Origin of the sequence: Bacillus sp. 3255, from assembly GCF_031456485.1 — a bacterium.
Lineage (GTDB): Bacteria > Bacillota > Bacilli > Paenibacillales > NBRC-103111 > Paenibacillus_E.
Window position 1 is genome coordinate 57672 of the sequence record NZ_JAVDUS010000020.1, and the last position, 57671, is coordinate 115342.

The following is a 57671-nucleotide window of genomic DNA, read 5'->3' on the forward strand; positions in this document are numbered from 1 at the left end:
CGATGAAATTGAGCTCTTGCAGCTCCTGGTTCAATTCCTTGATGTGAACGCTCTTCATTTTATAACCTTTGGCAATAATGGCCTTAATAATTTCCGTTAAATTAGCTTCGTGGTTGACGACGAGCCTCACCCGCAAATCCTTCATCAATAGCGGTCTTGGCCCCATTTTCTTAATGAAATATGGCAAGACGACAACACTCACCATAATGAGCAGCAGGCCGAAGAAAGCTTCTATAATAAACCCGGCTCCCACCGCGATCCCCAGGCCCGCCGCGCCCCAGATCAACGCCGCCGTCGTTAGCCCGATAATGACATCGTTATGCTTTCGCAGAATGGCCCCGGCGCCCAGGAAGCCGATCCCGCTCACCACCTGCGCCGCAAGCCGCATCGGGTCCATCACATGCAGCCCCGCGACTGCATATTTATTCGCAGATTCGATCGATACGATCGTCAACAAACAGCTGGCTAAGCAGATGACTAGCGAAGTTTTGAGCCCGAGCGGCTTATTCCGGATTTCCCGTTCAAGACCGATAATTAAGCCAAAAACAGCTGCGATCCCTAATTTGATCAAGTCCTGAGCATCTACAGTTAGTACCATCGTTGTGGTCTCCTCTATGTCAAATCGAATGTTAAAGTTAGCATTTACAATATCTTAACATTTCCAATCTGTAAATAACCATAAGTTAATTACCACGTTTTTTATGTGTGCAAACAAAAAAAGACCGGGCTTGAACAGATCCGGTTTCTGGGTATTTAACTGCGTTTAAATCCCCTCACCAAAGCATAGACAAAAAAAGCCCAACCAGAGTTTCCCACTCTGGCCAGGCTTTAAATCCGGAACCGGTACCCCGCTCCCCAGATCGTCTCAATATATTGCGGATTCGAAGGGTCCTGCTCGATCTTCTCGCGCAGCTTGCGGATATGCACCGTCACGGTCGCGATTTCGCCCATGGCGTCCATCCCCCACAGGAGGTCAAACAGCTGCTCTTTGCTGTACACCCGATTCGGGTTCATCGCAAGATGTGCGAGCAGATCGAACTCCTTCGTCGTGAAGACGACTTCCTTCTCGTTCACGAAGACGCGGCGTGCAGTCTTGTCGATCATCAAGCCGCGTATGCGAACCTCGTCGTTCTTCGCTTCGCGCCGCCCCATCAGCCGTTCGTAACGGGCAAGATGCGCTTTGACTCTGGCCACCAGCTCGCTGGGGCTGAAGGGCTTGATGATGTAATCGTCGGCGCCGAGGCCGAGGCCGCGGATTTTATCGATGTCTTCCTTTTTGGCGGAAACCATCAGAATGGGAATGTCCTTCTCGCTGCGTATGCGCCGGCAGATTTCGAAGCCGTCGATCTTCGGCAGCATCAAATCGAGAATGATGAGATCATACTCCGCGGCCAGGGCCATCTGCAGCCCCTTATCGCCACTGTTCTCGATATCGACTTCATAGCCGCTGATCTCCAAATAATCCCGCTCCAGCTCGGCAATGCTTTGTTCATCCTCAATGATTAGTATTCGGCTCATGCCTGATTCTCCTCCTGCCGGTTCAGCGGCAATGCCATGTAGACGGTCGTGCCCATGCCGATCATGCTCGTTGCGCCGATACGGCCGCCGTGCTCTTCCATGATTTGTTTGGCTATCGCGAGCCCAAGCCCGCTGCCTCCGGTCGCCGTGTTGCGCGAAGGATCCGCCCGGTAGAACCGGTCAAAGATATGAGGCAGCGCCTCCTCCGCGATCCCATGTCCGGTATCTTTTATTTGAATGACGGCATTGCCGTCGATTTCTCGAAGTGTCAAGGTAATATGGCAGTTGCCTTCATCGCTGTATTTGATCGCGTTCTCGATAATGTTCAGCAGCACCCGCCGCAGCTTATCCCGGTCGGCCGTTACGATCAGCGGCTCCTTCGGCAGCTCAGCCAGTGTGAAGCGGACGCCTTTCTTCTCCATATCGAACTGCAGCTCCTGCGCACAATCCAGCACATACTGACCCAGATCTACGGACTCGAACTGAAACGGCACTTTGCCCAAATCCAGCTTGGAGAAAAGGAACAGTTCGTCAATAAGCCGGTCCATATCCGCCGCTTTCGTATAAATCGTACGAATATACTTCTCCAGCTTATCGGGGGAATTCGTGACGCCGTCCATGATGCCGTGGGCGTAGCCTTTGATGGCGGTCACCGGCGTTTTCAAATCATGGGAAATGTTCGAAATGAGCTCCTTGCGGTTCTCTTCATATTGCAGTTGAACTTCGACGGATTTCTTCAGCTTGCGGCGCATTTCTTCGAAAGCCCGGCTAAGCTCGCCGATTTCATCGTCTGATTGCGGCACGACCTCGAAATCGAGGTTGCCGTCCTTGATTTCCTCCGCCGCCCGTTTGAGCGCCCGAAGAGGCCGAATAATGCTTCGCGAAACGAAGTACGTGAGCACCCCATTGGTGACAACGAGAATAATGACGAATGTTAAAATGACCGATTTGGAAAACTGATGCAAATATTTCTGGAAAGGGCCCCCGTCCAGAAACACGAAGACGGATCCTTTGCTTTTATCGGAAAAGAGAAAATCCTGCTGCCGGGTTACCCAGAATGAAGCCTGATTCCGGTGGAATTGCCCGGATGAAGTGCCGAAGGCCGGGAGCTTGGACGTATCCTCCGCTTCACCTTCTTTGAGATAAGGGGAACTGTACGTAATCTCTTTGTCTTTGCGAATGATGATGCCCATATTGATTTTGTGGAATCGATCCTCCAGGTCCTTGATGAATACGGGGTCGAGGAAAGCGTCAGGATCGGTTTCCGTTTTGGCTTTCATGTATGCAACATTGTCCAGTTCCTGTTCGACAACTCGCTTGATCGGATTGCCTTGGGAGAAATCGACCTGAAAGCCCGACTTCAAACTGCCGAACGTCGCGATGGAGATTAGGATCACGGCCAGCCCCAGAAGGACAAGGGGTACGAGCAGCATGGCGATATATGAAAGTACCAGCCGTAAGCGAATCGACATCGAAGTCAGATCTCCTTTTTATCAAACACATAATAACCTGCTGTAAAAAACAATATACTACACGCTATCAAAAACATAAAGATACTACTCACCTTGCCGAGCGCTAGTCCGCTGCCGATCCAAAGCATATGCCAATCCGTGTAAGCCGTAGGCGAATACATGGCGATCTGCGGGATGAAGAAGGCCGCTACTTTGAAGGCTAAATAGAGCAGAATGCTGACTGTGAGCGCCGAGGAGGAGCTGGAGAAGAATTGCGCCAGAAATACAGAGCCCATACTGAGCACCAGCAGCGGAAGGAAAGCTGCGCCGTAGGCGAGGAACCATTTGGCAATCGCAGATAAGCCCCCGAAATGCTGGAAAAACAGCGCCGACACGACGGACGCCAGCATTCCGGCAGCCAAGTATAGCGCGATGAAAATACCCAGCGCCAGCTGTTTGGATGCGAACACCTTGATGCGCGTGATTGGCCGCGTGAGCGTGTTTTTCATCGTGCGGTCGCCCATTTCCCCGGCGAAGACGTCCGCGGCGCCCATGAAAATGAAGAGCGGCAGAAAGATACTGCTTAAGAGTCCCAACATGATGATGGGAAAATCCTGCGAGGCGATCGCTCCAATCCCGATACCGCTCTGAAACCTGGACAGCAGCAGCCCTGCGATGAGGGGAAGCAGCAGCGTGAAGGCCAGGAAGAAGAGCGTTTTCTTCTTGTACGTGATTTTGAGCGATTCGTTCCACAGGTTGGCTGTTAAGCTATGCATGGGCGACCGCCCTCCTTACTTCTTGAATTTCGCGCAAATACGCTTCCTCCAGCGACGCGCTGCCTAAGGCTATTTCTGACACGAGACCTTCGCGGACCAAACGGCCTTGATGAATGATGCCCATTCGGTTGCACATCAGCTCCATCTCGTGAATGAGATGGCTGGAGATCAGGAAGGTGATGCGCTCTTCCTGTGCCAGGCGCATAATGATCTCGCGGATATGAACCATGCCCTCGATGTCGAGACCGTTCGTCGGTTCATCGAGGATGAGCAGCTCCGGCTTCGACAGCATGGCCGCGGCAAGTCCGAGCCGTTGTTTCATGCCGAGCGAGTAGCCCGCCACTTTCTCCTGCTGATACGGGGTAAGCCCGACGATGTCCAGAACTTCGTCTATGCGCCGCTTGGAGACACCGGGATAAAACCGCGCCGCGAGCTCCAAATTCCGTCTGCCGCTCATGTAGGTGTATGCTTCGGCGGTTTCGATCAATACGCCTACCTTCGCCATCGCCTGCTCGTACTGCGCGGAGACGTCGTAGCCGAACAGCTTCACCGTGCCTTGCTGCGCCCGGACAAGGCCGGTCATGATTTTCATGACGGTTGTTTTGCCGGCGCCGTTCGGCCCGAAGAACCCGTATATATCGCCCTGCTGTACCGTCATATGGACATCATGGATACCTCGCTGGTTATTGTAAACTTTCGTCAGATTCATAATTTCAACGACTGGCTTCATGCGTTAGCCGCCTTTCAAGGAAATAAGGAGGTGAGCGCCAGATTTCGCACAGCCTCCTTGGTGAAGCGAATTAGTTGCTGCCGCCCCAGTTTTTGTGGGATTGTTCGTGATCAAACTTGACGGTTTCCAGCTGTTTGCCCGTCAAATCCACCGTATCCGGCGTTGTCGAGTTCAGGCTGGACAGCGTCATATCCACGCTCAGCACCACATCGTGCGCCGCTCCCTGTGCGTCTTTGCCGGAAATATGAATTTGTGCGGTTTGGTTCGTAATATGGTTATCCGCGTCAACGCTGGCGTTCACCTCGACTTCATCCATTTTGATGTCGGAGATCAATTGCGGCAGGCTGTTCTTGAGCGTCGTTATATCCACGCCAAGCGTATCCGCCTTGGCCGGCACCGGATGGCGACCGTTCTCGATGGTTGCATGCTTGATGGCAAGGGAACCGATCGTGTTCACCACAGGTGAAATTTGGCTGCCGGACAATTTAAAATGAATCTCTTTCACATTGCCCGCAGCTTCATCCATGGTCACATAGTTTTTCAGGTTGCCTACGAGGGCGTCGACGACGTTTTCCACTTCGCTAACGATCTGCGGGTCTGGCGTGTGAGCTTCACGATCTTTGAACTTGCGGTCCATCCCTTCGCCTTCCAGCAATTTGTAGGTCTCGGAGTCGTCTGTTTTGATGATGTGCTTCCCGTCTTGGTTGTAGAAGTGAATCGTCTGCTCGTCATTGCCGCTCTTCACGGTAACCGCAGCGCTTCCCGCTTGGTTGTCGCCGCTGCTCTTGATCGTCGACTTGACGTTCAACAGCTCGGCGCCGTTATCTTGAAGCGTTACGTTGACTTGGCGCGTGACATTATGAACGGCCGCCGTCTGCTTCACTGCCGACTTGAACGTTTCATATCCCGGGGCGTCGCCCACTCCCGCATATACGCTCGTTACCAGCATCATGCTGCCTACCGCTACACCCAATCCCATCATGGCTAACTTTTTATTCATATCTTCTTGGCCTCCGCGTTCTCTAACGCTATATCTGATTTGGATGCGTCTCTCGCTTCCATGTAACCATCTTATCCTCTCGATCTTAATAGCCACTAAATCACCTATTAATTCACCCTAAAACAATTCTTAAATATTTCTAAAGTGAGAGGAGGCTGGTGGGGGAGCAGTATGTGAGCGGGGCGATATGTTGGCGAAGGATCAGCGAGTGAAAGGCGGGACGTGAACCGGCGGTGGATAATCAGCGAATGAGTGAAAGGCGGGATGTGAAACGGCGGTGGATGATCAGCGAGCGAACGCAATGCGGTGCGCGATCCGTCGGCGGATGATCAGCGTGTGAGTGAAAGGCGGGGTGTGAACCGGCCGTGGATGATCTGCGTGTGAGCGGACAGCGGGCGGGGTGGAGAGCGACATTCTATATGAAAAATAGAACACATTTTCCCCTTTTCGGCGACAACCCGCTCATTCTATTCGAAAAATCATATAGATTTCGCTCAACGCGGAAAATTTCGCCGATAACCGCCCGCTCACCGTAGACGAATCCGCGCAACAAGTCACCCCGCACAAAAAAGGCAAGCAGCCCGCTCACCCTTTTATTAATATTGAGGTTCCTTGTCTTTTAATTTGAGCATCCCCGAATGCCTGAGCTGAACTTCGACTTGGATATCCCCCAGCTGGTACCCTTCCAGCGGCTGCGTACCGTTCAAGGTCAGCTTCGCCCACGACTTGAAGTCCTGCTTATACAGGGCATGCTCTAACTGGTACACATCGACACCGCGTTTCCTGCCTTGCTCGAAGGTCATTTTAATTTCTTCCGCTATTTGCTTTTCAGCCTGTTTCTGCAAAAAATCCTCAGGTACATTCTCCGTGACTTCCACCGAGACTGCCTTGCATTTCACGTGGACATCGAAGACCAGAGCATCGCTCTTGTGCAAGGTTATACGAGCCTTCGGTTTATTGATCGACAACGTATGGATTGGCTTATTATCCTTGTAAATGACAAGCGGGGAACGAGCCGTGTTTCTCTCCATCCACCGGTCCCCCGTAAACTGGCTCTCGGATAACCAATTCACTCGTTCATGCTTGCCAATAGCGTAAACGCCGTTCACTTCCAATTTAGGGTCCGGCTTCTGATTCCTCGTCCAGACGTCGTCCCGGATGCTCAAAGTCGGTATCATGAGGGTATAACCCGGCTCACGCAGCAAAGCCGCCACTTTATACAACCGGAATGGACGAATATAAGACCGCTGGCGATAATTTTCTGTCGGATTCATGAGGATGGAAGACATTGGCGAGACATTGAAAAATGGAATGATCGTAAATATCGCTTCGATCGACTCATCCGTGCTGTAAATCCACTGTGTGAACCTCGTTTCGCTGTATCGTACGGAGCCGTCCGTGAATTTGCCGATACCTTGCTTAAGTGCGCTGCTTGAGAACAAATAGGCGCTGACATGCCCCCAAAAAACGCGCTGCTGAGTCGTCTTGTACAATTTATTAAAAGCATCGTTAACCGTATCTCCTTCTTCGCGGCCTACCCAAATTTGCGGCGGTTGGGATGCTTTGCTCCCCTCTTGCTTGGCAACAGAAGCGAAATCCAGCATTTGACCGTAGACGATGTAGCGGCCTTTCTGATAATCAAATCCGATGGCCGTCAAATAATTGGTGTCTTGGATGGTTTTGATGTCCCAACAGCCTGTCTGGCTAACGATTATCAGCAACCCGGCCGCCATCCGGACCAAGCGTCCCATCTTCATGAGGCGCCCCCGTTCTGACGCGTGTCATCTTTCGGACTCAGCATCTTCGGTCTATGCTTCATACTGCGGAATGGTTTAGCGAGTATAGCCGGAATCATTTCCTTGAAGCGAGGCGGCGACAACGGCGACAAGTAGGGAACTCCGAACGACTCTAACGTCGACATATACAGGATAAGCCCGATCAAAGAGACCATGAACCCGTATATGCCAAAGATCATCGATTCAAATAAGATAAGTATCCGCAAGATCGTCACCGTACCCGCAAGTGCCTGATTGACAAGCGTGTACATCGAGATAGTCGAGATTGAGGTAATGACGAGCGTCGTCGGACTTGTTATCCCCGAACGTATCGCCGCATCCCCGACAATTAGCCCGCCGACAACCGTCACGGTTTGTCCCACGACTTTCGGCAGTCTCGCACCTGCTTCACGGAACAGCTCAAACAGCAGCAGCATGATCACAAAATCCAGTGGTCCTGACATCGGAAGCCCCAGTCTGGACGCTGAGATGGTGGCGACAAGCGAGTACGGAATTTGATCCAGGTTGAAGGCGGATAGCGATATCCAGAAACCTGGCAGCAGTGTGGCGACGACCAACCCCCCTAACCGAAGCACGCGTTCGAACGCCACATAGTAATAGGGCGAATGCACATCTTCCGGCGACTTCAAAATGAACATGAGATTCGCAGGAGCCATGAGAACCATAGGCGATCCGTCCACAAGGATGGCGAAGCGGCCGCGCAGCAGGCTGTCCGCTATGAAATCAGGTCTTCCCGCATAATCGAGCAAGGGAAAGAAATTGAACTTTTGCTCCGTTAACAATTCCTCCAGTTGAGCGCTGGAAATCAAGGCATCGAGATCGACGGCCTGCAGCCGGCGTCTTGCGTCCTCGAGCACATCCGAATCGATCACATCGCCCAGATACATAAGAGCTACGGATGTATGGCTTCGTTTGCCGAGCGTCATCCGTTCGCAGCATAGACTGCGTGTTAACAGTCTTTTGCGAATGAGCGCGATATTCGTCGTAATGTTCTCCGTGAACGCATCCCGCGGTCCTTTAATGGAAGTCTCCGTATTGGATTCTTCCGGGGAGCGGTTCGGCGGGTTGGACAGATCGAGGCTGAAGAAACGCTGCTCCGCTTCGAATAAGATAACCAAGAACCCTGAATAGACTTGAAGCGTCATCGTTGCGACCGCATCAGACCCCGTAATTTCCTGCATTTGAAGCAGCGTCGGAAGCGCCAGCCCGGACGTGCCTCTCTCTCCCCGTTGGTAAATAAACCGCTGAAGATGAGGCACCACCCGCTGTTCAATATGATCTTTGTTGATCATACCGTCGCAGTACAGAAGCACCACCTTATGACCGGGTTCATCTTCGGTTAAAGCATAGCTTTTCACGATTACATCGGCCGATTCGGCGAACCATTCCCTTACCTGTTGTTCATTCACTTCGTCACCTTCTCCTTTCGCTTACCAGGCAAGATGGACAGCAGCAGCAGGACACCGAGCAGCCCGGCGCCTACAGGGAACATCATGGGGTAATACCAGGTTTGGATAAAATACACCATCTGATTGTCTGTGATCGGCAGGAGACATACGGATACGAAGAGGAGGCTGATACCGACCAGCAGCAGCGTACGGCTGCTTTTCTTGCGAATCATCAGTGCATCGATGATGATAAACATCAGCATAGACATCCGGACGCACGCACCAGAGATCCATTGGAAGATAGACAGGAAATCCAAATGAGAAATATATTTCCCGAGCGTCACCATGCGCCATTGTTCAAACGCCGGATATCTGAGCTCTTCCCCTTCGAAAGGACCGAATATGGCAATGGCCCCGATCAACGGACCAATGGTCAGTCCTACCAAACACCCCCCGATGATGAGCAGCGCCGGAAGCTTAATGCGGGTATCGACGTGGTGTTGAAGGAAAACGATACTGATTAGTTCGAAGGACGCGCCGCAGGATAAATACAGCGTTTGGATGGTGGGACCATAGCCATGCGTAAATAGAGGGGTAAGCAGGCTGTAATCTTTGTACTGAAAGTTCGCCCCCATGACAAAATAACCAAGCAATACAACGACAGGCAGCAGAATGCCCGAAGTAATCGCAATGGCCCGAATCCCTTCACGCGCGGCAAAGAAGCAGAACAGCATAAACGCAAGAGAGATCATAAGCGGCGGTGTTCGGGGCAAATAAGAAATATGGGTCCAAGTCACCATATCCTGCAGGGTAATGGCTGCATGCGTCCCCGCAATGCCGATGATGATGAGCTTCAGAAGGGACGTGAGGAAGCTTCCGTATCTCTGGCGAACCCAGAGCAGCATATTTTGCTGTCCGGACCGCCGGATGACGATAAACAACAAGCAAATCCATACGAGCGTAGGCAGAAGGGAAAGCCCCGCTCCGACCCAGGAGTCCCGTTTGCCGTAATGCAGCAGAACAGGGATTAAGAGCACGTGATCCGTTATCGCAATCGAAATAATGATGACGTAATACAGTTGAAGCGCCGTAATTTTCTTATGCATGACCGGCATGGGAAATCCCCCATTTTTGGGATAAGGTGGCAATAGTTTCTTCGTTAAGGTATCCAATCCAGGTGGATTTATGCAGAAGGGACCGAACGCAAAAAGACGCCTCTCGGACGATCCGAAAGGCGCTTCGCAGAAAGCATCTATTAGAATGTTGCCAGAATGATAACCAACAGAATATACAGTACCAGAACAACCGCTGCGCTAGAGTATCCAACTCCTGACATTGGCGACTTCCTCCTTCCTGCCCGTCGAATCTTGCGTTATAGCCTGGTATATCCTATGCCGGGCAGGGCGGATGGGTATGGACGAATGTCTAACTTTGCGTCAGAAAAGGGGTTAATTCACCTAAATGGCAGACATCCAGGTGATGGAGCGCACGGGTGCAAGCCGTGTAAAACAGCTTGCGCTCCTTCGCCTCCGCGTAGATATCCGCCCCGGCGTCGTAGAGAATGACGGCGTCGAACTCGAGCCCTTTGGCGAGATACGCCGGCATGATCATGACGCCTGCCTCATAGTGCAGCGTCTCCTTCGTGATCCGCGCCAGACCCGGCAGCAGCGGCAGCAAGCCCGCATATGCCGATTCCGTCTCGCGCGCGGTCTTGCACAGAATCGCGACGGAGCCGCCGCCGCCGCGCTGCCGCGTGAGCGCCGCGTCCGCCACGAGGCGGTGCAGCTCGTTCTCGTCCGCCGCACGCAGGATGCGCGGTGGCTCGCCGCTGCGCGAGAACGGCTCGATCGGCTCGCCGAACGGCAGCACGCGGCTGGCGAAATCGACGATTTCACGCGTCGACCGATAGCTCTTCACGAGACGGATCGTCTCCGTCTCTTCTTCTTTCATCAGCTCGCTGATCGAGCTGTATTCGTTCTTGGAGCCTTGAGCGTCCGCGTCAGAAGCGTTCGCATGCGTGAAAATCCCTTGGTTCCAGTCGCCCAGCAGCGTAAATCTGGCGCGCGGGAACAGCTTCTTCAAATACGCGTAGTGGAAAGGCGAATAATCCTGCGCCTCGTCCACCAGACAGTAGCGGATCGTTCCTACCCGCAGCTGGCCTTCCACAAGGCCCTTCAGATAAACAAGCGGCGTTGCATCCTCGTAATGCAGCAGCCCTGCATCCAGCGCGCCGGCCGTGAAAGCGGAGATGCGGTCCCAATCTTCCGGAAGCTGCCCGCCCGTCAGCTCTTGATGCAATTCTTGGTTCGCGTAGAGCTCGCGGTACATGCCAAGCACGTCGACGTAAGCAAGATTACGCGCCTTCTCCTTCAGCGGAGCAATCGCCTTGTGCGCTTTGATTTTGCTCAGCTTCTTCATCTCCGGCTCCGTGCCCATATATTTGGGTTCCCGCACCATTTTGCGGTAAAAGCGTTTCTGGGCGTCGGCCTGGATCGCATCAAGCTTCTCCAGCATCCATTCGGACAGCTGTTCCATGCGTTCGCCGAGCGCTAGAATCGAAGCTTTGCTGTAGAAGCGCTCGCTCAATTCACCGGCGGTTATCAGCACCTTCTGGCCCACCGCCAGATCGACGAAGCGGAGGCCGCCGCTCTTCAGCTTCTCGCCGTAAGCTTCGATAACGTTCAGGAAAGCCGCCGACGCTTTGTACTGAATGCCTTGCAGCCGCGCCCGGTAGTCGGAGTCCTGCTCCGTGCCCGTCAGAATGAATTCCAGTTGATCATAAGGATCTTCGAGCTTCAGACCGGTGCTGCCCAATTTGTGATTCAAATAGTCTTGAAACGTCGTCTGCTGCATCGTCGCTTCACCGAGCTCCGGAAGCACGTGCGACACATAATCGCTGAACAGAGAGTTCGGCGAGAACAAAATCATATTGTCGGAGCTGAGCGTCGTCCGGTATTTGTAGAGCAAATACGCGATGCGCTGCAGTGCGACCGACGTCTTGCCGCTGCCGGCCGCGCCCTGTACGACCAGCACCTTGTGCCGGTCATCGCGGATGATCTGGTTCTGCTCGCGCTGGATCGTCGTCACGATGCTGTGCATCTTCTCGTCGGCGCTGCGGCTGAGCATCTTCTGCAGCATCTCGTCGCCGATGGAAATGCCCGTGTCGAACACGTCCTGCAGCTCGCCGGCCTTAATAATGTATTGGCGTTTGAGCAGCAGCTCGCCGCTGACATCCATCTCCGGCGTGCGGTACGTTGCCGGCCCCGGCGGATAGTCATAGAATAAGCTGGCAATCGGCGCACGCCAGTCATAAATTAGAATTTCATCCGAATTCGGATCGATGAAGGAGGTAAGACCGATATAGATCTTCTCCCGGTCCTGCTCCCCGCGCTCCAGGAAATCAATGCGTGCGAAATACGGCGCATCGACAACGCGCTGCAGCTTATACAGCGCATCCTGCGCGACCTGATAGCTGCGCTTCTGGCCGAGCAGGACATGCTCCTGCTGGGCCATGCTCGCCGCCGTCTCGATCACATCGTCCGCATTGTCCGCATTGACGGAGATGTCGTCCCAGAAGCTGCGGCCGATGGCCGTCACTTCGGCGCGGCGTTGATCCACCGTTTCGCCTAAATCGACGATTCGTTCTTGAATGCGGGAGCGAACAGAGGAAACACGCCGCGCTTCCCGTTCTCTTTCTTCATGATCAATTGGCATCTGTATCTTCCTCCTGCCTATTTGTATACCCCGTGAATCACTTCTTCAAACTCGGGTTCTTCCATATGTACATCATCCATATCGCCCCAGAGGCTGACGACTCTCAGCACGTCCATCGCCTTCAGTTCCTGGCGGTTGCACGCAACGGTAAGCACATTCGCTTCTTGCGATACCAGCCGGAACGGCTGCTCCCAGTCCGCAGGGATACGAATATCGCCGCGGTACGTAATTTTCAAGATCGTCGGCAAGCCGATTCTGTCTCTTAACGTATCGATTGAGCCGTCATAGCCGATCTGCCCGTGATTGATGACAATCACCCGCCGGCATAGCTGCTCGATATCGTCCATATCATGCGTCGTGAGCAAAATGGTTTTGCCGAAGTCCCGGTTCAACGTCTGCAGGAAGCCGCGAATGTTCTTCTTCGCTACAACGTCAAGCCCGATCGTCGGCTCGTCGAGGAATAAAATATCGGGATCATGGAGCATGGAAGCCGCCAGATCCGCCCGCATCCGCTGGCCCAGCGAGAGCTTGCGCACCGGCATATCCAGCAGCTCTTTCAGCTCCAGCAGCTCGCTCAGCTCACCAAGCCTCCGGCGGGCGACACTCTCGTCAACGCGGTACATGGCCGTTAAAATTTCATAGGAATCTTTCACCGGCAGATCCCACCACAGCTGGCTGCGCTGGCCGAAGACGACCCCAAGCTTGCCAACCACGCGCCTTCGATGCTTCTGCGGGCTGTAGCCATGAATCAGTACTTCCCCCGAAGTCGGATGAAGGATGCCGGTCAGCATCTTGATCGTCGTGGATTTGCCAGCTCCGTTAGGTCCAATATACCCGACGAACTCGCCGGATTCAATCTCAAAGCTCAGATCCCGCACCGCTTCCTTCTCTCTGTAAGCCCGTGAGAACAACGTTCGAAGACCGGCAAACCGGCCTTCCTGAATGATCGGGGTCTGGAATGTTTTTCGCAAATTCGTCACGGTAATCATAGGTTCCCTTCCTCCTTCATGTCATTAACTGCCCGTACTTTGATAGCGGGATAGCCCAAGCTTCCAGAACCGAATCGCCAGCCACAGCGCTGCACACGCGACAGCCGTCGTACCTAGCAGCAGCCAGATACCGCCCTGGTGCCTGATCACATATAAAGCCGGTATATAGTTCACGAAAGCGACGGGTACAAGCACCATCAGCGCACCTTGCAGCCATTTGGGATACAGCGAGAGCGGGTAGCGCGCTGCCGTATGCGTGGCGTCTTCCGTCATATTCTGCAAATATTCGATCCGTGTCAGCCAGAAGCCGGAAGCGGCTGTTGCCAGCCCGATGGCGAATAAAATGACCGCTCCGCTGACGATGATTAATGCCGTTAACGGAATCGCTGGCCAGCCGATTTGCCCCGATGCCATAAGCGCTTTCATCGAAATGGCCAGCAGCACGAGGCCTTGCCCGATTTCGGCGAAGAGTACCCGCGAGTTCTGGGTCATCAGCGCCAGCAGTACCGGAACGGGACGAATCAGCAGCGCATCCAGATCGCCGGATACGAGATATTTCTCGAGATGATGCACATCCGAAGCCAGCGTCCGGTAGATCGCTTTGGAGATCATGATGACTCCGTACAAATAACACACCTCATACAGCGACCAACCTTTGATATCGCCGAAACGCATCATGACCAGCGCCACCATAAGAAATTCCGAAATTTGTATGCATGCCGCCATAGCGGTTGAGAATAGAAAATTAAACTTGTATTGCATCCTGCTGCGCAAGCTCGCCTTAATTAACATCATAAATAATTTCACGGACATCATCCGCCCTGCACCTCCAGCTTCCTCCGGACCAGGTGTGTGGCGGCCAGACAGACAAAAGTAAACCCGATGCCCCATAGGAGGGCTCCGAGCATGGCTGTTCCTTCTTCAAGTCCCATATAAATTCGGGTCGGATAATAAAGCAAATACGGATATGGCGTATATTGGCTGATCGTTCGCAGCCACCCTGGCAGCCATTCCAGCGGAATGAAGAATCCGGAGAGCAGCGTGCTCAGCGAGTAACTCAGCCAGTAGAGCCAGCGGGATTCCGTGGTCCATAAGGCGGCCACACCGATGAGATAATTCATGCAAATGGAGATATAAGCTGCTGATACGAGCGCGAGCGCCGTCCAGCCGTATACGGAAGCCTTGTGCGGAAGCTGTAAGGAGAAGATGAAGTAGTAGAGGGTGTAAATCGGGATGAACTTATAAACGAACTGGTACCACACCTGGCCCCATTCCTTGCTCATCGCTTGATAGAACAAGTGGACGGGCCGCATCAGATCGACCGCAATTTGACCGGTGCGCACCGACTGTTCGAGCCCAAGTCCGTTCGTCGTGAATTGCGTGATCCAGAGGATCGCCTGGTTGAAGGCGATATAGCCGACCATGCCTCTTACACCGTATTCGCCGAGCGACGAGTCGGACCCGAGTCCCGTCCAAATGCTGGCGTAGATAAAGCCGAAAACCGCGCTTACAGCGTTATGCAGCAGATGCGAGCCGCGGAACTGCAAATTTTTTGCGTATGCCTTGCGGGCCAAAACCGCGAAAAGCATAAAACACCTCCTCTGTTTTTTAATGCCTAAAAAACTTTTCTACTGCAGCCGCAGCGTAGAGACGGAGTTCCATATTACCAAATATGCCCTGGGGATGGCAATGATTTTTTTCGAGCCCCGGGGGACACGTGGGTCGCGTGGGTCGCGTGGCACGGCTAACGGACACAGCGGACCTTATTCGGCCGGGCGGGGCCGAATTCAACTTCTAACGGACACGGTTGCGCTTATTTGTCCCTTTTCGGCGTGCGATCGTCGAAAAGTGGGCAAATAAGCGCACGTGGGTCCGTTAGATCCGGCCATGCGGCGGTTTCGCGCATTTAGCGGCCGCTGTGTCCGTTAGCGCCTTCCGGCTCCCGCGGGGCACGCCGCCAAAACAAAAAAGGATGCCCCCAGGGCATCCTTCCTCATCTACTGCACGCTTGCCGGCTTCGCCTCAGGAGGCGTACTGCTCTGCTCCTCTGCCCGCAGCTTCGTGCCAGGGTCGTCGAACTCGGCATTGTAGCTAGGCTGCGACGACTTCGTCAAATAATCATGATCAATATATTCGGCCAAATACTGCTTACCGAAGAGCAAATCATACTGCACGTTCCTATAGTCGTCCAAGAGCGATTTCACGGACTCTGGCGCTTCGGCATGAAGCGTTTGGTCCTGATCTACAACGAGATTGCTCAGCAATCCCGGCACCTTGTCAGCCAACTCCGCGTTCAACGTGAAATTCGCCGTCTTTTCCATATGAAGCATATCCAGTACGTGAGCGCCTAAGAAGGAATCGCTCAAGAGCGGAATATCCTGCTTCGGCATATCGAAGTTGGACCAGGTGACCAACGGAATGCTGTGCATTTTCTTCACTTCTTCCAGCGACCAATCATTGGCGTTGCTGGTAGATAGGAAGCCCGCTTCCTTATACACCTGATAATCCAGACCCAGCATAGGCAAATGGTCACCATAGAAAACAATCATCGTCGGCTCATCCGAATCTTTGAAATGGTCGATGAGCATTTGCAAGCTTTGATCGGCATCATGCGCGCCTTGCGTGTAGGTTTCGAGAATTGTTTTGGCTTGCGGCGTCAGGTTGCCTTCAGCCTTGAATTGATTTTCGCCGTACCGCGGGTCATCGTAAGGGCCATGATTCTGCATCGTGACCGTATAGATGAACATCGGCTCTTCCGTTTTGTCCACTTCATTCATAATATTGCGGGACACCTCGGCATCGGAGATGAAGTACCCCTTCGTTTCCGGATTCACGAAATGCTCGCTGCTTTTGAAAGATTCGAAGCCCAGCTGCTTATAGACCGAGTTCCGGTCCCAAAACCAGCCTTCATAAGAATGAATCCCCATGCTTTTATAGCCTTGATCGGCGAAATAACTCGCCAAGCTCGGAACAGGCTTGCTGACGTACTGCTGGTACGGAATGGATCCGCCCGGCAGGAAGCTCATGGAATTGCCTGTCAGCACTTCGAATTCGACGTTACTCGTACCCCCGCCGAATTGCGGGGACAGCAAGTACCCGGAGGATGATTCCTTCTGCAGCCGATGAACGGTAGGCAGAGGATCTTGGCTGAATTTGACATTCGGCAGCAGCGTAGGGTCCCAGAAGGCTTCGCTCATGATGAAAATAACGTTCGGCTTTTTGCTTGGCTGGGCGCTCGCCGAAACCACTTTCGCCGCAGGTGCCGGTTCCTTCTGCGATACCTCTCCGATCGAAGCCGCGACTGTCGCTATCGCTTCACTGCTGTACGTTTCCGGCTTCTGCACGATCGAATTTTTCACATTCAACGTAAAAGCCAGCGCCGTTCCATTATTCGCATAATTCTCCTGCTGGTTCCATACAATTTCACTCACGCCCGCATGATCCAGAATTTTGCCGGCTAACGGTGTTTTAATCCCAAATGCATATAAGGCATAGAGCGAAAACAGCCCTAACCCAATTCTGGAGATGACTGGAAGGGTAGAGCGCGGTATCACCCATCTTAATACTAGAACGATGACAACCGCCGCCGCTACTGCACCGATTCGTAGAAGTGCCGCTTTACCTGTAACTAGGGATGCAATATCCATACTTTCTTTGTTGAGCAAAATATCCCACGGGAAGAACGGCTCCCCGATCATTGTCACCTTCATGTAAGAAATCAAGGCCATGAGGCCAAGCAGCAGGGTGGAGATCGCTCCGGAGATCGCCAAGGATCCCACTAAAGCGTAAATAAAAGCCAGGAAAAAGAAAGTAATTCCTACATTTAATAGAAAAAGCGGTTCATTGGAGGATATCCATTTCATCGTATCCTGCAGCGAGCCGCGTTCTAACAGCTCCATACCGGCTACTGAACAGACAGGCAACAGAATGAAAAAAAGCAATAGGGAAATCGTCGCTCCCAGACGTTGTGTTCTCGTCTTCTTACTCGGTTTCTTCCGAAGACGGCTCCGGGGCTTCACATTGGGGTGCATCTTGCATCACTCTCCTCTAGCCCCTATTGTAAACCCCAATTATGAAGAAAATATGTAGATAACCTTAAAGGAACCTTAGGGAACCCATTTCCTTCCATTATTTAAGGCCGGCCAACCACGACGCCAACGCCTTTAGTTCCTCTTCTTTGAGTGCGACTTGAAACGGTGGCATTCCGCCGCCACCCTTCTGTATGCGCTTCACGATTTCCTCCTCGGTCAAGCGCTCGCCGACTTTTTGAATGTTCGGACCTTCTCCGCCCTGTAATTGATTACCATGACAAGAGATACAAAAGTTTTGATAAACCTGTTGCGGATCCGACTTGGCAGGTGTGGTTTGCGCTTCTTTGTGGCTCTCATTTCCATTTCCGCAGGCGGATAACCCCAATGCCACAATCATCATGCTTCCAATCAGCAGCTTAGTTTTCATGTGCAGGAAACTCCTTAACGACATATTTCCCTTCATCATAACAGAGCCAAGGCTGGAGAAGAAAGAAGTTCACTAGAGTGTCATAGACGTAAACCCTGGGCTTGCTTCTAACCTTGGGTTAGAGGATGCCGCTGCCTGCTTGAGTGATAGTGATAGTATGTGAAACGCATAATCGATTTATTTCGGCGTCAGGCTGTAAATAATGTGTAACGTGCACAAAATAAAAAGACATGGCGGAGCTTATACTCCTGACCATGTCTCGGGTTATTTCAACTTCATATCAACTCGCTGCTTACACCAATTTGAGACGAATCACGTTCCATGATGCTTTGCCAAGCGTTGCAACAATACGGCCGTTGCCATCGACGGTTGCGCTGCCTCCATTGTGGGGCTTCACACGGTCATGGGCATCGATCGTATTCGCGGCCTTCAAATCGTCATGCTCCATCACGATATGCTGAATGACTTGAGAGGCTCCGAAGCTGCGCAGATCAAGCTCCAGCGGAAGCGCTTCTGTCAAGTGGCGGTTAACGGCGAAGACGGTGACTTCATCTTTCTCCTCATTATGTACCGCTACAGCCTCCAGATAAGGAACGTCCGTGTAGTCTTTCGCGTCATACTTCGGCGATTTGATCAGCGGCACCAAGACGGTTCCGCGCCCGAAAACGCTGGCGTGCATATACGGGTAATAGATTGTTTGTTTCCAAGCTGCCCCGCCGTTTGCTGTCATAATAGGTGCGATGACATTAACGAGCTGTGCCAAGCAGGCCATTTTCACGCGGTCCGCCCGTTTCAGCATGGATATGAGCATGCACCCTACGAGCAGCGCATCTTCATGATTGTATATGTCTTCAAGCTGCGGCGGAGCGATGGACCACGGCTCGATGCGGCGGTCAGCTTCATTAGAGTGGTACCACACGTTCCATTCGTCGAAAGACAGGTTGATTTTCTTCTTGCCGCGCTTCTTAGCTTGAACATAGTCCGCCGTCGATATAACCGTATGGATGAAGCGGTCCATCCCCATGGACTGGGCCAGGAAGTTAGCGGAATCCTTGTCGCGGTTGCCGTAATACTGATGCAGCGAAATGTAATCGACATGATTATAAGTATGCTCGAGCACGGTCGCCTCCCATTCCGGGAAGGTCGCCATGGTCAAGCTGGAGCTGCCGCAAGCTACAAGCTCGATCGACGGGTCCACCCACTTCATGACTTTGGCCGTTTCACAAGCAACGCGGCCGTATTCGAGCGCCGTTTTGGCTCCCGTCTGCCATGGACCGTCCATTTCGTTGCCTAGGCACCACGTTTTGATGTTATGGGGAGCCTTGTACCCGTGCGAAATACGCAAATCGCTCCAATACGTCCCGCCTTGAATATTGGAGTATTCAATAATATCTCTGGCTTCATCCGGTCCGCGGGTTCCGAGATTCACAGCCATCATAGCTTCGGTGTTCGCCTTACGGCACCAATCCATAAATTCATTAAGGCCGACCAGATTCGGCTCAATCGTGCGCCATGCCAGATCCAGTCTTCTTGGGCGCTTCTCCACCGGTCCGATGCCATCCTCCCAGTTATAGCCGGATACAAAGTTCCCCCCCGGATATCGAACGATCGGCACATCCAAACCTTTGACCAGCTCCAATACGTCCGCCCGGAAACCCTGCTCATCCGCTTGCGGATGTCCGGGTTCATAAATGCCCCCATAGACAGCGCGGCCCAAATGCTCGATAAAGGATCCGTAAATACGGGAATCCACTTCGCCAACTTTGAAATCTTTGTCAATAATCATGCTTGCTTTCATAGACATTACCTTCACCTCGTCGTATAATTAATAAAAATATAAATCAATTAATATAAATACAATGTTGTTGTCTTTATTAAACAATAAACTCCGCCCGATTTCAACCCTTTCCTTGCGGATGTTTTGGATTTATATTTATATGAATCAGTCGCTGAAGGAGTCGATCTCATGATATACGCAACAACGGAGCGCAAATGGCTGCCGCTCTATGAGGCTTTGGCCAGCGAGGTGCGGCTGCACATCCTGGAGCTGCTCGCGGTGCAGGAGATGAATGTGAAGGATCTTGCCGCAACGCTCGGTCTGAGCAGCGCCATTGTGACGATGCATGTCAAAAAGCTGGAAGCCGGAGGGCTCATTCGCACGGCCCTTGTGCGCAAACAAGGCGGCACGCACAAAATCTGCACCTTGGCCGCGGATAGCGTGCACTTACAGCTGCCGCAGCAGCAAAGCGAGCCGCAGCGCACGTTCGACGAAGTGTCCGTCCCCATCGGGCACTACACGCGCTTCGAGGTACAGCCTACGTGCGGTCTCGCCACAGCCGACCATGTGATCGGGCAGTACGATGATCCGCGCTATTTTCTCGAGCCTGAGCGGATGCATGCGAAGATCCTGTGGTTCGGGAGCGGCTTCGTGGAATACCGCATCCCGAATTACGTGCTCCCCAGCCAAACGCTGGAGGAGATCGAGATTTCGCTGGAAATTGGCTCCGAAGCGCCGGGAGTTGCCGAGGATTGGCCGTCGGATATCCATTTCTACGTCAATGATACGCTGCTCGGCTATTGGACCAGTCCCGGCGATTCGGGGCAAGGCCGGGGCTTGTTAACCCCTGCTTGGTGGCCGGACTCTATCAACCAATACGGTTGGTTGAAAGTGATCCGGATCACCGAGCAGGGCACATTCCTTGACGGGCAGCGTCTGTCCGAAGTCACGATCAAGGACATCCGCATGTCGCGCAACGAGTGGACACTGCGGCTTGAAGTGCCGGCGGATGCGGCGCATGTCGGCGGGCTGACCTTGTACGGTGAAAGCTTTGGCAACTATAACCGGGATATCGTTTTTCGTACCTACCGCAGATAGAGAACGTGCTGTCCTGCGCATGCGCATGCGGGTGCGAGTGCGAGTGCGGGCGCGAGTGCGGGACCTCCCCTCTTGGGCCATGTTATGTAAACTAAAAGTCATAACGGAAGGCGGCTTGCAATACAGTAAGGTAAATGACTGAGAGGGAGTTGAACCGTATGCAAGAACAACAGGCGCCTGTGCTAAGTGTGAAGGATTGGATGATTACCATCCTTCTGCTCGCCATTCCGATCGTGAATATCGTGCTGCTGTTCGTATGGGCCTTCAGCAAAAGCGAAAACCCGACAAAATCGAACTACGCCAAAGCCAGCTTAATCTGGGCAGCGATCGGGCTTGTCATTTATCTCGTTTTCGTCGTCATCATCTTCGGCACGATGATGTCCAGTATGAATACATAGTCTCCTGCAGCTATCCTCACTAAGCGGCTTATCCGCTGAGGATAGCTTTTTTTGGCGTTTCCCCATAAATGTCGTTCTTTCGAAGTATGCTATACTGTAAAAAAAGAAAAGGAGCCCTCGAAATGCCTGCACCCTTACATTGGAAGAAGTCATTATGGATCTTATGGGGGGCTAACTTTTCCATCATGTGCGGGATGAATCTGATCCTTCCGTTCCTGCCGCTCTACGTGGAAGAACTGGGCGTTCACGACGTAGGGGAAATCGTCAGGTGGACAGGCTGGATCGTCGCCGCCCAATTCATTACCTCGTTCCTCACGCAGCCCCTATGGGGAGCTATCGCGGACCGGCGTGGCCGCAAAATCATGCTGCTTCGCGCCGGCTTCGGCATGGCGGTCGTGACCGCCTTGATGGGAATTGTCACGGATCCGTGGCAGCTGCTCGCCTTGCGGCTGTTGAACGGATTCTTCTCCGGGTTCATCTCGATGGCCGTCTCTCTGCAAGCTTCGCTGACACCGGCGGAGCATTCCGGCAAATCGCTCGGCACGCTGCAGACGGGATCGATTGCCGGTTCGCTGATCGGCCCGCTAGTCGGGGGCTTGCTGGCCAGTATTATCGGCTACAGCCATGTGTTCTTCATCACCGGCGCTCTCATGCTCTGCGCCAGCCTGATTGTGATGATTTTCATACGTGAGGAGCGCAAGGCCCCTGCCCCGAAAAAAACAAAGCAGCGCACCGAATGGCGGCTGTTCCGGCCCCTGCTCCCTGTCTTCGCGGCATCCTTGATCATGCAAGTCGGGATGATGAGCATCGAGCCGATCGTGACCGTATATGCGAAGAACATCTACACCGGGAGCCATCTGGAGCTGCTCTCCGGCTTGGTCGTTGCGATTACGGGCATCGCCAACTTGTTCGGCGCCCCTTCCCTCGGACGTCTCGGCGATCGGATCGGTCAGCGCAAAACGCTCGTCATCGCGCTCTGTATGGCGGCACTCGCTTTCATTCCGCAGGCTTTCGCAACAGGCATCACAATGCTTCTGGTCGGAAGATTCCTGCTGGGACTGTTCATCGGCGGCATGATTCCGTCCCTCAACGTGCTGGTCAGAAAGCTCGCCCCGACGCAGATTCAAGGGACTGCCTACGGCTTTAACACCTCGTCGCTGTTTCTCGGCAACCTGTTGGGGCCGCTGCTCGGCAGTCACCTTGCCGCTGAGTTCGGGTTCAGGTCCGTGTTCATCGTCACGATGAGTATATTGCTGCTGAGCGCCGTATTTGTCTACTTCAACCGCAGCTTGGAGGGTTCGAGAACAGCCCCTACATAGCCAATTATCTAATCTACTTATGGAGGACATTTCATGAAACACGAAATTTTGTATAAAGGTGCATTTCCCATGCTGCGCGTGGAGCTGGAAGCCGGTGAGAACATCAAAGCCGAAGCCGGAGCCATGGTCTCCATGTCGCCGAATATCGAGCTGAAGGGCACCGTGGACGGCGGCATCATGCGCGGGCTGGGCCGGATGCTGAGCGGCGAGAAATTTTTCTTCCAGGAGCTGACGCCGACTCGGGGGTCTGGCGAAGTCTTACTGGCTCCGGCCGTCATCGGCGATATCGAGGCTGTGGAGCTGGACGGATCGTACAAGCTTTATGTACAAAAGGACGGCTTCCTTGCCGGAACCTCAGGCATTCAGGTGAATACGAAAATGCAAAATCTCATGAGCGGCTTCATGTCCGGTGAAGGCTTCTTCATTGTGGAGATTAGCGGCAGAGGCACGGTCTTCCTCTCCTCTTACGGCGCAATTCATGCCATCAATCTTGCGCCCGGGCAAGAGGTTGTCATCGACAACGGGCATCTTGTCGCTTGGCCGGATTATACCGCGTATACGATCGAGAAAGCCTCGAAAGGCTGGCTCTCCAGCTTTACGAGCGGCGAAGGCGTCGTCTGCCGGTTCCGCGGCGAGGGCGTCGTGCTCATTCAGACGCGCAATCCGCAGAGCTTCGGCGGGTGGCTGAAGCAGTTCATTCCGGGCAGCAGATAAGGAGCTGCTCGCCCGTTAATTCGTCCCCTTTCCGCGTGAACCGCGGGATGGGCCGATTAACGGGAGTTTTTCCTGTTACTCATCATTCGAGGCCCATCGGGCTACATTTAACAGGAGAATTTCCCGCTACGGGCGAGACTCTCGTGAAGGGTGGCCAGTTTTCTCGTTCTCGCCCTAGACAGAACTAGAATTACCACTGTATGGGAGAGACTCCTGTAAAGGGAGGCTTGTTATCTCATTCTCCTGCAGGGCGTAACTGGAATTTCTCCCGTTATTCCCGACAATATTAGCCCAGTTCTACGAATAAAGGGAATTCCTCCCGTTAATTCTTCCCTTTTCCGCGTAAAGACAGCGAATACGGGCCGATTAACGGGAGTTTTTCCTGTTACTCGCCATTCGAGGCCCCATCAGGCTTCATTTAACAGGAGAAATTCCCGCTACGGGCGAGACTCTCGTTGAGCGAGACACACTTCGTAGTGACTCCCCTGTTTTCCCCCTCGTCATTTGCCAAAAATTATGCTATGATGGTTCCAATACATAAACTCGGTTTTCTATAATAAACCACCGACATCTAGGAGGCCCCCGATTGGACGATAAATACCGCGTTCCAGCCATTGAACGCGCCCACCTGATCCTGAAAGAAATCGCCGGCCAGCCAGGCAAGCTGAAGCTCATCGATATCTCGCGCGCGCTCCAAATCAACAAGAGCTCGATGTACTCCCTGCTGCTGACGCTGGAGAATCTCGGGTGGATCGAAAAGGAAGCCGGCGAAACATACCGCCTCGGACGCGAGCTTTCACGGCTCGGACATGCGGCTAACCAGCACCGCGACCTGAACGAGTCCTTCCACAAAGAGGCGTCCTTAACGAAGCTTAGGCTCGGGGAGTCGCTCCAGTTAGCCAAATTGGACGGCAATGAAGTACTCTACCTCGCCAAAGAGGAAGCGCTTACACCTGTCCGGCTGGCTTCCGGACCCGGCATGCGCCTGCCCGCACACGCCACTGCGCTCGGCAAGGTCATGCTCGCCGGTCTCACGGATGAGGAGCTCGACTCGCTGTACACGAAGGAGCAGGAGCCTTTTCCTCAGCTCACCGCGCATTCCATCACGACGCTGCAGGCGCTGAGAAGCTCTCTGGAACAAATCCGCAAGCAAGGCTATGCGCTGGATCTGGAGGAAGCCGTCCTCGGCTTCAGTTGTGCGGCCGCTCCGATTCGCAATGCGCAAGGGAACGTAATCGCCGCTGTCAGCTGCTCCATGATGTTGCCTCAGTGGGAACAGAAGAAGCAGATCTGTATAGATGAAGTATGCAAGCTGGCTCAACAATTATCCGAATAGCAAAGGGGAATTGAACATGCGATTGCAAGGCAAAGTCATTCTCATCACAGGCGCTGCTTCCGGTATCGGCAAAAGCACGGCTCTCTTATTCGGGCGGGAAGGCGCCCAGGTCATCGTGAACGACCTCGACGAAGCGAAGGGGATCGAGACGGTGAACGCCATCACCGAAGCCGGCGGAACGGCCCGCTTCATCCGGGCGGATGTGACCCACTCCGATTCCGTCCAGGCGATGGTTGAGCAGATCATCCAGGAGTTCGGCCGGATCGATGTGCTCTTCAACAACGCCGGCATCAGCGGTGTCGGTGCGCTGCATGAGCTGGAGCCGGACGCTTGGGACCGCATCATGAGCATTAACGTGAAGGGCGTATTCCTTCCGTCCAAGCACGTTCTTCCCCATATGATGGCACGCCAGTCAGGGTCTATCATTAATATGTCTTCCTGCATCGCCGAAATCGGACTGGCCCGCCGCGCCTCCTACGCCGCAACCAAAGGCGCCGTGCTGGCCCTCACCAAATCCATGCAGGTGGATTATGCCCCCTACGGCATCCGGGTGAACGCCTTGCTGCCGGGAACGATTATGACGCCGTTCGTGGAGAATTATCTTCGCACGTCGTATGACGATCCGGAAGCGGCCATCGCATCGCTCAAAACCCGGCAGCTGAGCAACGAGTTGGGTCGCCCGGATGACGTGGCTTTAGCCGCATTGTTCCTGGCCTCCGACGATTCCAAATTCATGATGGGCTCACCGCTGTATATTGACGGAGGCGTCGTGTTCGGCAAGAACGCCTAACGGCGAGATGAAGTTATCCACAGCTATTATTGAATTTTATATAATCATTAGGAGGCTCCCACATGAAATTGCTCACATTCCATCAAAACGAAACTTTAGCGCTCGGCGTGCTGACCGATCAGGGTGTGCTGGACGTCGCCGGCGCCGTTCGCCGCTTCAATCCCGCTTTCGCTGTACCCGCCAATGTGCACGAAGCGATTCAAGGCGGAGCAGCAGCGACGGAAGCGCTGCGCCAGCTCGTCAACCTTGCGTTGGAAAGCGCTGACCGCGCGGACCTTCTCCTCAGCGAATCGTCTGTCACCTACGGTCCTTGCGTAACGGATCCCGGCAAAATCATTTGCGTCGGCCTGAACTATCGCAAGCATGCGGAAGAAACGAATGCGCCGATTCCGCAGTATCCGATTCTTTTTAATAAATTCAACAATACGCTTACAGGTCATGGGCATGATATCGCCCTTCCGCGCGTCACCAAAGAAGTCGACTATGAGGCTGAACTCGTCATCGTCATCGGCAAGCAGGCCAAATATATTTCCAAAGAGGACGCTCTGGACCATGTTTATGGCTACTGCTGCGTGAACGACCTGTCTGCCCGCGATCTGCAGATGCGTACGGCGCAGTGGCTGCTGGGCAAATCATGCGATGATTTCAGCCCGCTCGGACCTTACCTGGTTACGGCGGACGAGGTCGGCAACCCGAACGACTTGAGCATTTCGACCACCGTCAACGGCAAGGTGCGCCAAAACTCGAACACGGCGGATATGATTTTCCACTGCGACGAGATTGTCAGCTACATTTCGCAGCATATGACACTGTATCCGGGAGACATTATTCTCACGGGAACGCCGGAAGGCGTCGTGCTCGGAGATCCGGTGGACAAACGCGTGTACCTGCAGAACGGCGATACCGTGACGATTACTATCGAGAAGCTTGGCAGCTTAACGAACCGCATGGTCAGCGAGTAAACCGCCAGCCAATGAATAAACGGGTTGAGAATTCGCATGGTCTGCGTTTTCTCAACCCGTTTGCATTAGTTATGGACTCGCAATTTCCTCTTAATCCCCGAAGCCGCGATCTCGAGCAGGATGGCAAAGCCCAAGATGAAGTACGTGATAGCGCCAATCTCCCTGACATCGTAATAGAACGAACTCGCCATAAACATGTCATAACCGATTCCCCCTGCTCCGGCTGCCGCCCCCATCGCGACGGCGACGGCGAAATTGATTTCGAAGCGCATGAAAGTCCATGAAATCAAATAGGAGGCCGAGGAAGGGAGGACAGCTTGGAAAACGATTTGCCACCAGTTCGCCCCGCTCGCCTTCAGTGCTTCAATCGTACCTTGATCCAATTCTTCGAAGGATTCCGAGTAAGCCTTCACGAGATAGCTGATGGAGTGGAACGTCATCCCGATGACGGCCGCAACGCTGCCTAGCCCCGCCGCAACCGCAAAAATCAACACCCATAACACCGTAGGAACCGCCCGAATAAAGGCGACGGCACCCTTAATCACGACCGACAGCCGCGGATGGGATAAATTCCGTGCCGCCAGTAAGCCTAGGTACAGGGCGATCACTGCGCCGAACAATGTCGTCAGAAACGCCAGCCCTAGAGTAATGGCAATCTGACCGAGCGCCTCGACGAACGTGAAGTGGGTTAACCTTGGCTGGAGGAACATCGTTCTGACCGTCTGCAGGGTCGAAGACACGGCCTCCCCAAGCTGCACGCCCTTGTAGTCGAACGTTGCAAAGCCGTATAGCGTCAACGCTGCCAAAGCGCCCAGTGTAAGCCGAATCACGATCTTTTGCTTATTCATCACTCGCGTCCGCGTGCCGAATACCGCATCCTGACCGCTGCCCTTGTCATAGACGGCCCTTACGGTTTCATGTAAATCCATTACAAGATCACCTTCCTGACATAGTTGGAGACGGCTTCGATGCAGAAGATTGCAACGACGATGACGATAACGACTAAGGAGGCGGCGCTATAATTTAGACTTTTGTAATATAAGCTGAAGAGAAATCCGATTCCGGTACCGGTCAAAATGCCGATCAATGTGGCGTGGCGGATGTTGGTCTCCACCATGAACAGCATCCAGCTAAGCAGCTGGGGCATGCTCGAAGGGATGACCGATTGGAAAATGATCGTAAAGTAGCTGGCCCCCGTCGCTTTCAGCGCTTCAACGGAGGAGGAGCTGACTTCGTCGATCGACTCCATGAAGGCGCGCGTCAAGAACCCGAAGGAGCCGAAGAAGAGGGCAAAATACCCGGTCAGCACATTTTGGCCGAAGGAGATGAGCAGAATCATCGACCATGCGGCAACATCGATATTGCGGAACAATGTAGCGATAGAGCGGCTTACAAAGCTGAAGACGCCCCCCACTCCGGTCGTATGGGAGCCTAGGATAGCGAATAACATTGCGAACACGGCGGCCGCCGTCGTGGCGGCAATTGAGACGAGCAGCGTCTCCGTCAGGGAGCCGACGATACCGGAAAGTTTGCCCATCGCTTTCTCAGTCGGGTAAAAATTGCTTGCCGCCCACTGCGCCGCTTTCGGTATGGACGTAAAGCCCTTCACCACGTCATAGTCCGTGATGATCATCGCAGCTAGCGTAACGGCCAGCAGCAAGAGGCAAAAGGCCAGCGTATTCATCCGTTTGCGGAGGAAGAAGGTATCAGGCATAGGATGCCTCCAGCTCAGCCTTCAGCTCCCCCGCATGCTCTTCGAGAGCTGAGCCGTAAATCATGGACAGCTGCTCGCGCTTGATCCCGGACGGAGGGCCGTCGTACACGATCGTTCCTTTGTTCACGCCAAGAATCCGGTCCGAGTATTGCAGGGCGGTATCCACTTGATGCAAATTGACAATAACGGTGATCCCCATCTTCGTAGAGATGCTGCGCAAATGGTCCATAATGACTTTGGATGCATTCGGATCCAGCGAGGCGATCGGTTCGTCGCACAGCAGCATTTTGGGAGCCTGGATGAGCGCCCGCGCGATGCCCACACGCTGTCTCTGACCGCCGCTCAGATGGTCGCAGCGTTTATACACATGGTCCTCGAGCCCGAGTATTTTCAGAATGGCGTAAGCTTGGCGCTTCTCTTCTTTCGTGTAAAGCCCCAGAACGCCCTCCAGCGTGGACTTGTAACCAAGCCTCCCGTGCAGCACATTCTCGACCACGGTCAGCCTGTCCACCAGATTGTAATGCTGGAAAACCATCCCCATCCGCGTACGCAGCCGTTTCAAGTCGCTTTTCTTAAAATCCATAATGCTCGCGCCGTCGAAAATGATCTCTCCGCTGCTCGCGTCAATCATCCGGTTAATACAGCGAAGGAGCGTGGATTTGCCGGCTCCGGAAGGTCCGATGATAGATACGAATTCTCCCGCTTTCACTGCGAAATTAACGTCCGATAACGCTCTTGTATCCGTGCCGTACTGTTTGGACACTTGTTTGAATTCCAATAACGTTGTCATGGTTACTCCCTCGATCGGTTATGTCCTGCTAGTGTTTCGCTTATTTGGAAAGATCTCTGACCGGATTGAACCAAGCGTCCTCAACGGGAAGGAATTTTTCTTTTCCTGTCTTTTGCTTGAACAGACCGGACTCCTTGGAATCCTTGGGCAGGAATACTTTCGGATTCTTGGTTACTTCATCGGAGATAAAGGCATCTCTCAGCTTCTTCTGGTCTTCGGCGCTAATGGTATCGGTGTTGATGGCAAAAGGCGAGTTCAATACAGGCGTGGACGAAATGATTGTAAACTCTTTGCCGATCAGCGTGTTGAACGGCTCCGCCGCGCCTTGTTTGACCTTATAGACCGCACCCGGCTTATTGGCCGTTCCCGACTCCAGCTCCACGTAGTTAGACACGCACGTATCGCAGAAAGCGGCGACGTCCGCTTTGCCCGTCAGCAGGTTCACTGCCGCGCCCTGGTGAGTGCCTCCGAACAGCACCTCGGAGAAGAACTTGTCCTTGCCGCCTTGCAGCAGGTCGTCGACCGTCAGGCTTTTGAACTTCTCTTGTTTGTTGAAATAACCGATGATTCCGGCGGATGGCACTTTAAACCCGGACGTTGAGGAGTTGGAAACGAAAGAGAATTTCTTGCCGGCAATCGCGTCCATCGCGAAGCCTTCGCCTTTCTTGTACGAGCCTTCCTCGCCTTTGCGCACATTCAACCAACTGTAATAAACGGCGTCGTCCAAGGTGCCCGACTCCCCGCTCGCCACGACGAGCGGCTGAACCTTTTTGTTCTTCGCGTTCGCTTCAACGTAGCCTTGCGGTCCCATGAAAGCAAGATCCGCTCCGCCGCTGGCAATCGCTTCAATGGCGATGATATAGTCCGTCGTTGTTTTATGTTCGACTTTCTTGCCTGTGGCGGTTTCGATCACTTTCCCGAGCTCCTCCCGGGCGTTCTTCAAGTCAGCTCCCGATTCATTCGGGTACCAGGCAATCGTGATGGTGTCTTTCGTCTTGGCAGATGCGGCGGCGTTCTGTGTATCGCCGGTCTTCGCTGCGCAGCCGGTGGCTACGGCAACCAAACATAAAGAAATGATGAGAGTCTTGAGCTTTGTCACGTGGAAACCCCTCCCGATAATAACCATCTTCATTAATTGGAACATAACACTATGAGTATAATCGACGTTTATTTTCTGAATGTTCTGATAATTTTAAGATATTGTAAGCTAGCTCGTTTTCTCCGCCGTGAAGAATCTCCCTGCCCGAATTTGATACTCGCGATGGCACAGATGCTCCATGAATTCCAGGTCGTGGAAGATGCCCAGCATCGTCGTGCCTTCCTTCATCAACTGCTCGATGAGCACCTTCACTTTCAATTTCGAGCTGTGATCCAGACTGGCCGTCGGCTCGTCGAGCAGCAGCAGTCTCGGCCGCTTGACCATCGCCCTCGCGATATTCAATCTCAGCTTCTCGCCGCCTGAGAACGTAGCCGGGTAACTGTCCCACAAGCTGCGGTCCAGCTCGAAATGCTCCAGCATCTGGACGGTCTCCGCTTCGGCGTAGTCTGCGGGCTGCCCCATTTCGACGATGGCGTTGCGGACCAGCTCTCTGGCTGTCGTCCGGGGCATCACATTCAGAAATTGGGACACATAGCCGATCTCGAGCTTGCGCAGCTCGATGATCGTTCGCTCCGAAGCGGCCGCCAAATCGATGGTTCCGAATCTCGCGGAGTCGTACCAGATGCTGCCGCCATTCGGCAAGTACGTGCGGTAGATGCATTTCAGAACGGTCGATTTGCCGCTGCCGCTTTTGCCGGTAATCCCGACGAATTCGCCTTCTTTCACATACATGTTGACATCATCCACCGCGGAAATATGTTTGTTTAAATTGTGCAGCGTAAACGACTTGGACAGCTGTTCGATCGACAGCAAGTACTCCATGCCATCACCTCCTGTTAGATGCGGTAATTCGTTTTTTGAATCAATTTGCCGTCAACGAACACGGTCGTCACGACAGGGAAATCATCCGGTTCAATCCGTTCGATGATCAACAGATCCGCTTTCTTGCCTGCCTCAATCGAGCCGTAATCATCCGCAATGTTGACCGCTTTGGCCGGATTCAGCGTCACCAGCTTGAACATCTCGACAAGAGCTTGCTGCGAAGAGGCCGCTAATTGGAAGACCGCGTGCAGCATCGCTGCCGGATAGTAATCACTGCATAGAATATCGATGCAGCCGTCTTCAATCGCTTCGGCGGCGGACAGGTTGCCGCTGTGCGAGCCGCCCAGAATGACGTTGGGCGCGCCGGCCACCGTGTGAAGTCCCTTCTCCTTCGCTTTGCGGGCAATGGCTAGTGTGATCGGGAATTCGCTGATTGCGGTGCCGAAGCTCTGCACCAGGTCCAGCTTCTCAACCGAATCGTCGTCATGCGAAGCGATGGCGATATTTCTGACTCTAGCCATTTCCGCGATTTCCCGGATTGCCTCGACCGTCATCTTCTCCTTCGTCTGATGATTAGCGATCAGGACGGCGATGTTCTCATCGCTGATGGTGTCATAGCCGCGGACGGTCTTCTTGTACACTTCCAAATCCCTGTACTGCCCTTGGCCCGGCGTATGATCCATGAAGGATACCAAATGGACCTTCTCTTCTTGAATGTAAGATTTCAAGTTATCGATCTGATCCAGGTTGTCGATCTCGAATCTGGCGTGAAACCGATGGCGGATCAAGTGTTTGCTGTTGTGTGTCCGGTCGATGAGATCGATCAGCTTGCGCACGTTCTCGGGCTCACGGATCGGCCGGTATTTATAATCCACGGATTTGAAGATGGACAGGGAATGATACATGGTCGTAATACCGTGGGAGATAAGCTCCTTCTCCGTTTCGCGCAGACCGATCCGGAAGTCGATCAGCGAAGTAGGCCGCGGAGCCGTCATGTGCTCGATATAATCCGAATGAATGTCGATCATCCCGGGCGTCACATAGCCTCCGCACGCGTCGATGACTTCCGTGCCTTCATCCCGGAGGAACTCTCCTCTCCGGGCGATTCGGGAGATGCGGTCCCCCTCGACCAGAATCTCGTATCCTTCCAATATCGCTTCTTCCGTGATAATGATGCCATTCGTTATTACATACATCCTAAGTCCTCCTCCCAGGTATTCGCTTTGGCTATAACAGAGAATGAACGAGCTGCTGGGTGTAGGCATGCTGCGGATCCTCAAGAATCTGATCGGTTAGGCCCTGTTCGACGACGCGTCCGTCCAGCATCACCATCGTCCGGTCCGCCAGCATGCGGATCACGCCAAGGTCGTGCGAGACGAGCAGCATGCTGATCTGCAGCTCTCTCTGTAGATGCTTGATCAGATCCAGCACATTCGCCTGCACCGAAAGATCCAATCCCGTCGTCACTTCGTCCAATAACAGGATCGGCGGATTGTTCGACAGCGCTTTGGCAATTTGCACCCGCTGCTGCATCCCGCCGGAGAAGTTCTTCGGCGCTTCCTTCATCCGGTATACCGGGATATGAACCCGCTCCAGCAGCTCGCTTCCACGCGCTTCCATCGCGGCGACACGGCGATTGCCGGCGGCAATCATTTTCTCGGCGATATTGCCGATGGAGGAGAAGCCCATCCTTAACCCCAGAACCGGATTTTGATACACTTTGCCCATCAAATGGTTGCGGATATATTTCTTCTGCTGGGAAGACTCCAGAAACATGTTGCTGCCGCCGTCTTTGTACGGCTCCAGATAAGCTTCGCCTCCGCTCACTTCTTGATCGAAGTACAGACACCGCATCAGCGTCGATTTGCCGCTGCCGCTCTCGCCCACGATGCCCAGCACTTCCCCGGGATACAGGTCGAATGTGATGTCCTGACATGAATAGACGGTTCCGCAGGACCGGCAGTAGTTGCGGTCCAGATGGCGGCTCGCCGGATCGCTGCAATGCTCGCAGCCTGCGCCGAACTGTTTATTTAGACGGTTGACTCTCATAATGGGGGATGCGATATGACTCATTTTTCCTTCACCTCTACCTTCTAGGAAGACTTCTCGTTCATGCGATCCAAGCAGTAGCTCGTATCGTTGCATTGGTAGTACGTTGTATCCAGCTCCCGGTCATATAGTTCGTCCATAAACACATCGCTCGCCCCGCACTGCCTGCAGCATTGGCCGGGGAAAGACTCCGGCGCGAACGGAACGTCCTCGAAGTCCAGAGAGACGACCTTCGTATAAGGAGGTACGGCGTAAATCTTCTTCTCGCGTCCGGCCCCCAGCAATATTAAGGCTTCCGAATGATTCATCTTCGGATTGTCGAACTTCGGTATCGGGCTCGGCGCCATCACATACCGGTCATGTACCATAACCGGATGATCGGCACCCGTGGAGACTCCCCGATACTTCATAATTTGCTCGAACAGCATCAGCCAGGCGCCGCTGTAATCCTTCTCCCCGTGCAGCCTCTTCGTCTCCAGCTCACTCGATTCATACATCCGCAGCGGCTCGGGCATCGGCACCTGCAGGACCAGAATCTGCTCCTTGGTCAGCGGAATCTCCGGAATCCGGTGGCGGGATTGAATGAGCGTCGCTTCCGGTGTCGCATCGACTGTCGGAACGCCAGTCGTCTTGTCGATCAGCTTCTTGATGCTCACCGCATTGACGGATTCGTCGGAGCCTTGGTCAATCACCTTGAGCACATCGTTCCTGCCGATCAGCGACAACGTCAGCTGCAATCCGCCTGTCCCCCATCCTCGGCCGATGGGCAGCTCCCGGGAGGCGAACGGCACCTGATACCCCGGAATGGCGATCGCCTTCAGCGTAGCTCTGCGGATCTCGCGTTTGGACCCTTCATCCAAGAAGGCGAAATGATATGAAATTCGCATTTGTCTCACACCTCCTGCTCTTGCTTCTGCTTCGTATCTGCGGGCTGATTCTTCGGCTGCTTCCTTGACTTGCGGACATCGTTCAGCTTCGCTTGGAAGGTCACGTAATGCGGCATCTTCAAATGCGAAATGAATCCGGTCGACTCGACGGAATCGATATGAAACAGAACGAATTCCTCATTCTGTGTCGGAACCGACTTATCGCCTCTCTCCAGGCTCTTGTCTAGAATACTCATGGCGATCGCTTTCGTCTCGTTCTGCCCGTAACAGAGCCCGTAGCCGAAATCCAGCTGCAGCTCCTTCCTGCCGTTCTCCTTCTCTACGGTGGCAGGAACGAGCATCTCGACTTCCGTCACTTTGATATCTCCGATGTAATAGGCTTCGTCCTCATCCCCGGAAGCCTGCAGCGGGCTGTCGATATAGACCGGAATGTCGCCGACGCGCAGCTCGCCTACCGTCGGGTGGACCATGCCGTAACCGCGGATTACCGCATATGCCAAGGAAGTGACGGCGCCGGTCTGCCCTCTGGTCAGCACTTGCAGCTTCTCGCTGCGCGACGCCGGAAACGTCAGACTCGTCCGGGTAACGTCGTCCGGCTCGGCAGGATCGACCGGGCATTCCGAGATGAGGCCTTCTCTTCGCAAATAATCCAGCACCTTGGGGAAACGGCCCTCCGACTCTTCCGCATGACCTTCATCGGGAGCAACCGCCGCTCTCTCATATGCCTGCAGCCACTCAGCGACGGTCTCCGCCGTTTCATCCATCAGGTCAAAATCCAGGAGCCGGTGGGAATAATCCGTCGACGCTCCCAACACTTGCCCGCCGGGAATATCTTTGAACGATGCGGAAATCCGTCTCTCCACGCGCATCTCCTCGGAGCGCACCGTTCTGGAGTAATGCTTCCTTGGCAGCGTGGAGCGGTAGGCCCGAAGCAGGAATACCGCTTCCTCCGGACTGCCTTCAGCCTGTTTGATCGCCAGAGCCGCTAATTCTTCGCTGTACAGGCTGCTCTCGGACATCACTTGGTCGACAAGGCTTCGCATCCCCGCTTGTACGCTGTCCACATCCAACGCTCTGCCCTGCCGCAACCGCTCGAACCGGATGCGATTCAAGGATTGTTCAATGGCGCGCGTTCCGCCTTTGACCGCTACATAACCCATGGCTGCTTCTCCTCCTTCACAACCTGAGTCGTTCGGGGCACAGCAAGGAGCCGGTGGGAAGCATCCGTGAACATAAGATCCAGTCCCAGCGGAAACTCCGCATTGCGCTCCGCTCTGGCGTCAATCCACTCATCGCCGCCGATTGCGAGCTGCGCTGCTGCCGAGCTTTGAATACCGGGCCCGGTGAAGCGCAGTTTCGTACCGCCTCCGGCTACACCGGCCGATTCGACAATGACGGTCGAAGAGCTGTGCGGATCTTTCAGTTCGCCAACTTTAGCAGCTTCAATCGCTTGAAGCAGGCACTCGGGTGAAGCGTCCTGCAGGACGAAGATGAAGTCGGCCTCTTCCAGCGCCGCCTCTTTGGCATACGTCAACTGGCTTAACCAGTAGGCTGTCTCTTTTTCCCGCTCCGAGACCACCTTGAACGTGACCTCTGTATCAAGCAGCATCTGAGCGAGCAAGAAGGTCGCCGGCAAGCAGCCTTGTACTCCATCCAGCTTCGCCGCTTCCTCGGACAGGTCGGCAATCGTGCCTGGCCGTGCCATGGCGTCGACCACTCTGCGGTATGCGGTTTGTATATCATGAACCCTATCCAGCATCAGGGGATACCTCCTTTCAAATCCTCTCAATCGATGTCCATCGTTTCAAAATCCACTTTCGTTTGCAGAACCTGCATATGGCGCGCATGGCGATCGGCGGCGATTCGCTGCCCTTCCGCCTGCAAACGGCCGAACCATGCCGCAGTCTCCACCAGACCTGCCGCATAAGCCGCATCGATGACGGCCAGATCATAGGCTTTCTCCGGCTCGTCGCCTTTCACAATACCGATTCCCAAAGCTCCTTCGACTCGAACTTTACATTCGGTGACCAGCACTTCGCCCAGATAAAACAGGCTCATCTTCGCCGTCTCCCGCACCCGAACCATGACCAGGCCATGATTCGGCTCTTCGATAAGTGCAACCGGATAGCTGCTCTTGATCTCGCCGGCTAAGGCGGCAGCGAGATTAAGCGAGCCGTCCACCAATATTTCCGTCCGCACCTTTCGACTCATCGTCTCTTGCTTCATAAGGTCATAGACTCCTTCCTTGCGACTAATCCGCTCCTCGACACTTACATTATCTTGTTGCCAGGCCGGCAGCCGTTAAGATTGTGTAAAAGCTAGATGACGTAGGTGAATACGTCGCCCCGGTACATCGTTTTGCCGTATTCCAACGTTCGGCCGGAATCGCTGTCGATGCATTCGGACTCCAGCACCAGCAGAGGAATCAGGCTCGAACAAGCCAGAAGCTCCCGCTCATACTTGGTCGGATGCGTCAACCGGAGAAATGTCTCGTTCGACCGGAAGCGATGATAGCCCCGGTTCTGATAGTAGTGAAACATGGAAGTAATCGCTTTGCCCGCGCTCCCGATATCCGGAAACACCGTTTCGGCCACATACGAAATATGCAGGGCGATCGGCCTTCCGTCGATGCTGCGCAGGCGTCCGATTTTGAACACGCGATCCTCTTCGCCGACGCCTAGCGACTCGTAAATTTTGTTATTAAATTCGATGGGCTCGCAAAATATGTTCTGAGACCGGTACGCATACCCCATCTCGGTCATTTTCTGGCTGAAGCTCTTATCGGCGTTAAGCACTAAGGGAATGCGCAGATTTCTGTCCTGCACGAAGCTGCCCTTCCCCTGTTTGGAGTAAATGTAACCGAGCTCTTGAAGGCGCTCATACGCTTTGCGGGCGGTAATGCGCGGAACTTTGAAGGTATCCGCAAGCTCGTTCTCCGAAGGCAGCTTATCGTCTGGCTCATACTTGCCGGATTGAATCGATGCGATCAGGTGATCCATAATATCCATCTCTTCAGACATAACAGACGCCTCCTTGGTAAGGTCAGCCGTATTGCTTAATAAAAGCGGCGACATCGTTCAATTCATGAAATCTCGTCTCCAACAAATCGCGAGGCCAGTCCCACCAGGCAATGGCCAACAAACGGTCGATGGTTTCCTGGGAGAACCGCTTCTTCAGCGGTCTGGACGGTACGCCGACAACAACGGAATAGGGCTCCACGTCCTTCGTCACGATCGCTCCCGACCCAATAACGGCGCCGGTCCCGATATGAACCCCCTTCATGACGATAGCGCCATGTCCGATCCAGACATCGTGACCGATCGTGACACGGTTGCCTCTGCGCCACTCGAAGAACGAGTCGTCGTCCCTCTCGGCAAAGCCGAAAGCTGCGCGCCGGTAAGTCATATGATGCTGCGTGACCCGGTCCATGGGATGATCAACCGGATTGATGCAGACGTGGGAAGCAATCGATGTGAACTTGCCGATTTCCGCATAGTTGATGGTTACGTCATCCATCGTATAGGTGTAATCGCCGATGCGCGATTCGATGATTTTGTTGTGCGGGCCGATGGAGGTCCAGGCTCCTGCATAGCTGTTCAGGATGTGGCTGCTAGCCGCTATCGCCGGCTCTGTCGACAAGGGGAGGCTGGAAGTGGTTTGGTGAATAAACTTCATGATGTGACATCTCCTTTGATTGTGACAATAGAATCCCCGTGCAGCACCTGTCTCCGGGCCCTCAACTCCTCCACGACGCTTAAGCCCGGACTCTTACTCCCCAGCAGGACTTCTCTCTCTCCATAGAAGCCATGGAAATCCGAGCCCCCGGTCATGATCAAGCCATAAGCTGCAGCATGCTCGCGGGCTCTATGCTCGTCTGCCTCATTGTGCAGCGGGTGCCACACTTCAATGCCCTGCAAGCCGGCATCCACCAACTCCGGAACGAACTCGAAGTTCCCGTATTGCCCCGGATGCGCCAATACCGGCACCCCGCCCGCCTGCAGGATGACCCGGACCGCCTCACGGGCATCGACATATTCAGTGGGGATATAGGCAATCCCCGGCTGCTCGCCGTTCTGACCGCGAGCGAATAGCTTCTTATATAAATCGCCGTAGATCGACTTCGTATAGCCTCGGTCGATCAGGGCATGCATGATGTGCTGCTTATAGATGCCTGTCCCGCCTTCCGCGTACCGCATGACATCTTGAAGCGTAATGGCGTATCCGGCTTCCATCAGCCTGGCGATTGCCTGAAGGCAGCCTTGGTGGCGCCTCTCCAGCAAAGGGCCGCACAGCGCTTCTATCTCCGGGCTCCCGGGGTCGATGTAATAGCCGAGAATGTGCACTCTCCGCCGCCTCTCCTCATCGTAGCCGGATATCTCGATACCGGGGATGATCGCAATGCCCCGCTCCAGTCCTTGACGCATCATGAGCTCAAGCTCACGGGTCGTATCATGATTCGTTACGGCGATCTGGACGACGCCTTCTTGCACAGCTTGCTCCAATATTTGTTCAAACGTGAATGAGCCGTCTGACAGTCGGGTATGGCAATGCAACTCTACTTTCATCGAAGCCTCCTTGAATTTGGCATGAAGACATGGCGTGTTTGAAATGCTTATTCGTGCTATGGAACCAGTCTAACTTGATGCCAAGTTGCAAGGGTCAATGCTATGTAATGCTCAGGTTAAGAAATTGTAAGGATCGACAAAAAGCCCCCAAGTTTCCTACTTGGGGGCTTCGTTCCGTTCCTGCCGGCTCTTCAAGAGCCAAGGCTTCTCCGATTATTCTTTTGGTATCTTCATTCTCAAACGTTAACCTCATACCGCGCGCGGGCCAGCCTCGTCGCATCCACCATGTTGCGCAGGGAAGCGATCGTCTCTTCCTGCCCGCGCGTCTTCAGACCGCAGTCCGGGTTGATCCAGAACAGCTTCGGATCCAATACCCGCAAGGCGCGATCGATCATGTTGGTCATCTCCTCCACCTTCGGAACGCGCGGGCTGTGAATATCGTACACGCCTAATCCGATACCGAGCTTGTAAGTGTTCAGCTCGAAGCTGTGAATGAGCTCGCCGTGGCTGCGGGACGTCTCGATCGAGATCACATCGGCGTCCATGGCGTCAATCGAGTCGATCATGTCGTGGAATTCGCAATAGCACATATGCGTATGAATCTGCGTTGTCTCCTGCACCGTGCATGTCGCGATGCGGAAAGCCTTGACCGCCCAAGCCAGGTACCCGGCTTGCTCCGCTTCCTTCAGCGGCAGTCCTTCGCGTACCGCTGGCTCATCGACCTGAATCATCCCGATACCCGCCTGCTCAAGCGCCTCTACTTCCTGCCGCAGCGCGTACGCCAATTGATAGGCGATTTGCTCGCGCGGCAGATCGTCGCGGACGAACGACCAGTTCATAATCGTAATCGGTCCGGTCAGCATGCCTTTCACAGGGCGCTCCGTCAGCGATTGGGCATACTTCGTCTCCTCGACGGTCATGGCTCCTTTGAAAGCGACATCCCCGAATATAACCGGCGGCTTCACGCAGCGGGAACCATACGACTGCACCCACCCGTTCTGGGTAAAGGCAAAGCCCGCAAGCTTCTCGCCGAAAAACTCCACCATGTCGGTACGCTCGAACTCGCCATGCACGAGGACGTCCAAGCCGATCGCTTCCTGAAGCTTGATCCAGATATCGATTTGCTCACGAATGAAGCTCGCATAGCTTTCGCTGCTCCACTCGCCCTTGCGCCAAAGCTGGCGCGCCTTCCGCACTTCCGCGGATTGCGGGAAAGAGCCGATCGTCGTTGTCGGCAGCAGCGGCAGCCGCCATTTCGCCTGCTGTGCCGCATGGCGCTCGGCAAACGGGTGGGAGCGCTTCGGCTCCTCCGCGCTAATTGCGGCAACAGCTTGATGTACGCTCGTGCGGCGACGCTCATCGGACTGCCGGAGCGCCTCAAGCGCCCGCTCGTTCGCGTCCAGCTCGGCGGCAACCGCAGTATGGCCCGAAGCGACTGCCTTCGCCAGAAGAACGATCTCGTCCAGCTTCTCATCGGCGAACGCAAGCGCATCCTTTAATTCGGCTATAAGCTTCGTCTCGCGTTCCGCAGTTACCGGAACATGGAGCAAGGAGCAGGAGGACTGTACGATAAGACGATCCTGCGTGACGGTCTCAGCCAGCTCGCTCAGCAGCTGCAGCTTCTCGCGAAGCGGCGCCTTCCAGATCCCGCGTCCGTCGATGACGCCGGCGGCGAGAATTTTGTCCGCTGGGAAACCAAGCGACTGGACTGACGCCAGATTCCCCGCCAAGCCATGCACGAAGTCAAGACCGATCCCCTTCACCGGCAGCGCCACAATCTCGCGATAATGATCCACCGATTCAAAATACGTTTGCAGCAGAATGTTCAACCCCGGCACCGCATCGGCGAACGTCTCATAAATGCGCCGCAGCCGTTGAAGATCTGCATCGTTCAGCTTCGTCACAAGAATCGGCTCGTCGATCTGCACCCACGTTACTCCTTCTTGGGCAAGTTCCTGAAGAACCTGTACATAAAGCGGAAGCAGCCGGTCCAGCCAAGCATCGGATTCCGATTGAAGATACCCTTTGGAAAGCTTCAGGAACGTGAGCGGTCCAACGATTACCGGCTTCCCGTCGATGCCCAGCTTCTCCTTCGCTTCGCGATAGGCGCTAAGCGGTTTATTCTCCGTCAATGCCGGCTCGGCATCCGTCAGCTCAGGCACGATATAGTGGTAGTTCGTATTGAACCACTTGGTCATTTCGCAGGCCGTTGCCTCCTTTGTTCCGCGCGCCATGCCGTAGTAGACGGACAGGGGAACAGCGCCCCCCGCATAGGCGAACCGCTGCGGCACGATTCCGAACATGGCGGCCGTATCCAGGATATGATCGTAATAACTGAAATCCCCTACAGGGATCAAATCAATGCCCTTTGCCTGCTGCTTGCGCAGATGGTTCAACCGAATCTCCTGCAGCTGATCTTGGAACGCAGCCTCTTCTATTTTGCCGGCCCAAAACGCTTCCAATGCTTTCTTCCATTCCCTATCGGCACCAATGCGCGGATATCCCAAATGACTGCTTCTCACCATAACCATAACTCCTCTGCAATATGTTATACAAAAAATACCACAGATTCGTAGATATAGCGTAATTCGATAAAGGTATAGCTGGTTATAGCCAAAAGATATACCAAGCCTGCATGCTAATCACGCTGCAAGGTGATCGTTCTCACTGGGCGATAGCAACCTTCAACGCCTCGATATAAGCGGTTCCGAGCTTGCTCAGCACTGTATTTTTATGTGAAATCCACCCTACATGAATGCTTTCCGGGCAATCCAAGGGCACCGGAATAATTTCGTTGCCGTTCAAGTCGGCGCTGAGCACCCCGGTCGAAATGGTGTAGCCGTTCAGTCCGATCAGCAGATTGAACAGCGTCGCCCGGTCCGTCACACGAATGCTTTTGGGATGTGAAATCGTGCTGAGAATTTCCTCGGAGAAATGGAACGAATTGTACTCCCCTTGATCGAAGGAGAGATACGGATATTGCGCAAGCTGATCGATCGTCACAAGCTTTTGCTTGGCCAGGGGATTCTTAATGGAGATGAAAATATGCGGCGTGGCCGTAAACAGCAGGTGAAACTGCAAATTGGCCTCCTTCAGCATCTTATTGATCACTTTCTCATTGAAGTCATTGAGGTACAAGATGCCTATTTCACTGCGTAAATGTTTAACGTCCTCAATAATTTCGTAGGTTTTGGTCTCTTTCAGAGCCATTTCGTACTCATCTTGTCCGTGCTCTTCGACCAGGGAGACGAAAGCGTTCACGGCGAAGGCATAATGCTGCGTCGATACCGAAAAATGCTGCGGGGCCGGCTTGGCATTCAAATAACGGCTCTCCAATAAGTCGGCTTGCTCGACGACCTGCCGGGCATAACTGAGGAATTCGATCCCTTCCTTCGAGAGGGTTATGCCTTTATTGGATCTATCGAAAATGGACAGCTGCAGCTCCTCTTCCAGGTCTCTGATCGCATTCGAGAGGCTGGGCTGCGTAATAAACAACCGTTTGGCGGCTTCGTTAATGGACCCGCGGTTCGCCACCTCAATGACGTATCTTAATTGTTGTAAAGTCAAGGCCATACACCTTCGTTCTCAGCAAGTTTTACTTGTCATTATATAATGAATAAGCCTAGGGAGCCATTCTGCCCCGAAAAAGGAAGCCAAAAAAGCCGCCAACCTCCTGCATGTACAGGAGATTGGCGACTTATCATGCTTATTGCAGCAAGTTGTATATCGCTTGCGCCGCTTCCGCACGGGTTGTCTGTTCATCAGGGGCGAACAGCCCTTCCTGGCGTCCGGACAGCAGGTTCATTCTCAGCGCGCTGCTGACATAAGGCAGAGCCCAGCCGCTAATCTCGGAAGCATCCTTCGAGCTCGCTTCCAAGAATGGCTCCAGCTTGGATCCTACTCGGTGCTCGTAAGCACGGACGAGCATAACCGCCATCTCTTCTCGCGTGATGCTGCGGTTCGGATCGAACATGTGCTGCGCATCGCCGGCAATGATGCCCGCTTGATAGGCGGCCCCCACTTCCTTGGCAAACCAGTCATCCCCCGTCACATCACCGAACGGAGTCGTACCTGCTGATGCGAGGCCGAGCGTCCGCGCCAGCAAGGCTGCGAACTCGGCGCGGGAAATCTCTTTGCCCGGCGCAAAGGCAGCGTCTGTCACCCCGTTAACGATATGTTGAGCGGACAGCTCGCGAATTGTGGCGTAAGCCCAATGGTCGTCCGTTACATCATTGTACCTCTTCTCCAAGGAAAGCAGGGCATATGAGCTGAGGTTATCTACCTCGACCTCGATGGCGGCATTTCCGCTAACGCGCTTACCGCCCCAATAAGTTAGGCTTCCATCTTCCTTCATCTCATAAACACCAGCCAACTTCGGATCCATGCCTGCGGGAATAGGGAACGTCATCGTTACTGGCATTGCAAGTTTGTCCATGCTATACGGCTTGCCGGAAGCGTCCGTCGCGAAGATCGAAAGATCGATTATTTGTCCGCCCAGCTTGTAGAAGCCGTTGTCCTTACGGCTTGCCTCCTGCAAGATCCGCTCCGCTTGCGCTGCCGGAATCGAATCGACCTGCACCGTCACCGCCGCAAAATCGTCCGGCTTCGGCGGTAAATCACTGATCGATCTCAACAGGTCGCCGGGAATGTTCACCTTGATGTTCTTCGATTGAACCTGCAGAAGGCGTCCCTTAAGCTTCTCTGCTTGCTCCATCGGAATCACAAGGCGATTCTTCTCTTCCGTCAAGGCGACGGAAACAGATGGGGAGCCGGATGCCAAGTCTTCATCCTGAATGGATGCTGTGTCGGCAGGCTGCTCCGGCTTAACCGGAGGATTCGGCGACGGTGTTCCTATTGAACCTGAAGAGCCTGAGTCATCCGAGTCATCCGCCAAGCGGTGAACCGTAATGATATACCGCTTGGACGTGCCGTCCTGCGCTGTAACGTCGATCGAAATCACATTGGAACCGACCATCAGGTTGCCGCCGGTGACAACGACTGTGGCCGCACCATCTTCGGCGGCGTAAGTCACATTGGCGACTGTTGTGCCGTTGGATACATGCATCGTGTAGGCCGGCTTATCGGGAGCAAAACCCGCCACTTGCAATCCGTTCACGCTCAATTCGCGCAAGGAAGCATTGGACGATAGCCCCTGCCGAGTTACCATAAGGGTATACATGTTAGTCGTCGTGCCGTCCTGCGAGATAACCTTAACGGTAATCGGGTTGGCTCCGACATGCAAACTCTCGCCGCCGTTCACCGTAACGGATGCAGCCGGATTCGCTGCCTTATAGGTGACACTTGCAACCGTTGTTCCATAAGGTACAGACAAAGCATAGCCAAATCTGTCTGCAGCGAAGTCTTCCACGGTCATCCCGTTCACGCGCAGATCGAGCAAAGCAGCGTTCGACGGCCCAGCTTGAGGATGCCTGTTTATGACCATGCGATAGTCTTTCGCTGCCGTTCCGTCTTGCGACGTCACATGGACGGTGACCGGGTTCGGTCCCACGGCCAATGGCCCGCCGCCTACAGCCACGACCCGCGCTGCAGGATTCACTGCCGTATAAGTGACTTCCGCCACCGTTGTTTCATACGGTACGGTCAATGTGTAGGCATACTTATCCGATGCGAAGCCGTTCACTACCGTTCCGTTCACTTGCAGATCCTTCAAGGAAGCGTTGGACGCTAACGGATCATTCTCCTCGAAGATGCCTTGGGGAACTGTCCCTTCCCACGCTGCCGGAGCATCCAGCCTTAATGCTTTGGCAACGACGGCTGCCGTATCTTTACCGCGGACCGGACTTGTAATGACCGTTCCCGGCTTGATGCCTTTACCTTTGGCCGCCCAGAAAATCGTCGTATCTCTAGGGTCGGTCGTGGCATGGGTATAGTTATGCCCGCCATGGTCCGTTGAAATGATGATAAGGCTGTCGTCCGTCAAACCGGCTTGGTCAATGGCATCCAGGATATTCCCTACATACCCGTCCGTTATTGTATATTGTTGATAGTATTGCGGGCTGCCATAATCTTTGGAATGACCAGCACCGTCTATGTCGTCTAGGTGGAAAAACATTAATTGCGTGTTTTTCCCTTCGGTTTTGATCCGCTGAACAATTTTTTGCGTAATGGCACTGTCGCTGCCAAAATCATTATATACCTCGGCGGAACGTTCGATTAATCCAATGTAAATCTCATTCCAGTGATTCATAGCCGCCATGTTGACCCAAGGGCGTTCTTGCTTTAAGAGCTTAAAGATCGAAGGGTACGAGACATGTTCCGGAAAAGGAGAGTAAACATTCCCGTTATCTCTTTTGTGCGTATCGTAACCGACCCCATGCAGTATGGCCCCCCAGGACGGTGCGCTCGATGAATAGTTTTCTGTTTTGGCATTATAAGTAACCGCGCCTTCCGAGAAAAACTTCTTCATTCTTGGAGCATTCGCATTTTGCACGAAATTTCCGGCGCCGTCTAATCCGATAATAAATACATGCTTATAAGGGGTCCCGTTATGCTTGGCTAATTGTTGCTCAATCGTTTGTACGTCCTGCTCATCTACTTTGCCATTTCCGTTCAGGTCTGCTTTGGCGGATTGCGCCCACCCGGAATCGCCCGTTGCGGAGCCTGACAGTTGTTGCACCAAATCTTTATCTTCTTGCGTGAGCGTTCCGTCCCTATTGACATCCGTAGAGTTGGACACTTCTACTTGCATGGATTTGACGGATTTCTCATTCGTCGATAAGGCCGAAATCGTTGCTTTACCCGCCTTCAGCCCCATGACTTTAAATTGTTTCTTGGAGCCCTGGATAGGCTCAACCTTGACTACACTTTCATCGCTTGAAATCCAATGAATGCTCGGATTGAGGACAATGGCCGGGGTCCAATCCAGACTGACAAGGTCGAAGCCTCCTGCTTTCAGGGAAAGCGTTTCGCGATCGAGCGTAATTTCTTCCGTGTCAAAAATGTCCACCGTTTTGGTGAATGGGCTAGTGACCGCTGCCTGCTGACCTTCCGGCGTGGTTACAGTCAAATTCTCGAGCGTCAAGTTAGCGGCGATTTTATCGACATCTTTTGCTTTGAGTTTCAACTTGGCAATCGGAACGACGATGTTTGCAGCAACGGCTTGAATGCTTGTAAACGAAAGTTTAATCTTCCCGTTACCCAAATCCTCAATCTGCGGGGCGATTCCCCCAGGTAGCGAAGATTCTGCACCGGCTACTTCAAATTTATCGGGATCAATTTGAACGATGGCACTGTCAGGTACGATTTGATCCAGATTGCCGACATAGTTGATGTCGAATATATTCTCGGTTTCGGACAGGACACCGGATGGGCCGGTCATGTTCATGTAGCTGGTATCGACAGACACTTGAACATTTTCGACTACCGCAAACACATCGCTGGCACTAGGATTTTTCTCTCCAGTAACGCGCACTTTTATCGTGTGCAAACCGGATGGCAGTTCGGGACTCGTGTAGTAAGTTTCTTTCACTCTAGCAGACGCATATAAATCAACCTTCGTTTCAGGCTTACCGTCGATGGAAATCCCGACAATCCCGTGCGAACGATCTTTGGCACCATAAACCTTCACTTGATTTCCGTAAAAAGGCACCTCTACATAGCTGTCGATTTTACTTGCCCATGAATCGCCGCCAAAACTCCAATTGCCGGTAAATGTCATTTGATTTAAGTCTACGCCTTTATTGGCGTTTGTAATAGTTAAGAATTTGGCCGGGGCTGGCGCTAGTTTCGATATGACAATACGGTAGTCCTTTTTCGTACCGTCCTGCGCCGTCACCGTAACGGTAATCGTCTTGTTATCGCCGTTGAACTCTCCGTCGCCCTCAACGTTTACTTGTGCATTGGGGCTTGAAGCCGTATAAGTGACCGCTGCCGTTGTGGTGTTGGCAGGAACGGACGCTGCATAGTCGAACTTGCCTGGCGCGAAGTTCGGTACCGTATTTCCGTTCACCTTCAGATCGCTCAACGTCGCATCCGAAGCTTGAGCCGGTCTGGCAACCGTGATCGTGTACACGCTCGTCGTACCGTCCTGTGCCGTCACCGTAACGGTGATCGGATTGTCGCCGACGACCAGACTGTCGCCGACGGTCACGGCAACAATTGCGGAAGAACTTGCCGCTGTGTAGGTGACGGTCGCGGTTGTCGTACTATACGGCACAGACATTGCATAGCTGAGCTTGTCCGGAGCGAAGCCGCTTACCGTGGTGCCGTTTACTTTCAAATCCGTCAAGCTTGCATTACTGCTGGAAGTCTGCTTGCCGGTAAAATCGATCTCGCTCATGCTGGTGAATGTGAAGGATGGATTTGTATTATACGTACCGGTAACGACGAATTTCACATAGCGTCCCTGCACAGGTTTGTCCAAAGCGGCATAATCCGCATACACGGAACCTGTCCAGGTTTTGCCGAACGTACCGGTTGTCTTGTTAGCTGCATTGCCGAGGAATGCAGGATCGCTTAAGTCGGCCTTATGATCCGAAGCGTACAATTCAAATGTTTTCGGAAACTCCAAGGCATTTTGTCGGAGACGGCTCTTTCTTTGAATACCGTCCAATTTGTACGTGTTTTTCATATCGATGATGACCCAATGCGGGAATGGAGCCGTTGGCGTTTCCCATTTGGAATGCCAAATCGTGGATTCCGAACCGTCCAACATGTTGCTCGCAACAGCATCCTCATTATCTGCATACGAGCTGTATGAATCGATCGTGAACGCGGATTTCGGAATAAACGTATACACGATGCTGCTTTGGGCGGTTTGCAAAGCCCACATTAAGTCGATGTACGCCTGATCGATCTCGGCTTCGCCGGAGCTTAACGTCAATGCTTTGGCCGCAGCAAGCCGGGCCGATAGATCGCTTTGCGCTTCTGCGGGAAGCGATACCCCGGTCGATCCCGTAACAAGGGCAACGAGTTGCTCCGCTTCCTGAATTTTTGCCGTCAACTGGTGAAAGGTGTACAGAGCGGCCGTCTTGTACGAATCGGACAGCGCCTTAGCTTCGGTTGCGGACAAGGCGCGCTTCCATATTTTCAAGTCGTCCAGCGTAACATCCGCACCTCCGTTGCCTTTATTGCCATCCGCGCCAAGAATAATGTTATAGCCGGCATCCAGGCTGTCTGAGCCCAATACGGATATGTCCTTTGTTTGCGCCAAAACTCCGTCTACATATGTTGAAGCCTTCTTGTTCGTCCGATCTACCGATATCGTGAAGGAATGCCACTCCACTCCCACGTTTGCAGCTGAATAATCGACGCGTTTTCCGGTCCCGTTCGCCATATTAAGCGTCATGTTGCCCGTAGACGCAGGACCGATGTACCAACCTGCATTCCCGCCTGAATTCCAGTTTTTGTTGGCTAGAACGGTCTGGTCCCCTGCCAAATTGCCTTTGTGCCAGAACGAGACTGTGAAGTCGCCGCTTCCGAACTTCATATCGGTTCTATCACCCAGGTCGACGTAATTGGAATTCCCGGGCGCAATGTGGACGGCTTGCCCCGATCTGCCCGTGACGAATGTGACACTGCCGCTTTGGGCAGCCAAGCCGGTTGTACCGGCGGCATCCTCATTCAGATTGCCGTCAAATTTCATATCCGACACGAGCTGATTCCACATCGTAGCGGGGTCGATCGGCGTCAGCACCGGCCCCGTGCTGCTGCTGCGATAGAACGTTTGTAACGGATTGCTCATGTTTCCGAGAGCATCCACGGCCCGTACGTTTATAACGTATGACTTGGACGAATCGAGTCCCGACATAGGAATATTCATTTTGTTCGGAATCGGGGAAAAATAAAAGTCCGACAGAACGTTATAGGTTTTGACTAGTTGAGCCGTTCTCTGATCATATAAGGTAACGGCGTAATGATGCACCGCCTCATCGTCCTTAGCTTGTCTGAACGAGAGCACAGGTACGTTATTCTCTCCTGGCAGCACTTTGATGTCGGGATTCGCCATGAATTGCGGCGCTACTTTATTGCGGTTGGCCGCTGTGTACATAAAATTACTTTTGATTTCTTCGTTGGTATTGCCTGTTAATTTCACAACCCACTTCTTTCCTGCCAACGCTCCTGCACTGTTGAAAGGCGCTTTTTGATGCTGCCAGACGCCTCCGAGCGTAATCCAACCCGGATCGCCATTGTAAGCTACTCGCTCAATCTCAATACGATCCGCGTACACCTCGATGAACTGGGATTGCATCTGAGGCATTAGATCCTCATCTACCAGTCCCTCCGGCGTTACAGTGAAATACCCGGATTCGGTCTCAATATAAGACATGGATCCCAGATTGACCGCTGTATAGTCTTTCTGATAAATGGAACGCTCGTCGTTAATATTCAAGTGCGAGTGCCCCGATAAAACAACAACCTGCGGAAAGTCTTTCAAATCCGTATTCAAATTCGCATTGGTCGCTTGCTGTCCATCCATGACCGTGCCGGAAATCGGGTGGTGCAGCGTAATGAAGATCGGCTTATTCCGATTCGCCGGGTCTGAGGTTAACTCCGACAGCCGTCCCTTGAGCCAATTTCTTTGCCCTGTGTCGCCATTATAGCTGTTCCCATTGAGGAAGAAAAAGGAATAGCCTTTGATCGTTTTCTCATAGTAGCCGCCCGGCTGATCCGTAAACCACTCGGCAGGATAACCGTTTCTGACATTGGAAACCGCAGCGTCATGGTTGCCTATGGCAACTTGAACAGGCAGGTTGGACCAGTTTTTGCGTGCCATCTGCTCATTGATTACATCGCGAACAAACGTATGATGGGCGCCTTTGCCATTGCTGTTGTCATTAATCAGATCTCCTGCAATGACAATAGCGTCCGGATTCGGGAAAATGGAAGAAAGGACATCGAAATTGCTCTCATAGAGAGCTCGCGTTCTGGCATCACTTTCGGGCGTACCCGGCTCCAGATGGACATCCGACCATGCAGCGAACTTCAGCAGCGGCTGTTCGGCCGTCTTGATGATGTACCCGTACGTCCCGGCAGTACTCCATACGCCGTCTTTCACGGCAATGACCGAAATGTTCGTTGATTCTGAGAGAGCGATCGGAGTCCCTGTAAATTTAAGGCTTGTTTCATCAGGCAATGTGCCGTCTAGCGTATAATAGATGTCTGTCCCTGGGGTTGTGGTGGTGAGTGTAACTTGGATGGCATGTTCGTAGCGGCCTGCAGGCATGGAGGGTATTGGCTTGTCGATAGCGGTTGCGGCGAATACGGGCGGAGTAAATCCCGCTCCTGCCGAATACACAGCGGAGCAAGCGATGGTGCAAGCCATGAGTGCGGACACGAACTTCTTGGCATTCAACATGTGGAGCCTCCTTCAAACATATTGATGGATAATTTCATGCATGGAGCCGGCGAGCAAATCAATGATGTATGGGTAACATTAGCTGTCGTCACCCCCTTAACAAATTTAAAACAACAAGAAATCGTTGATTTCCACGATGTTTAATTGCATTTTATTGTTTCTTTGTTATTGGAGTGTTACTTGCGTTTGATGGTTTTGTAAATATACCGGCTTGTGCTGAGCTCGAAAGAAGATTTCGACCACAAATGATGATTCAGTTTGGGTTTACCTGCTTTCAATTTCCACATAAGAAACATGCTCAACGGATTTCAGTGAAGCATATATATCCGTTACTTGCACTTTTTCATACGTTAACAACTTCAATTCCATTTGGTTGGAGCTTCCTTCTACATCTTTCACTTTGACGCGTTCCACTTGCATGTTTAATTCCTTCAGCCTTTTGAAAATCCGATTGGGGTCCTGGCTCTGGTAACAAACAATTCTTACTTCCAGGTATCTTTGTTGGAGTGAACGGGGACCGATCAACTTGATGATGACAGGAAACAGATTGACGGACAGAATAATGAAGATGACGGCTACAAATGCCTGCATATAATATCCGGCGCCTGTCGCTATGCCAAGCGCCGAAGCCGACCACACCATAGACGCTGTGGTCAGCCCGGAAATTTCATCATTGCTTTTTCTTAAAATAACGCCTGCACCCAAGAATCCGACCCCGCTTACGATTTGCGCAGCGAGCCGCATCGGATCCATATTGGTGTGGCCTGGCATAGAGAACTTGCTTACAGACTCAATGGAGACCATCGTAATTAAGCAGCTTGCAACGGCAATGACCATGTTCGTCTTCATGCCCACCGGCTTATGCTTTAGCTGTCGATCAATGCCAATCAGCATGCCCAGAAATAGAGCAATACCCAGCTTGATAACAAAGGGAGACATCAACACCGATTTTCCCCACTCCTTTCCTCTCGCTTCTTGCAGTACGCGCGAGGCTATACGGAAACGGACAGATCGTTCAATACCGTATCGATCTCCACATAGGGATACCCGTGCGCTTCAGCAACAGCTTTATACGTGACTTTGCCTTCAATCGTGTTGAAACCTTTGGCCAAATCCTTACGCAGCAGTCCGGCTTCTCGATAGCCTTTATTCGCAATTTGCAAGCCATAGCCTATCGTCACGTTCGTTAATGCCACTGTCGATGTCTTGGCGACCGCCCCGGGCATATTGGCGACGGCATAATGCACAACGCCGTGCTTCACATACGTCGGATTGCTGTGGGTTGTAATTCGGTCGATCGTTTCAATCGAGCCGCCCTGATCAATCGCAACATCCACGATGACGGAACCGGGTTTCATCGTTTTCACAAATGCTTCCGTCACGAGCCGTGGCGCACGGCTCCCCGGTATCAATACGGCACCGATAAGCAGATCCGCTTTCTTAACCGCCTCCGCAATATTGCTTCCATGCGACATTAACGTGCGCAGACGTCCCTGAAATTGATCATCCAGCTCACGCAGGCGCTCCGCATTGACATCAAGCAGCGTCACGCTTGCGCCTAAGCCGACGGCCATTTTCGCCGCTTGCGTCCCTACGACGCCGCCACCGATAATGACAACTTCAGCCGGCGCTACGCCAGGAACGCCGCCGAGAAGAATCCCTTTGCCGCCCTTTGACTTCTCCAGAAATTGGGCGCCGATTTGAATGGACATCCGGCCGGCGACCTCACTCATCGGCGTCAGAAGCGGCAGCGAGCCGTTGTTCAATTGAATGGTTTCATAGGCGATAGCGATCACTTTCTTTTCGGTTAACGCACGAGTTAGCTCCGGCTCCGCTGCAAGATGCAGGTAAGTAAACAGAATTAACCCTTCGCGAAAATACGCGTACTCTTCGGCAAGCGGTTCTTTGACTTTAAGAACCATTTCAGCCGACCAAGCATCCCTGGCGGAAGGAACGATTATCGCACCTGCTGCGATATAATCTTCATCTGCAAAGCCGCTCCCAGAACCGGCGCCAGCTTCTACCCAAACCTCATGCCCGTTATGTTGAAAAGTGACGACACCGGCAGGTGTCAGGCCAACCCGATTTTCATTGTTCTTTATTTCTTTCGGCACGCCAATAATCATACTCATTCATCTCCTTTAGTTAGGTCCAAAACGTTTCTTGCTGTATCGCATCGACAAGACGAATCATATCTTCTACCTGCACTTCTCCGATGTTACCGATCCGGAACGTGTTCGCATTCGTAATTTTGCCCGGATAAATCACAAAGCCTCTGCGCTTCAATTTCTCATATAACGTTTGGAACTGGAAGGCCTCGCTTTCCGGGTAAAGAAACGAAGTGATGATCGGCGATTGCAATGGCTCCGGCAGCAGCGTTTCAAAACCGAGCATTTTCATCCCGCGAACGAGCACCCGTTGGTTTGCTTTGTAACGGTTATGTCTGGCGATGACTCCGCCTTCGTCTGCAAGCTCTTTCAGCGCTTCATAGAAAGCCCGGACAACGTGAGTCGGCGATGTAAAACGCCATTTTCCATTGTAATTTTCCATTTTATCCCATTGGTCATATAGATCGAGGGAATGAGAACGGGCCCACCCTGCGCATTTTTTCATCTCATCAATTTTGGCGATGATAAAACCGAATCCGGGTACGCCTTGGATGCACTTGTTCGCGCTGCTGATCAGAAAATCAATTTGCAGCTCCGCTATATCCATCGGAATTCCGCCGAAAGAGCTCATCGCATCCACAATATAGGTTTTGTTGTATTTTTTAGCAATTACACCGACGCCTTTGATCGGATTTAACATGCCTGTCGTCGTTTCGCAATGAACAACCGCTACATGCGTGATATCCGTTTCCTTAAGAAGCAATTGCTCCAATTGGCCCAAGTCAGGCGGAGCAACCTCTCCGTTATCCAAAAGAACGAGCGGGATGTTCAGCATTCTTGCCATCTGCGCCATCCGCTGGCCGTAAGCGCCATTCGCCATGACGAGAAGCTTGCCATGCGGCGGAATCACGCTTCCGATGACGGATTCCACGCAAAACGACCCGCTGCCTTGCATCAGAACCGAGCTATAAAGCGAAGTTTCTTTCGTCGCTAATTGTACAAGCCTGCCGCGAATATCCTGAACAATTCGATTATAGTCGTCATCCCATGTGCACCAGTCTTTCAGCATGGCCGCTTTCACCCTTTTGCTCGTCGATAGCGGTCCGGGCGTCAAAAGCAAATACGGGTTGTCTTCGATCAGATCCATATTCATCGTTGCAGTCACATTTGTTCTGTTCATCTATTGCTCGCCTCCTGCCATACGGGCATTAATGTCATCGATGACGTGCACAAGATCGCCGATCGACGGGATTACATAATGCGCTCCCGCCTCGAAGAAACGTTTCTCAACGACATTCATTTTCGCTTTCAATGCTTCGGCAGGCAGAGCGTTCACTTCCTCCTCGGTAAGCCCGAGCTCGCTTCCGCCCTTCACGACGCCAACGCTCCATGCGCCGGCATTGACGCCTTCCTGGATATCGCTGACTGTATCCCCAACTTTGACAATCGACTTAAAAGGATAAACCCCCAAATTCATGGCATTTACGTAACACATCCAAGGATACGGCCTACCTGCGATCACTTCGGTAGGAGTCACCAACGAATCCGGCTCATAGCCTTTCCTTTTGGCTTCCCGGCTGACGATCTTCATCATTTCTGCGGTATATCCGGTCGTTGAACCGATTTTCAACCCTCTTGCCCGCAATTCTTTCACTAAGTCCAAGGCGCCAGGAATTGGATCCGTATAGGCCGGTAAAATATCAAAGAGCATCGGTTCAAAATCGGCATACAAATCATCCACATCTGCGTCTATCGGCAATGCGCCATATTTATCCTTCCATAATTGAGCGATTCGCGGTATGCGGCATAAGGTTTGGATATGATCCCATTTCAAAAGCCCCATCGGGCCGCGAGCCTCTTCGGCGGTAATGGCAATCCCCCGTTTTTCGAAAATTCGGAGAAACACGTCCAAAGGCGCGAAACACCCGTAATCCACCATCGTACCTGCCCAATCAAAAATAACCGCTTGAATCTGATTTTCAATACTTTTCGCCACTAAAACCATCCCTTTCCAAGTCTCTTCATTATCGTTATTCGGATGCGATCCACGCTACACCCATATGCTCTAATTCAGGTTTCCAGGCTTCCGGTGCGGGAACTCCGCTGACAATGATGTCAATGTCCTGCAAATCCGACATTTTATGAAATTGCACCATGCCGATTTTGGAATGGTCGGAAACCACAATATTCGTTTTGGCATGCTCCATCAACTTCCGTGCGAATTTTCCGCGCTCCTCATCGAACGCTGTAATTCCCTTGTCGATCATCATCCCATCAATGGAGATAAACGCTTTGTCCGCATAAAAATTAGTTACCAGCTTCTCAGCTAGCGAGCCTACCACCCTGAATTGCATCGAACTGACTTTACCGCCAATAAAAAATAGTTCCCCTGTGTAAAGCTCCCTGTTCTTATAATCAATGAGCGAGTAAAGCGCAGGGAAAGAGTTTGTCAAGATCGTGAGATTTGTCTTATCAAGTAAATGTTCAATCATCTGCAGCGTCGTTGAGCCGTCATCGATGAAAATCACTTCATTGTCCTGGACGAGCGCTGCGGCGGCCTTGCCGATCCTTCGTTTTTCGTCCGCATGCAGCACTTCCCTTATCAAATGGGAGGGCTCTTCGCGAGAACGGTTCACCCTCACCGCCCCTCCATAGACCCGTTTCAGCTTGTTAGCCTCTTCGAGATCCTCCAGATACCTGCGGATCGTTTCGGAAGAGACTTGCAGCACTTCCACAAGCTCATTGGTAATGACCTTGCCTTCCGATTGTATGAGTTGAAGAATATACGCTTTACGTTCTTCCCCGATTAATGACACGCACAGTAACCTCCTTGCCCGTTACTTTCGAATTTGCCATGCCTCTGTCTTCCTTCTTATTTTCTTCGAAAGTACGGTGTACAGCAGTCTTACGATAATATTCGTAAGCACAATGAGTACCGCCATGGCCGCAGCCGCTGCAACGTCGCCGGCATCCTCCATATTCACCAGGGCAACCGCAGCCAGATTCAAATCCGCAGATCTCAGAAACACAACGGCTGAAACGGTAACCATCGAGTTGACAAAGAAATACATAGCAATTTCAAGAATGGCCGGCAGACACATCGGAACCGTTACTTTTAGCAATGTTCTGTAGAAAGGGACGCGCATCGATTCGGAAACGAGCTCAAATTCTTTATCCAGCTTCTTCAGCGCAGTCATCGCTGTGACAAACGGCACGCCATAGAAGTGAGTGATATTCGCCAGCACCAGGATCACCATCGTTCCGTAAATCCAGTTCAAGGGATTGCCCGGATTGTTAAAGAAGAAAATGTAGGCCAGACCAATTACCATACCGGGCAGTGCAAGCGGCAATACGGACAGAAAATAGCCTATCTGCCGAAGACCGTTCAAATGACGCGATTTCTCAATCAAATAAGCAAATAAAAAGGTGATGAACGTTCCTGCTATCGCCGTAAACAGCGACACTTGCAAGCTGGTCCAGAACGGGTCGAGGCCGGAGCCTGCGACGTTGGAAAAGTCATAATGCTTGAAGCTGAAACTTAAATTGTAAGGCCAAACTTTCATCAATGAAGCACAGACAATCGTGATTAATGGGATAAGAATTCCGGTAGAAATAATCAAACCAAATAGTTGATATAGCGTATCGCGAGTTTTACCGGCATGAATTCGGTAAGGCGTCGATTTGGATGAAAGCATGGAACGCTGTTTTCGTTCAACCATCCGGTCAACGGCAAAGGCGAGAATAGCGGGTATCGTTAACAAAATGCCAACCGTAGCACCCATCGACATATTTTGCTGTCCGATGACTTGCTTATAAATATCCGTCGCCAATACGTTGAATTTGCCGCCGATCGCTTGCGGCGCTCCGAAATCCGTAAAGCAGGCAGTGAAACAAACAAAGATCGCGCTGATTAAACCATACTTGACCGAAGGCAGCGTAACCGTCAAAAACACCCGCGCTTTGCTCGCTCCCAATGTTTCCGCGGCTTCGTACAGACGCTGATCCGTAATGGACAGGGCGGTAATGAAAATAAGAAACGCTTGCGGGAACAAGTAAATCACTTCGGATATGATGATGCCCACGGGCCCGTATATCTGGATATGAATGCCGCTAGGCAATAATCCGAACAAGCCATTGGTGAGCAGCCCCTGATTGCCGAATAAATACGTTAAGGCTATGCCGTGCATCATCGTCGGTTCAAAAAGCGGCAGCATCGCGACATAGTACAAGTAGGATTTGCCGCGGATGGCCGTTCGGCTAATTCCGTACGCATACAGAAAAGCCAGCGTGACGGCAATGCCGGTTGATGCCAATGAAACGTTTATCGTATTCCATAACGATTGCGCCAAAGAAGGCGTAGTAAAATATTTGATAAAATTCTGAATCCCGATAAATTCAGCTTTGGCGTTGAAGAAAGCTTTACTGAACAATAAACAGAGCGGCACGAATGTCGTGATTAACAGGGTGACAACAAGTACAGCAATAAGGGTATTTTGCAAATTAAAAAGTTCTCGGTAGTTATGGCGAACAGGCGGCATCCATGTGGCAGTCGGCTTCTCCATCACGCAGTCACCATGGCATCCGGCGTAAACGTTATGAGCCTTTCTTGCGGGAACTCAACGGATACTTCAGAGAACTTCATCAAGTTCAGCTTATGCGCTTGCCCGGCAGATACATCCACGGCCAGCAGTTGATTCCCGATCAGATCTTTCAGCTCGCGAATCGGCTGCAGCAGCAATCTGTAAAACGGTCCTCTGAACTCCATATGTTTGACGACAGCTTGGTAGCCTGAGCCTGGAGAAGAAATGCGGATATGCTCTGGTCTGACAGCAAAATCGGTAAGCGGGAGGTTCCCTTTGTGCGGCCCGAAGGCCAGGAAATTAATGGATCCTATAAAATCGGCTACAAAAGGCGATTCCGGCTGATCGTACACCTGCTGAGGGGTTCCGATTTGCACCATTTCAGCATTATTCATGACGACAATCCGATCGGCCATGGTCAAAGCCTCTTCTTGATCATGGGTGACCATAATCGTTGTAATGCCCAGCTTCTTTTGCAAATTGCATATTTCTTCCCGCAGCTTGGTCCGAACTTTGGCGTCCAGTGCCGATAGCGGTTCATCCAACAGGAGAAAATCCGGCGATAAGATGAACGCTCTGGCTAGGGCAATGCGCTGCTGTTGTCCGCCTGAAAGCTGGGCGGGATAACGGTCTTTCAAGTGCAGAAGATCGACCAGCGACAGCGCCTCGCTTACTTTTTCGTCGGTTACACGCTTGGTGAGCTTTCTTCCTTGCAGCCCATAAGCCACATTCTGAGCGGCTGTTAAATTCGGAAATAGGGCGTAGGATTGAAAGACCATGCCGAAATTGCGTTTGGACGGCTGCAGCTGTGTGATGTCCCTGCCCCCAACCGTAATTCGCCCGCGTGTCGGCTTCTCAAGACCGGCGATAATGCGCAGCAGCGTCGTTTTGCCGCAGCCGCTCGGACCGAGCAAACAAATGAATTCATTCTTACGAATGTCGATGTTGATGTCTCTAAGCGCCGTAAAGGAGTCGAATGTTTTGTTCACACCTTGAATGGATAAATAGGCTTCTGGCATAAGCTGCCTCCTTGAACTTAGATTGAGAAGCAAGCGGCTGCTCACAGCAACGGATGAATGAGCAGCCGCCCGGAAACTCGCTTGACTATTTCGGTTCGCTCTTCGTGTTATACCGCTTATCCCATTCAGTCAAAATACTCTCGCGATTTTTCGCAGCTTCATTTAAATCATTCTTGATTAACTGCTTGATCGGGTCTACTTTGTAACCTTCAGGAAGCTTGGAAGCGTCCGTTTTGATAGCCAAGATCGCGAAATTTTTGTTGTATTCTTGCATCGCTTCATCCGTAATGGCCCAATCGAGGAATTGTTGAGATACTTGTTTGATCGATTTCTTCTTAATAAGCGCATTGGCTTCTACATCCCAGCCTGAGCCTTCTTTCGGAAATACGACCTCAACCGGGGAACCTTTCTTCTGCTCTTGCAAACCGCGGTATCCGAAAGAAATGCCGATCGGGTACTCGCCTGTGCCGGCGAGCTTAGCCGGTTTCGACCCGGAATGGACGTACA

The 57671-nt window shown here is 52.8% G+C and carries 48 protein-coding genes (2 of these 48 cut by a window edge); 7 read left to right on the forward strand and 41 right to left on the reverse strand.

Going from position 1 to position 57671, the window contains the following annotated elements; genetic code table 11:
* From J2X61_RS26825 to arfA, 16 genes are all read right to left on the reverse strand, one after another.
* Positions 1 to 598: the 5' portion of an MgtC/SapB family protein gene (locus J2X61_RS26825; RefSeq protein WP_274467029.1), read on the reverse strand. 89 nt of this gene lie to the left of the window's left edge; only the first 598 of its 687 coding nucleotides appear in the window; it begins with the start codon at positions 596 to 598; its stop codon lies off the left edge, out of view.
* Between the two features lie 230 nt (positions 599 to 828).
* Positions 829 to 1518 (reverse strand): response regulator transcription factor, encoded by a 690-nt coding sequence (locus tag J2X61_RS26830; RefSeq protein WP_274467030.1) that lies wholly within the window; start codon positions 1516 to 1518, stop codon positions 829 to 831.
* Positions 1515 to 2990, reverse strand: coding sequence for a sensor histidine kinase (locus J2X61_RS26835; protein WP_274467031.1), 1476 nt, complete (start codon positions 2988 to 2990; stop codon positions 1515 to 1517). Before J2X61_RS26835 ends, J2X61_RS26830 begins: the two co-directional genes overlap by 4 nt.
* Positions 2991 to 2995: 5 nt before the next feature.
* Positions 2996 to 3745, reverse strand: a complete 750-nt coding sequence (locus J2X61_RS26840; protein WP_310192230.1) for an ABC transporter permease — start codon at positions 3743 to 3745, stop codon at positions 2996 to 2998.
* Positions 3738 to 4475, reverse strand: coding sequence for an ABC transporter ATP-binding protein (locus J2X61_RS26845; protein WP_274467033.1), 738 nt, complete (start codon positions 4473 to 4475; stop codon positions 3738 to 3740). The genes J2X61_RS26840 and J2X61_RS26845 overlap by 8 nt, the downstream gene beginning before the upstream one ends.
* A gap of 70 nt (positions 4476 to 4545) precedes the next feature.
* On the reverse strand, positions 4546 to 5475 hold the full coding sequence (locus J2X61_RS26850) for a hypothetical protein (protein WP_310192234.1): 930 nt from the start codon (positions 5473 to 5475) through the stop codon (positions 4546 to 4548).
* A gap of 596 nt (positions 5476 to 6071) precedes the next feature.
* Positions 6072 to 7232, reverse strand: a complete 1161-nt coding sequence (locus J2X61_RS26855; protein WP_274467035.1) for a Ger(x)C family spore germination protein — start codon at positions 7230 to 7232, stop codon at positions 6072 to 6074.
* The gene (locus tag J2X61_RS26860) at positions 7229 to 8680 is read right to left on the reverse strand and encodes a spore germination protein (RefSeq protein WP_310192238.1); all 1452 of its coding nucleotides are present in this window, start codon (positions 8678 to 8680) and stop codon (positions 7229 to 7231) included. The genes J2X61_RS26855 and J2X61_RS26860 overlap by 4 nt, the downstream gene beginning before the upstream one ends.
* On the reverse strand, positions 8677 to 9774 hold the full coding sequence (locus J2X61_RS26865) for an endospore germination permease (RefSeq protein ID WP_274467037.1): 1098 nt from the start codon (positions 9772 to 9774) through the stop codon (positions 8677 to 8679). Before J2X61_RS26865 ends, J2X61_RS26860 begins: the two co-directional genes overlap by 4 nt.
* A 310-nt stretch (positions 9775 to 10084) precedes the next feature.
* On the reverse strand, positions 10085 to 12373 hold the full coding sequence (gene helD / locus J2X61_RS26870; protein ID WP_310192241.1) for an RNA polymerase recycling motor HelD: 2289 nt from the start codon (positions 12371 to 12373) through the stop codon (positions 10085 to 10087).
* Between the two features lie 17 nt (positions 12374 to 12390).
* Positions 12391 to 13362, reverse strand: coding sequence for an ABC transporter ATP-binding protein (locus J2X61_RS26875; protein WP_274467039.1), 972 nt, complete (start codon positions 13360 to 13362; stop codon positions 12391 to 12393).
* 24 nt (positions 13363 to 13386) lie between these two features.
* Entirely contained in the window at positions 13387 to 14157 is a 771-nt protein-coding gene (locus J2X61_RS26880; RefSeq protein WP_310192245.1) for an ABC transporter permease, read from the reverse strand.
* A gap of 17 nt (positions 14158 to 14174) precedes the next feature.
* Positions 14175 to 14951 carry an ABC transporter permease gene (locus tag J2X61_RS26885; RefSeq protein ID WP_274467041.1) on the reverse strand — a complete coding sequence of 259 codons (777 nt, stop codon included), beginning with the start codon at positions 14949 to 14951 and terminating at the stop codon, positions 14175 to 14177.
* A gap of 408 nt (positions 14952 to 15359) precedes the next feature.
* Positions 15360 to 17261: an LTA synthase family protein gene (locus J2X61_RS26890; RefSeq protein WP_310192247.1), complete on the reverse strand. Its 1902-nt coding sequence runs from the start codon at positions 17259 to 17261 to the stop codon at positions 15360 to 15362.
* A gap of 229 nt (positions 17262 to 17490) precedes the next feature.
* Positions 17491 to 17820, reverse strand: coding sequence for a c-type cytochrome (locus J2X61_RS26895; RefSeq protein ID WP_274467043.1), 330 nt, complete (start codon positions 17818 to 17820; stop codon positions 17491 to 17493).
* Positions 17821 to 18112: 292 nt separating this feature from the next.
* Positions 18113 to 19624: an arabinosylfuranosidase ArfA gene (arfA, locus tag J2X61_RS26900; protein WP_274467044.1), complete on the reverse strand. Its 1512-nt coding sequence runs from the start codon at positions 19622 to 19624 to the stop codon at positions 18113 to 18115.
* A gap of 162 nt (positions 19625 to 19786) precedes the next feature.
* Between arfA and J2X61_RS26905 the strand changes: the two genes are divergently transcribed.
* The 7 genes from J2X61_RS26905 (at position 19787) to J2X61_RS26935 (ending at position 26214) form a co-directional block, all read left to right on the forward strand.
* Positions 19787 to 20695, forward strand: coding sequence for an ArsR/SmtB family transcription factor (locus tag J2X61_RS26905; RefSeq protein WP_274467045.1), 909 nt, complete (start codon positions 19787 to 19789; stop codon positions 20693 to 20695).
* A 158-nt stretch (positions 20696 to 20853) separates the two neighbouring features.
* Positions 20854 to 21093 carry a hypothetical protein gene (locus J2X61_RS26910; RefSeq protein WP_274467046.1) on the forward strand — a complete coding sequence of 80 codons (240 nt, stop codon included), beginning with the start codon at positions 20854 to 20856 and terminating at the stop codon, positions 21091 to 21093.
* A 122-nt stretch (positions 21094 to 21215) separates the two neighbouring features.
* A complete protein-coding gene (locus tag J2X61_RS26915; protein ID WP_274467047.1) occupies positions 21216 to 22412 on the forward strand; it encodes an MFS transporter in 1197 nt (398 codons plus the stop codon).
* A gap of 33 nt (positions 22413 to 22445) precedes the next feature.
* Positions 22446 to 23126 (forward strand): TIGR00266 family protein, encoded by a 681-nt coding sequence (locus J2X61_RS26920; RefSeq protein ID WP_274467048.1) that lies wholly within the window; start codon positions 22446 to 22448, stop codon positions 23124 to 23126.
* Between the two features lie 586 nt (positions 23127 to 23712).
* Positions 23713 to 24462, forward strand: a complete 750-nt coding sequence (locus tag J2X61_RS26925) for an IclR family transcriptional regulator (RefSeq protein ID WP_274467049.1) — start codon at positions 23713 to 23715, stop codon at positions 24460 to 24462.
* 16 nt (positions 24463 to 24478) lie between these two features.
* Positions 24479 to 25252, forward strand: a complete 774-nt coding sequence (locus tag J2X61_RS26930) for an SDR family NAD(P)-dependent oxidoreductase (RefSeq protein WP_274467492.1) — start codon at positions 24479 to 24481, stop codon at positions 25250 to 25252.
* Between the two features lie 62 nt (positions 25253 to 25314).
* Complete coding sequence (locus tag J2X61_RS26935; protein WP_274467050.1) at positions 25315 to 26214, forward strand: fumarylacetoacetate hydrolase family protein; 900 nt, start codon at positions 25315 to 25317, stop codon at positions 26212 to 26214.
* Between the two features lie 65 nt (positions 26215 to 26279).
* Here the strand turns inward: J2X61_RS26935 and J2X61_RS26940 are convergent, their stop codons facing one another.
* The 25 genes from J2X61_RS26940 to J2X61_RS27060 form a co-directional block, all read right to left on the reverse strand.
* Entirely contained in the window at positions 26280 to 27143 is an 864-nt protein-coding gene (locus tag J2X61_RS26940) for a PhnE/PtxC family ABC transporter permease (protein ID WP_379239622.1), read from the reverse strand.
* Positions 27143 to 27928, reverse strand: coding sequence for a PhnE/PtxC family ABC transporter permease (locus tag J2X61_RS26945; protein ID WP_310192252.1), 786 nt, complete (start codon positions 27926 to 27928; stop codon positions 27143 to 27145). The genes J2X61_RS26940 and J2X61_RS26945 overlap by 1 nt, the downstream gene beginning before the upstream one ends.
* Positions 27921 to 28718, reverse strand: coding sequence for a phosphonate ABC transporter ATP-binding protein (phnC, locus tag J2X61_RS26950; RefSeq protein ID WP_274467052.1), 798 nt, complete (start codon positions 28716 to 28718; stop codon positions 27921 to 27923). Before phnC ends, J2X61_RS26945 begins: the two co-directional genes overlap by 8 nt.
* A gap of 40 nt (positions 28719 to 28758) precedes the next feature.
* A complete protein-coding gene (gene phnD, locus J2X61_RS26955) occupies positions 28759 to 29817 on the reverse strand; it encodes a phosphate/phosphite/phosphonate ABC transporter substrate-binding protein (protein ID WP_274467053.1) in 1059 nt (352 codons plus the stop codon).
* A 108-nt stretch (positions 29818 to 29925) separates the two neighbouring features.
* On the reverse strand, positions 29926 to 30639 hold the full coding sequence (locus tag J2X61_RS26960) for a phosphonate C-P lyase system protein PhnL (RefSeq protein WP_274467054.1): 714 nt from the start codon (positions 30637 to 30639) through the stop codon (positions 29926 to 29928).
* A gap of 14 nt (positions 30640 to 30653) precedes the next feature.
* Positions 30654 to 31835 (reverse strand): phosphonate metabolism protein PhnM, encoded by a 1182-nt coding sequence (gene phnM, locus J2X61_RS26965; protein WP_310192255.1) that lies wholly within the window; start codon positions 31833 to 31835, stop codon positions 30654 to 30656.
* A 31-nt stretch (positions 31836 to 31866) separates the two neighbouring features.
* The gene (locus J2X61_RS26970; protein ID WP_310192256.1) at positions 31867 to 32712 is read right to left on the reverse strand and encodes an ATP-binding cassette domain-containing protein; all 846 of its coding nucleotides are present in this window, start codon (positions 32710 to 32712) and stop codon (positions 31867 to 31869) included.
* 20 nt (positions 32713 to 32732) lie between these two features.
* Positions 32733 to 33575 carry an alpha-D-ribose 1-methylphosphonate 5-phosphate C-P-lyase PhnJ gene (locus tag J2X61_RS26975; RefSeq protein ID WP_274467057.1) on the reverse strand — a complete coding sequence of 281 codons (843 nt, stop codon included), beginning with the start codon at positions 33573 to 33575 and terminating at the stop codon, positions 32733 to 32735.
* Positions 33576 to 33580: 5 nt separating this feature from the next.
* Positions 33581 to 34735: a carbon-phosphorus lyase complex subunit PhnI gene (locus J2X61_RS26980; protein WP_310192259.1), complete on the reverse strand. Its 1155-nt coding sequence runs from the start codon at positions 34733 to 34735 to the stop codon at positions 33581 to 33583.
* A complete protein-coding gene (gene phnH, locus J2X61_RS26985; protein ID WP_274467059.1) occupies positions 34723 to 35334 on the reverse strand; it encodes a phosphonate C-P lyase system protein PhnH in 612 nt (203 codons plus the stop codon). Before phnH ends, J2X61_RS26980 begins: the two co-directional genes overlap by 13 nt.
* A 26-nt stretch (positions 35335 to 35360) precedes the next feature.
* Entirely contained in the window at positions 35361 to 35801 is a 441-nt protein-coding gene (gene phnG / locus J2X61_RS26990; protein ID WP_310192261.1) for a phosphonate C-P lyase system protein PhnG, read from the reverse strand.
* Positions 35802 to 35893: 92 nt separating this feature from the next.
* Positions 35894 to 36595 (reverse strand): GntR family transcriptional regulator, encoded by a 702-nt coding sequence (locus J2X61_RS26995; protein WP_274467060.1) that lies wholly within the window; start codon positions 36593 to 36595, stop codon positions 35894 to 35896.
* Between the two features lie 22 nt (positions 36596 to 36617).
* A complete protein-coding gene (locus J2X61_RS27000; RefSeq protein ID WP_310192264.1) occupies positions 36618 to 37250 on the reverse strand; it encodes a DapH/DapD/GlmU-related protein in 633 nt (210 codons plus the stop codon).
* Positions 37247 to 38140: a PHP domain-containing protein gene (locus J2X61_RS27005; protein WP_274467062.1), complete on the reverse strand. Its 894-nt coding sequence runs from the start codon at positions 38138 to 38140 to the stop codon at positions 37247 to 37249. The genes J2X61_RS27000 and J2X61_RS27005 overlap by 4 nt, the downstream gene beginning before the upstream one ends.
* 236 nt (positions 38141 to 38376) lie before the next feature.
* The gene (gene metE, locus J2X61_RS27010; RefSeq protein WP_310192266.1) at positions 38377 to 40665 is read right to left on the reverse strand and encodes a 5-methyltetrahydropteroyltriglutamate--homocysteine S-methyltransferase; all 2289 of its coding nucleotides are present in this window, start codon (positions 40663 to 40665) and stop codon (positions 38377 to 38379) included.
* 139 nt (positions 40666 to 40804) lie between these two features.
* Entirely contained in the window at positions 40805 to 41707 is a 903-nt protein-coding gene (locus J2X61_RS27015; protein ID WP_274467065.1) for a LysR family transcriptional regulator, read from the reverse strand.
* 139 nt (positions 41708 to 41846) lie between these two features.
* Positions 41847 to 49457, reverse strand: a complete 7611-nt coding sequence (locus J2X61_RS27020; RefSeq protein WP_310192269.1) for a cadherin-like beta sandwich domain-containing protein — start codon at positions 49455 to 49457, stop codon at positions 41847 to 41849.
* 264 nt (positions 49458 to 49721) lie between these two features.
* Positions 49722 to 50399, reverse strand: coding sequence for an MgtC/SapB family protein (locus J2X61_RS27025; protein WP_274467495.1), 678 nt, complete (start codon positions 50397 to 50399; stop codon positions 49722 to 49724).
* Between the two features lie 50 nt (positions 50400 to 50449).
* Positions 50450 to 51583, reverse strand: coding sequence for an alanine dehydrogenase (gene ald / locus J2X61_RS27030; protein WP_310192394.1), 1134 nt, complete (start codon positions 51581 to 51583; stop codon positions 50450 to 50452).
* A 19-nt stretch (positions 51584 to 51602) separates the two neighbouring features.
* Positions 51603 to 52718 carry a 2-aminoethylphosphonate--pyruvate transaminase gene (gene phnW / locus J2X61_RS27035; RefSeq protein ID WP_396135512.1) on the reverse strand — a complete coding sequence of 372 codons (1116 nt, stop codon included), beginning with the start codon at positions 52716 to 52718 and terminating at the stop codon, positions 51603 to 51605.
* A gap of 27 nt (positions 52719 to 52745) precedes the next feature.
* Positions 52746 to 53561, reverse strand: coding sequence for a phosphonoacetaldehyde hydrolase (phnX, locus tag J2X61_RS27040; protein WP_310192276.1), 816 nt, complete (start codon positions 53559 to 53561; stop codon positions 52746 to 52748).
* Positions 53562 to 53595: 34 nt separating this feature from the next.
* Complete coding sequence (locus J2X61_RS27045) at positions 53596 to 54381, reverse strand: DeoR/GlpR family DNA-binding transcription regulator (protein ID WP_274467069.1); 786 nt, start codon at positions 54379 to 54381, stop codon at positions 53596 to 53598.
* Between the two features lie 21 nt (positions 54382 to 54402).
* On the reverse strand, positions 54403 to 56103 hold the full coding sequence (locus tag J2X61_RS27050) for a putative 2-aminoethylphosphonate ABC transporter permease subunit (protein WP_274467498.1): 1701 nt from the start codon (positions 56101 to 56103) through the stop codon (positions 54403 to 54405).
* A 23-nt stretch (positions 56104 to 56126) separates the two neighbouring features.
* Positions 56127 to 57164 (reverse strand): ATP-binding cassette domain-containing protein, encoded by a 1038-nt coding sequence (locus J2X61_RS27055; RefSeq protein ID WP_310192280.1) that lies wholly within the window; start codon positions 57162 to 57164, stop codon positions 56127 to 56129.
* Between the two features lie 85 nt (positions 57165 to 57249).
* A protein-coding gene (locus J2X61_RS27060) for a putative 2-aminoethylphosphonate ABC transporter substrate-binding protein (protein ID WP_310192283.1) crosses the window boundary here: on the reverse strand, positions 57250 to 57671 show its final stretch. The gene runs 592 nt beyond the window's last position; the window shows 422 of its 1014 coding nt (coding positions 593–1014); its start codon lies off the right edge, out of view; the stop codon is at positions 57250 to 57252.

What these genes read in the sequence shown, in the direction of transcription:
- J2X61_RS26980 (WP_310192259.1), bottom strand. Translation starts at nt 34,735, where the DNA reads ATGGGTTATGTAGCGGTCAAAGGCGGAACGCGCGCCATTGAACAATCC.
- J2X61_RS26920 (WP_274467048.1), top strand. Translation starts at nt 22,446, where the DNA reads ATGAAACACGAAATTTTGTATAAAGGTGCATTTCCCATGCTGCGCGTG.
- phnW (WP_396135512.1), bottom strand. Translation starts at nt 52,718, where the DNA reads ATGAATATGGATCTGATCGAAGACAACCCGTATTTGCTTTTGACGCCC.
- J2X61_RS27055 (WP_310192280.1), bottom strand. Translation starts at nt 57,164, where the DNA reads ATGCCAGAAGCCTATTTATCCATTCAAGGTGTGAACAAAACATTCGAC.
- phnC (WP_274467052.1), bottom strand. Translation starts at nt 28,718, where the DNA reads ATGACAACGTTATTGGAATTCAAACAAGTGTCCAAACAGTACGGCACG.
- J2X61_RS26875 (WP_274467039.1), bottom strand. Translation starts at nt 13,362, where the DNA reads ATGATTACCGTGACGAATTTGCGAAAAACATTCCAGACCCCGATCATT.
- J2X61_RS26835 (WP_274467031.1), bottom strand. Translation starts at nt 2,990, where the DNA reads ATGTCGATTCGCTTACGGCTGGTACTTTCATATATCGCCATGCTGCTC.
- phnH (WP_274467059.1), bottom strand. Translation starts at nt 35,334, where the DNA reads ATGCTGGATAGGGTTCATGATATACAAACCGCATACCGCAGAGTGGTC.
- J2X61_RS26850 (WP_310192234.1), bottom strand. Translation starts at nt 5,475, where the DNA reads ATGAATAAAAAGTTAGCCATGATGGGATTGGGTGTAGCGGTAGGCAGC.
- J2X61_RS26960 (WP_274467054.1), bottom strand. Translation starts at nt 30,639, where the DNA reads ATGGAGTACTTGCTGTCGATCGAACAGCTGTCCAAGTCGTTTACGCTG.
- J2X61_RS26895 (WP_274467043.1), bottom strand. Translation starts at nt 17,820, where the DNA reads ATGAAAACTAAGCTGCTGATTGGAAGCATGATGATTGTGGCATTGGGG.
- J2X61_RS26880 (WP_310192245.1), bottom strand. Translation starts at nt 14,157, where the DNA reads ATGATGTTAATTAAGGCGAGCTTGCGCAGCAGGATGCAATACAAGTTT.
- J2X61_RS27000 (WP_310192264.1), bottom strand. Translation starts at nt 37,250, where the DNA reads ATGAAGTTTATTCACCAAACCACTTCCAGCCTCCCCTTGTCGACAGAG.
- J2X61_RS27050 (WP_274467498.1), bottom strand. Translation starts at nt 56,103, where the DNA reads ATGCCGCCTGTTCGCCATAACTACCGAGAACTTTTTAATTTGCAAAAT.
- phnG (WP_310192261.1), bottom strand. Translation starts at nt 35,801, where the DNA reads ATGAAGCAAGAGACGATGAGTCGAAAGGTGCGGACGGAAATATTGGTG.
- J2X61_RS26910 (WP_274467046.1), top strand. Translation starts at nt 20,854, where the DNA reads ATGCAAGAACAACAGGCGCCTGTGCTAAGTGTGAAGGATTGGATGATT.
- helD (WP_310192241.1), bottom strand. Translation starts at nt 12,373, where the DNA reads ATGCCAATTGATCATGAAGAAAGAGAACGGGAAGCGCGGCGTGTTTCC.
- J2X61_RS26845 (WP_274467033.1), bottom strand. Translation starts at nt 4,475, where the DNA reads ATGAAGCCAGTCGTTGAAATTATGAATCTGACGAAAGTTTACAATAAC.
- J2X61_RS27005 (WP_274467062.1), bottom strand. Translation starts at nt 38,140, where the DNA reads ATGAAAGTAGAGTTGCATTGCCATACCCGACTGTCAGACGGCTCATTC.
- ald (WP_310192394.1), bottom strand. Translation starts at nt 51,583, where the DNA reads ATGATTATTGGCGTGCCGAAAGAAATAAAGAACAATGAAAATCGGGTT.
- J2X61_RS26865 (WP_274467037.1), bottom strand. Translation starts at nt 9,774, where the DNA reads ATGCCGGTCATGCATAAGAAAATTACGGCGCTTCAACTGTATTACGTC.
- arfA (WP_274467044.1), bottom strand. Translation starts at nt 19,624, where the DNA reads ATGTCTATGAAAGCAAGCATGATTATTGACAAAGATTTCAAAGTTGGC.
- J2X61_RS26995 (WP_274467060.1), bottom strand. Translation starts at nt 36,595, where the DNA reads ATGTCTGAAGAGATGGATATTATGGATCACCTGATCGCATCGATTCAA.
- J2X61_RS26830 (WP_274467030.1), bottom strand. Translation starts at nt 1,518, where the DNA reads ATGAGCCGAATACTAATCATTGAGGATGAACAAAGCATTGCCGAGCTG.
- J2X61_RS26890 (WP_310192247.1), bottom strand. Translation starts at nt 17,261, where the DNA reads ATGGAGCTGTTAGAACGCGGCTCGCTGCAGGATACGATGAAATGGATA.
- J2X61_RS26840 (WP_310192230.1), bottom strand. Translation starts at nt 3,745, where the DNA reads ATGCATAGCTTAACAGCCAACCTGTGGAACGAATCGCTCAAAATCACG.
- J2X61_RS26905 (WP_274467045.1), top strand. Translation starts at nt 19,787, where the DNA reads ATGATATACGCAACAACGGAGCGCAAATGGCTGCCGCTCTATGAGGCT.
- J2X61_RS27020 (WP_310192269.1), bottom strand. Translation starts at nt 49,457, where the DNA reads ATGTTGAATGCCAAGAAGTTCGTGTCCGCACTCATGGCTTGCACCATC.
- J2X61_RS26930 (WP_274467492.1), top strand. Translation starts at nt 24,479, where the DNA reads ATGCGATTGCAAGGCAAAGTCATTCTCATCACAGGCGCTGCTTCCGGT.
- J2X61_RS26915 (WP_274467047.1), top strand. Translation starts at nt 21,216, where the DNA reads ATGCCTGCACCCTTACATTGGAAGAAGTCATTATGGATCTTATGGGGG.
- J2X61_RS26940 (WP_379239622.1), bottom strand. Translation starts at nt 27,143, where the DNA reads ATGGATTTACATGAAACCGTAAGGGCCGTCTATGACAAGGGCAGCGGT.
- J2X61_RS26975 (WP_274467057.1), bottom strand. Translation starts at nt 33,575, where the DNA reads ATGCGAATTTCATATCATTTCGCCTTCTTGGATGAAGGGTCCAAACGC.
- J2X61_RS26935 (WP_274467050.1), top strand. Translation starts at nt 25,315, where the DNA reads ATGAAATTGCTCACATTCCATCAAAACGAAACTTTAGCGCTCGGCGTG.
- J2X61_RS26885 (WP_274467041.1), bottom strand. Translation starts at nt 14,951, where the DNA reads ATGCTTTTCGCGGTTTTGGCCCGCAAGGCATACGCAAAAAATTTGCAG.
- J2X61_RS26970 (WP_310192256.1), bottom strand. Translation starts at nt 32,712, where the DNA reads ATGAGTCATATCGCATCCCCCATTATGAGAGTCAACCGTCTAAATAAA.
- J2X61_RS26945 (WP_310192252.1), bottom strand. Translation starts at nt 27,928, where the DNA reads ATGCCTGATACCTTCTTCCTCCGCAAACGGATGAATACGCTGGCCTTT.
- J2X61_RS26855 (WP_274467035.1), bottom strand. Translation starts at nt 7,232, where the DNA reads ATGAAGATGGGACGCTTGGTCCGGATGGCGGCCGGGTTGCTGATAATC.
- metE (WP_310192266.1), bottom strand. Translation starts at nt 40,665, where the DNA reads ATGGTGAGAAGCAGTCATTTGGGATATCCGCGCATTGGTGCCGATAGG.
- phnM (WP_310192255.1), bottom strand. Translation starts at nt 31,835, where the DNA reads ATGTATGTAATAACGAATGGCATCATTATCACGGAAGAAGCGATATTG.